The sequence below is a fragment of the Acinetobacter lwoffii genome, from assembly GCF_029024105.1.
Classification (GTDB): domain Bacteria; phylum Pseudomonadota; class Gammaproteobacteria; order Pseudomonadales; family Moraxellaceae; genus Acinetobacter; species Acinetobacter lwoffii.
This window is the reverse complement of record NZ_CP118963.1, coordinates 1,377,414-1,435,084: the sequence shown is the minus strand read 5'-3', so window position 1 is coordinate 1,435,084 and position 57,671 is coordinate 1,377,414. Positions and strand designations below refer to the sequence as shown.

At 42.9% G+C, this 57,671-nt stretch carries 50 protein-coding genes, 2 tRNA genes, 3 rRNA genes and 1 riboswitch (2 of these 56 cut by a window edge); of the genes, 21 read left to right on the top strand and 34 right to left on the bottom strand.

The window, feature by feature from the left end:
* From PYW33_RS07000 to PYW33_RS06980, 5 genes are all read right to left on the bottom strand, one after another.
* Window positions 1–1,075, bottom strand: the 5' portion of a protein-coding gene (locus PYW33_RS07000; protein WP_004647070.1) for a PilT/PilU family type 4a pilus ATPase. Its footprint begins 122 nt before the window's first position; only the first 1,075 of its 1,197 coding nucleotides appear in the window; it begins with the start codon at window positions 1,073–1,075; the stop codon falls past the left edge of the window.
* Between the two features lie 590 nt (window positions 1,076–1,665).
* Window positions 1,666–2,259, bottom strand: coding sequence for an FG-GAP repeat domain-containing protein (locus PYW33_RS06995; RefSeq protein WP_004647072.1), 594 nt, complete (start codon window positions 2,257–2,259; stop codon window positions 1,666–1,668).
* 176 nt (window positions 2,260–2,435) lie between these two features.
* Window positions 2,436–3,485: a 3-deoxy-7-phosphoheptulonate synthase gene (locus tag PYW33_RS06990; protein ID WP_004647073.1), complete on the bottom strand. Its 1,050-nt coding sequence runs from the start codon at window positions 3,483–3,485 to the stop codon at window positions 2,436–2,438.
* A gap of 521 nt (window positions 3,486–4,006) precedes the next feature.
* The gene (locus PYW33_RS06985) at window positions 4,007–4,537 is read right to left on the bottom strand and encodes a hypothetical protein (RefSeq protein WP_004280428.1); all 531 of its coding nucleotides are present in this window, start codon (window positions 4,535–4,537) and stop codon (window positions 4,007–4,009) included.
* A gap of 208 nt (window positions 4,538–4,745) precedes the next feature.
* Window positions 4,746–5,858, bottom strand: a complete 1,113-nt coding sequence (locus PYW33_RS06980; protein WP_004280430.1) for an S-(hydroxymethyl)glutathione dehydrogenase/class III alcohol dehydrogenase — start codon at window positions 5,856–5,858, stop codon at window positions 4,746–4,748.
* A 121-nt stretch (window positions 5,859–5,979) separates the two neighbouring features.
* Here PYW33_RS06980 and PYW33_RS06975 point away from each other — a divergent pair, with 121 nt between their 5' ends.
* The 3 genes from PYW33_RS06975 (at window position 5,980) to PYW33_RS06965 (ending at window position 8,783) form a co-directional block, all read left to right on the top strand.
* Window positions 5,980–7,536 carry a phospholipase D family protein gene (locus tag PYW33_RS06975; protein WP_004647074.1) on the top strand — a complete coding sequence of 519 codons (1,557 nt, stop codon included), beginning with the start codon at window positions 5,980–5,982 and terminating at the stop codon, window positions 7,534–7,536.
* A 167-nt stretch (window positions 7,537–7,703) separates the two neighbouring features.
* Window positions 7,704–8,141: a hypothetical protein gene (locus tag PYW33_RS06970; RefSeq protein ID WP_004647076.1), complete on the top strand. Its 438-nt coding sequence runs from the start codon at window positions 7,704–7,706 to the stop codon at window positions 8,139–8,141.
* Between the two features lie 159 nt (window positions 8,142–8,300).
* Window positions 8,301–8,783, top strand: a complete 483-nt coding sequence (locus PYW33_RS06965) for a hypothetical protein (protein ID WP_004647077.1) — start codon at window positions 8,301–8,303, stop codon at window positions 8,781–8,783.
* A gap of 88 nt (window positions 8,784–8,871) precedes the next feature.
* Here the strand turns inward: PYW33_RS06965 and PYW33_RS06960 are convergent, their stop codons facing one another.
* The 7 genes from PYW33_RS06960 to PYW33_RS06930 form a co-directional block, all read right to left on the bottom strand.
* Window positions 8,872–9,456 carry a uracil-DNA glycosylase family protein gene (locus tag PYW33_RS06960; RefSeq protein ID WP_004647078.1) on the bottom strand — a complete coding sequence of 195 codons (585 nt, stop codon included), beginning with the start codon at window positions 9,454–9,456 and terminating at the stop codon, window positions 8,872–8,874.
* A 32-nt stretch (window positions 9,457–9,488) separates the two neighbouring features.
* A complete protein-coding gene (locus PYW33_RS06955) occupies window positions 9,489–10,199 on the bottom strand; it encodes an SGNH/GDSL hydrolase family protein (RefSeq protein WP_004647079.1) in 711 nt (236 codons plus the stop codon).
* Window positions 10,200–10,420: 221 nt separating this feature from the next.
* Complete coding sequence (locus tag PYW33_RS06950; RefSeq protein WP_004647080.1) at window positions 10,421–11,479, bottom strand: fatty acid desaturase; 1,059 nt, start codon at window positions 11,477–11,479, stop codon at window positions 10,421–10,423.
* A gap of 409 nt (window positions 11,480–11,888) precedes the next feature.
* On the bottom strand, window positions 11,889–12,632 hold the full coding sequence (locus PYW33_RS06945; RefSeq protein ID WP_004647081.1) for an SDR family oxidoreductase: 744 nt from the start codon (window positions 12,630–12,632) through the stop codon (window positions 11,889–11,891).
* Window positions 12,633–12,684: 52 nt separating this feature from the next.
* Window positions 12,685–13,383 carry a histidine phosphatase family protein gene (locus PYW33_RS06940; protein ID WP_004647082.1) on the bottom strand — a complete coding sequence of 233 codons (699 nt, stop codon included), beginning with the start codon at window positions 13,381–13,383 and terminating at the stop codon, window positions 12,685–12,687.
* Window positions 13,380–14,501, bottom strand: coding sequence for a phosphotransferase family protein (locus PYW33_RS06935; protein ID WP_004647083.1), 1,122 nt, complete (start codon window positions 14,499–14,501; stop codon window positions 13,380–13,382). The genes PYW33_RS06940 and PYW33_RS06935 overlap by 4 nt, the downstream gene beginning before the upstream one ends.
* 51 nt (window positions 14,502–14,552) lie before the next feature.
* Window positions 14,553–15,794 (bottom strand): acyl-CoA dehydrogenase family protein, encoded by a 1,242-nt coding sequence (locus tag PYW33_RS06930; protein ID WP_004647085.1) that lies wholly within the window; start codon window positions 15,792–15,794, stop codon window positions 14,553–14,555.
* A gap of 94 nt (window positions 15,795–15,888) precedes the next feature.
* Between PYW33_RS06930 and PYW33_RS06925 the strand changes: the two genes are divergently transcribed.
* Both PYW33_RS06925 and PYW33_RS06920 read left to right on the top strand, forming a co-directional pair.
* The gene (locus PYW33_RS06925) at window positions 15,889–16,806 is read left to right on the top strand and encodes a LysR family transcriptional regulator (RefSeq protein WP_004647086.1); all 918 of its coding nucleotides are present in this window, start codon (window positions 15,889–15,891) and stop codon (window positions 16,804–16,806) included.
* A 168-nt stretch (window positions 16,807–16,974) separates the two neighbouring features.
* Window positions 16,975–17,586, top strand: a complete 612-nt coding sequence (locus PYW33_RS06920; protein WP_004647087.1) for a thermonuclease family protein — start codon at window positions 16,975–16,977, stop codon at window positions 17,584–17,586.
* An 87-nt stretch (window positions 17,587–17,673) separates the two neighbouring features.
* Here PYW33_RS06920 and PYW33_RS06915 read toward each other — a convergent pair whose 3' ends face one another.
* The 3 genes from PYW33_RS06915 to PYW33_RS06905 are packed head-to-tail and all read right to left on the bottom strand — an operon-like array spanning window position 17,674 to window position 20,237.
* On the bottom strand, window positions 17,674–17,781 hold the full coding sequence (locus PYW33_RS06915) for a hypothetical protein (RefSeq protein WP_004647088.1): 108 nt from the start codon (window positions 17,779–17,781) through the stop codon (window positions 17,674–17,676).
* Between the two features lie 9 nt (window positions 17,782–17,790).
* A complete protein-coding gene (gene cydB / locus PYW33_RS06910; RefSeq protein WP_004647089.1) occupies window positions 17,791–18,795 on the bottom strand; it encodes a cytochrome d ubiquinol oxidase subunit II in 1,005 nt (334 codons plus the stop codon).
* Window positions 18,792–20,237 carry a cytochrome ubiquinol oxidase subunit I gene (locus PYW33_RS06905; protein WP_004647090.1) on the bottom strand — a complete coding sequence of 482 codons (1,446 nt, stop codon included), beginning with the start codon at window positions 20,235–20,237 and terminating at the stop codon, window positions 18,792–18,794. Before PYW33_RS06905 ends, cydB begins: the two co-directional genes overlap by 4 nt.
* 265 nt (window positions 20,238–20,502) lie before the next feature.
* On the opposite strand from PYW33_RS06905, the gene PYW33_RS06900 reads away from it, so the two are divergent.
* Together PYW33_RS06900 and PYW33_RS06895 are read left to right on the top strand one after the other, a co-directional pair.
* Window positions 20,503–20,946: a MarR family winged helix-turn-helix transcriptional regulator gene (locus tag PYW33_RS06900; protein WP_004647091.1), complete on the top strand. Its 444-nt coding sequence runs from the start codon at window positions 20,503–20,505 to the stop codon at window positions 20,944–20,946.
* Entirely contained in the window at window positions 20,943–22,145 is a 1,203-nt protein-coding gene (locus PYW33_RS06895) for an MFS transporter (RefSeq protein WP_004647092.1), read from the top strand. The genes PYW33_RS06900 and PYW33_RS06895 overlap by 4 nt, the downstream gene beginning before the upstream one ends.
* 6 nt (window positions 22,146–22,151) lie before the next feature.
* Here PYW33_RS06895 and PYW33_RS06890 read toward each other — a convergent pair whose 3' ends face one another.
* A complete protein-coding gene (locus PYW33_RS06890; RefSeq protein ID WP_004647093.1) occupies window positions 22,152–23,132 on the bottom strand; it encodes a GlxA family transcriptional regulator in 981 nt (326 codons plus the stop codon).
* Window positions 23,133–23,210: 78 nt separating this feature from the next.
* Here PYW33_RS06890 and PYW33_RS06885 point away from each other — a divergent pair, with 78 nt between their 5' ends.
* Window positions 23,211–25,034, top strand: coding sequence for an acyl-CoA dehydrogenase (locus PYW33_RS06885; RefSeq protein WP_004647094.1), 1,824 nt, complete (start codon window positions 23,211–23,213; stop codon window positions 25,032–25,034).
* 54 nt (window positions 25,035–25,088) lie between these two features.
* On the opposite strand, the gene PYW33_RS06880 is transcribed toward PYW33_RS06885, so the two are convergent.
* Complete coding sequence (locus tag PYW33_RS06880) at window positions 25,089–26,303, bottom strand: alkane 1-monooxygenase (protein ID WP_004280457.1); 1,215 nt, start codon at window positions 26,301–26,303, stop codon at window positions 25,089–25,091.
* Window positions 26,304–26,491: 188 nt separating this feature from the next.
* Between PYW33_RS06880 and PYW33_RS06875 the strand changes: the two genes are divergently transcribed.
* Complete coding sequence (locus PYW33_RS06875; RefSeq protein ID WP_004647095.1) at window positions 26,492–27,442, top strand: AraC family transcriptional regulator; 951 nt, start codon at window positions 26,492–26,494, stop codon at window positions 27,440–27,442.
* A gap of 2 nt (window positions 27,443–27,444) precedes the next feature.
* Here the strand turns inward: PYW33_RS06875 and lpxB are convergent, their stop codons facing one another.
* The gene (gene lpxB, locus PYW33_RS06870; RefSeq protein WP_004647096.1) at window positions 27,445–28,617 is read right to left on the bottom strand and encodes a lipid-A-disaccharide synthase; all 1,173 of its coding nucleotides are present in this window, start codon (window positions 28,615–28,617) and stop codon (window positions 27,445–27,447) included.
* 387 nt (window positions 28,618–29,004) lie between these two features.
* On the opposite strand from lpxB, the gene PYW33_RS06865 reads away from it, so the two are divergent.
* The 3 genes from PYW33_RS06865 to PYW33_RS06855 all read left to right on the top strand — a co-directional run bounded on the left by PYW33_RS06865 (window position 29,005) and on the right by PYW33_RS06855 (window position 31,703).
* Window positions 29,005–29,895: a sulfite exporter TauE/SafE family protein gene (locus PYW33_RS06865; RefSeq protein ID WP_004647097.1), complete on the top strand. Its 891-nt coding sequence runs from the start codon at window positions 29,005–29,007 to the stop codon at window positions 29,893–29,895.
* A 127-nt stretch (window positions 29,896–30,022) separates the two neighbouring features.
* Window positions 30,023–31,114: a 3-deoxy-7-phosphoheptulonate synthase gene (locus PYW33_RS06860; RefSeq protein ID WP_174766804.1), complete on the top strand. Its 1,092-nt coding sequence runs from the start codon at window positions 30,023–30,025 to the stop codon at window positions 31,112–31,114.
* 64 nt (window positions 31,115–31,178) lie between these two features.
* Complete coding sequence (locus tag PYW33_RS06855) at window positions 31,179–31,703, top strand: protein tyrosine phosphatase family protein (RefSeq protein ID WP_004280464.1); 525 nt, start codon at window positions 31,179–31,181, stop codon at window positions 31,701–31,703.
* Window positions 31,704–31,705: 2 nt separating this feature from the next.
* Here PYW33_RS06855 and ispF read toward each other — a convergent pair whose 3' ends face one another.
* Complete coding sequence (ispF, locus tag PYW33_RS06850; protein WP_004280465.1) at window positions 31,706–32,194, bottom strand: 2-C-methyl-D-erythritol 2,4-cyclodiphosphate synthase; 489 nt, start codon at window positions 32,192–32,194, stop codon at window positions 31,706–31,708.
* 100 nt (window positions 32,195–32,294) lie between these two features.
* On the opposite strand from ispF, the gene PYW33_RS06845 reads away from it, so the two are divergent.
* The gene (locus tag PYW33_RS06845; RefSeq protein ID WP_004647098.1) at window positions 32,295–32,948 is read left to right on the top strand and encodes an A1S_1983 family putative colistin resistance protein; all 654 of its coding nucleotides are present in this window, start codon (window positions 32,295–32,297) and stop codon (window positions 32,946–32,948) included.
* A gap of 82 nt (window positions 32,949–33,030) precedes the next feature.
* Here the strand turns inward: PYW33_RS06845 and PYW33_RS06840 are convergent, their stop codons facing one another.
* The 6 genes from PYW33_RS06840 to PYW33_RS06815 all read right to left on the bottom strand — a co-directional run bounded on the left by PYW33_RS06840 (window position 33,031) and on the right by PYW33_RS06815 (window position 39,144).
* Complete coding sequence (locus PYW33_RS06840; RefSeq protein ID WP_004647099.1) at window positions 33,031–34,275, bottom strand: D-amino acid dehydrogenase; 1,245 nt, start codon at window positions 34,273–34,275, stop codon at window positions 33,031–33,033.
* 135 nt (window positions 34,276–34,410) lie between these two features.
* Window positions 34,411–34,498, bottom strand: a riboswitch (glycine riboswitch).
* 314 nt (window positions 34,499–34,812) lie between these two features.
* Complete coding sequence (locus PYW33_RS06835; RefSeq protein ID WP_004647100.1) at window positions 34,813–35,721, bottom strand: AEC family transporter; 909 nt, start codon at window positions 35,719–35,721, stop codon at window positions 34,813–34,815.
* A gap of 125 nt (window positions 35,722–35,846) precedes the next feature.
* The gene (locus PYW33_RS06830) at window positions 35,847–36,368 is read right to left on the bottom strand and encodes a GNAT family N-acetyltransferase (protein ID WP_004647101.1); all 522 of its coding nucleotides are present in this window, start codon (window positions 36,366–36,368) and stop codon (window positions 35,847–35,849) included.
* A 67-nt stretch (window positions 36,369–36,435) separates the two neighbouring features.
* Complete coding sequence (aroC, locus tag PYW33_RS06825) at window positions 36,436–37,530, bottom strand: chorismate synthase (protein ID WP_004647102.1); 1,095 nt, start codon at window positions 37,528–37,530, stop codon at window positions 36,436–36,438.
* Window positions 37,531–37,543: 13 nt separating this feature from the next.
* Window positions 37,544–38,554, bottom strand: a complete 1,011-nt coding sequence (gene prmB / locus PYW33_RS06820) for a 50S ribosomal protein L3 N(5)-glutamine methyltransferase (RefSeq protein WP_004647103.1) — start codon at window positions 38,552–38,554, stop codon at window positions 37,544–37,546.
* Window positions 38,555–38,757: 203 nt separating this feature from the next.
* Window positions 38,758–39,144: a lysozyme inhibitor LprI family protein gene (locus tag PYW33_RS06815; protein ID WP_004647104.1), complete on the bottom strand. Its 387-nt coding sequence runs from the start codon at window positions 39,142–39,144 to the stop codon at window positions 38,758–38,760.
* Window positions 39,145–39,344: 200 nt separating this feature from the next.
* On the opposite strand from PYW33_RS06815, the gene PYW33_RS06810 reads away from it, so the two are divergent.
* The 6 genes from PYW33_RS06810 to PYW33_RS06785 all read left to right on the top strand — a co-directional run bounded on the left by PYW33_RS06810 (window position 39,345) and on the right by PYW33_RS06785 (window position 45,255).
* Window positions 39,345–39,653 carry a hypothetical protein gene (locus tag PYW33_RS06810; protein WP_004647105.1) on the top strand — a complete coding sequence of 103 codons (309 nt, stop codon included), beginning with the start codon at window positions 39,345–39,347 and terminating at the stop codon, window positions 39,651–39,653.
* A 160-nt stretch (window positions 39,654–39,813) separates the two neighbouring features.
* Window positions 39,814–41,190: an ABC1 kinase family protein gene (locus tag PYW33_RS06805; RefSeq protein WP_004647106.1), complete on the top strand. Its 1,377-nt coding sequence runs from the start codon at window positions 39,814–39,816 to the stop codon at window positions 41,188–41,190.
* A 244-nt stretch (window positions 41,191–41,434) separates the two neighbouring features.
* Window positions 41,435–42,721: an acyl-CoA dehydrogenase family protein gene (locus PYW33_RS06800; protein WP_171057018.1), complete on the top strand. Its 1,287-nt coding sequence runs from the start codon at window positions 41,435–41,437 to the stop codon at window positions 42,719–42,721.
* 23 nt (window positions 42,722–42,744) lie between these two features.
* Entirely contained in the window at window positions 42,745–43,944 is a 1,200-nt protein-coding gene (locus tag PYW33_RS06795; RefSeq protein WP_016806953.1) for an acyl-CoA dehydrogenase family protein, read from the top strand.
* A 113-nt stretch (window positions 43,945–44,057) separates the two neighbouring features.
* A complete protein-coding gene (locus tag PYW33_RS06790) occupies window positions 44,058–44,549 on the top strand; it encodes a GNAT family N-acetyltransferase (protein ID WP_004647110.1) in 492 nt (163 codons plus the stop codon).
* Window positions 44,550–44,673: 124 nt separating this feature from the next.
* Window positions 44,674–45,255, top strand: a complete 582-nt coding sequence (locus PYW33_RS06785) for a lytic transglycosylase domain-containing protein (RefSeq protein WP_004647111.1) — start codon at window positions 44,674–44,676, stop codon at window positions 45,253–45,255.
* A 396-nt stretch (window positions 45,256–45,651) separates the two neighbouring features.
* Here the strand turns inward: PYW33_RS06785 and rrf are convergent.
* The 9 genes from rrf to ftsY all read right to left on the bottom strand — a co-directional run bounded on the left by rrf (window position 45,652) and on the right by ftsY (window position 55,146).
* Window positions 45,652–45,766, bottom strand: a 5S ribosomal RNA gene (gene rrf / locus PYW33_RS06780).
* Between the two features lie 191 nt (window positions 45,767–45,957).
* A 23S ribosomal RNA gene (locus PYW33_RS06775) occupies window positions 45,958–48,852 on the bottom strand.
* 444 nt (window positions 48,853–49,296) lie between these two features.
* A tRNA-Ala gene (locus tag PYW33_RS06770) sits at window positions 49,297–49,372 on the bottom strand.
* Between the two features lie 54 nt (window positions 49,373–49,426).
* Window positions 49,427–49,503, bottom strand: a tRNA-Ile gene (locus tag PYW33_RS06765).
* A 60-nt stretch (window positions 49,504–49,563) separates the two neighbouring features.
* Window positions 49,564–51,101, bottom strand: a 16S ribosomal RNA gene (locus PYW33_RS06760).
* Together the 16S, 23S and 5S rRNA genes with 2 tRNA genes alongside form the textbook arrangement of a ribosomal RNA operon.
* A gap of 471 nt (window positions 51,102–51,572) precedes the next feature.
* Window positions 51,573–52,187, bottom strand: coding sequence for a DUF2057 family protein (locus PYW33_RS06755; protein WP_004645248.1), 615 nt, complete (start codon window positions 52,185–52,187; stop codon window positions 51,573–51,575).
* Between the two features lie 198 nt (window positions 52,188–52,385).
* Window positions 52,386–52,979 (bottom strand): nitroreductase family protein, encoded by a 594-nt coding sequence (locus tag PYW33_RS06750; protein WP_004645249.1) that lies wholly within the window; start codon window positions 52,977–52,979, stop codon window positions 52,386–52,388.
* Window positions 52,980–53,175: 196 nt separating this feature from the next.
* Window positions 53,176–53,865: a nitroreductase family protein gene (locus PYW33_RS06745; RefSeq protein WP_004645250.1), complete on the bottom strand. Its 690-nt coding sequence runs from the start codon at window positions 53,863–53,865 to the stop codon at window positions 53,176–53,178.
* A 177-nt stretch (window positions 53,866–54,042) separates the two neighbouring features.
* A complete protein-coding gene (gene ftsY, locus PYW33_RS06740) occupies window positions 54,043–55,146 on the bottom strand; it encodes a signal recognition particle-docking protein FtsY (protein ID WP_004278679.1) in 1,104 nt (367 codons plus the stop codon).
* A 177-nt stretch (window positions 55,147–55,323) separates the two neighbouring features.
* Between ftsY and PYW33_RS06735 the strand changes: the two genes are divergently transcribed.
* Both PYW33_RS06735 and PYW33_RS06730 read left to right on the top strand, forming a co-directional pair.
* Complete coding sequence (locus PYW33_RS06735; protein WP_004645252.1) at window positions 55,324–56,733, top strand: M16 family metallopeptidase; 1,410 nt, start codon at window positions 55,324–55,326, stop codon at window positions 56,731–56,733.
* Window positions 56,733–57,671: the 5' portion of a M16 family metallopeptidase gene (locus PYW33_RS06730; protein ID WP_004645253.1), read on the top strand. The gene runs 636 nt beyond the window's last position; the window shows 939 of its 1,575 coding nt (coding positions 1–939); the start codon lies at window positions 56,733–56,735; the stop codon falls past the right edge of the window. Before PYW33_RS06735 ends, PYW33_RS06730 begins: the two co-directional genes overlap by 1 nt.

Below are 57,671 nucleotides of genomic sequence, written 5' to 3'. Positions count from 1 at the left end.
GTAAGCGCAGTTCATTGGTCGAATCGGCATTGCGCAAGGCTTCTTCATAAGAAATTTCACCCTGGTTATACAGGTCAAATAAGGCCTGGTCAAAGGTCTGCATGCCCAGTTCACGCGATTTCGCCATAATCGCTTTCAATTCGTGGAATTCACCTTTCAAAATCAGGTCAGACATCAGTGGCGTATTTAACATGATTTCAATCGCTGCACGACGGCCTTTACCATCTTGAGTACGAATCAGACGCTGTGAAATGATCGCCTTCATATTGGATGACAAATCCATTAATAGCTGGTTCCGGCGTTCTTCCGGGAAGAAATTGATAATCCGGTCCAAAGTCTGGTTGGCATTGTTCGAGTGCAGCGTTCCCAGACACAGATGTCCAGTTTCAGCAAAAGCAATCGCGTGTTCCATGGTTTCAGTATCGCGAATTTCGCCGATCAGAATCACATCTGGTGCCTGACGCAAGGTATTTTTCAGCGCATTATGCCAGGAATGGCAGTCCACTCCGACTTCACGATGAGTAATCATGGATTTTTTATGCTTGTGCACATATTCAACCGGGTCTTCTACGGTAATGATATGCCCGGCCGAATTTTCATTACGGTAGTCAATCATCGCCGCGAGTGAAGTTGATTTACCTGAACCCGTTCCACCGACCACCAGCACCAGTCCGCGTTTTTCCATAATCACATGTTTCAGCGATTCCGGTAATTTCAGTTTCTGGAAGTTTGGAATTTCTGCAGTAATGGTACGAATTACCATGCCGACATTGAGTTGTTGCTGGAACACATTGACCCGGAAACGGGAAACACCTGGCACGGTGATGGCAAAATTGCACTCGAGTTCAGTTTCAAATTCTTTACGCTGTTTATCATTCATCAAGCTGTAGGCAAACAGCTTGGTTTTTTCAGCCGTGAGTTCCTGCTGTCCAAAAGGTTTCATTAAGCCCTGATGTTTAATACTAGGTGGAAAATCAGCCGTAATAAATAAATCTGAACCGCCATATTCCACCACCTTAGTCAGCATGTGATGCATGAATTTTTTTGCTTCGTCCAACAATTCTGCCGTGAACATCTTTTCCCCCGGAAATGCACAACGGCACAAATCTCAATCTTAGATTTATGTCAAAATATTTTGATTTCATTGTGCAGCGTTTTTTTTAAAGCCTCAAACATATTTGATTTATAAAGAAAATATTTTAAATTTTTTATGTGATTTACTTCAATAAAAATGAAATTAACCTGCAATATATACGCTTTTTTAAAGCAACTCTGCTCAAAAAGAAGATTGTCATTTAAATGGTAAAATTCTATCAGACGAATCATAATTTGTCCTTTACGACATATAGAGTGTTATTTTTTTCCTTATGATTACCAACTCCTCTATTTTTTATGTACCAATTTCGGTTCTACCACATGCACTAATGAATTATGAAAAATAGAACAATGTTTATGAAAATTGAACAGAATCAATCGTGGAACTTTGTTCAAATAATAGGTGTGGAACTTCATAAATTATTAAAAAAGCTAAATTCAGCTGAGTTAGGCTTTCCAATACGGTATAACCTAATAATTTATATGAAATAAAAAACTGAGTTTCGCATAAGGTGTATTATGTTAATTTTAGAAAAACTTTAATATATATTTAATTTATATATCCTCAACTTAACTAAAATTCTCTTTTTCAAACGCTTCTAATCTTGATGTCATTTCTTCTTCTGTATACAGCTCTAAACGTGATATTTCTTTAATTTTTTTATCTACAAATTTGAAAATCACTCTATCTCTAAAACCTAAGACATAGGGTTTATCTGCCTTAATAGAATTATCATTTGTTATAATTTCTAGCATCCCATCATTATCTATATCAGTGAATATGTATCCAGCAGTCGTGCTAACAACTACTGTATCCATTAATTGAAGTGTGGGTTCATCTGGATCTTTTATATAATTATATATTTCTAATTTACAGCTATATGGTCCTGCACCTGATTGTATGAAAATTTCATCCTCTCCATCATTATCTATATCAAACTTAGATAAAACATAGGGTTCATTAACTCTATTCTGAAAGTCATATAGCTCTATTACTTTATTTTCATTTGGTGAGCTAAGAATAGCTAAAATCTCTATAGGCTGAGAAGCTAGTTTGTTAAGAATACTAGAAAATTTTTCATCGCTTTTTTTACCTGAAAGATAAGCATAACCAATTGATACTACACCTATAATCCAACCTGTTACCGTTAAAAAATCATTCATAAATTCATCTTATAGAAATAGTAGAGATGGCTATTCATATTATAAAATCGTTCTAATCATTATTTTTATTTTCAAATGCTCTGATTAGCTACTTTAAGCATTTAAGTAAATGCCGCTGATCAGCCTCATCGGATTCTGTCTTTCCCCAATCAATTGAGGAAAGACATCATTCAGTTTTAAGCACTACGCTTCAAACCTTCAAGTCGTAGTGAGTCAGTCATATTTAACAACATCTGTTCGGTTTTAGCCCAGCCCAGACATCCATCAGTTACAGACTGACCATAAGTCATTTGCTCAGAAATTTTCTGGTTGCCGTCAACAAGATGACTTTCTAGCATTACGCCACGAACATTGGTCTGTAAGCGTTCTGCCACGATCTGCTCCAATACTTCAGGCTGCAGCATCGGATTTTTTGAGCTATTGCCATGACTACAGTCAATCACCAATGCCGGTAAGTCGATCTGATGTTTGGCCCGGATTTTCTCAATTTCTGACAATTGGTAATTTGGTCCGCTATTCGAGCCACGTAAAATCAAATGTGCTTTCGGATTACCTTGCGAGTGTAAAATGCATGGCAAACCGGATTGGCTCATTCCCAGGAATTGATGCGGATGAGAGGCAGACTGAATGGCATCCAGAGCAATTTGAATCGAACCGTCAGTACCATTTTTGAAACCAATGCTATATGGCATATGGCTGGAAATTTCGCGATGAATTTGCGATTCGCTGGTACGTGCGCCAATCGCACCCCAAGCTAGTAAGTCATCGAAATAAGCAGTTGCCATTGGGCTAAGAATTTCCGAAGCGATTGGCAGGCCCATTTCAATAATTTTTAGGTATAAGTCACGGGATTTTTCCAAGCCCAATTGCATATTGGATGAACCATCCAGATTTGGATCGTAAAGGAAACCTTTCCAACCCACCGTAGTCCGTGGTTTTTCAATATAAGCACGCATCACCAGGAAAATCTGATCAGATAGCTGTGACTGAAGTTGTTTTAATTTTTCTGCATAGTCTAGCGCGGAAGCTTCATCATGAATGGAACATGGGCCTGTGACCACCATTAAACGATGATCCTTGCCTTCTAATATATTTTGAATAGTTTGACGGTGTTCAGCGACTTGGCTGGCTAATTGCGGAGACAGTGGCAATTGCTGCTTAAGCTGCTGAGGTAAAATTAAAATGCTTTCAGCATGATGTTGTTGTGATGTATTTGGGGTATTCATGACTTTAATCCTGGGACTGGCAATCAGTCCAAACTTTTATTTGAGCGTTATGGGTCTAATCGAAGGTGTTGTGAGTGTCATTAGCTGACTAAAATAAGACCAATAAAAGTTGTTAAAGTATGAATAGTTAAAGTTTGTCATGGCTGTCTCCAAAATATTGTAAAAAATGAAAGGCATAAAAAAACCTGATCAGGGTTGCCGATCAGGTATAAACTGGTGGGCAACCTTTTCATTGCCCAAACGCATTCAGGCAATTAGCTAAACTGCCAGAAATAAAAATATGCGTTTGAAATGATAGGTTGCTTTAACATGTTATGTCTTTCATAAAATGTGATTCTGAAATTAAAATACGCGCTCTGTGATCATTTGACAAGCATTAAATATAAAAAAATATTTATTAACTTTTCTACTTTTATTTATTAATTCATCAAACCGTGAGATGTATCACTAAAATTGGTAAAACCCACAAACCTATTGCAGATTTTACCAAAGAAACTTCAGTTTAATCCAAAGATTAAAAATTAACGTGAAACACGATTCCAGGCATCACGCACTGCAAATTTAGCCTGTTCCCAGTTTAAACGTGATTCGCCTTTCATTTGTTCCCATTTCAGTCTCAAATCAGGTTCTACATCTTCAAAACGGGTATGAGCATCATAGCTGCCACGGTTTTCATAACCGACTCGATAGGCCGTATCATAATCACGGTCATAATCCAGATCGCTATAGGTGGTACGTGCATCTGAATAGTATGGCGTATTGATCGAATTATCACGCCAGTAAGCCTGTTCTTCTGTTGGATTTATAGCTTCACCAACACCTTTACCTGCCAGACCACCAACAACAGCACCAACTACACCACCGACAGCGACACCCACTGGACCGCCTGCAGCACCAATGGCTGCACCAGCTGCTGCGCCACCTGCAGCACCGACACCTGTACCCACAGGATGAGCACCAGGTTCACCAGTAATTGGATCAGCATTTAAATCATCGCGGACATCTTTAGGCGCATTCTTAATTACATCACGATCAAAATTATCATTCGACATAGAGCTTATCCTTATTCTTTAAAATGGTTTTATCACGTATTTTCATACGTCCTATTTAATATAAGCATCTGGCATGTAATGACATTAGCAGGCGTGTGTTGTTTCAGTGATTCTCTGTGAGGCTTTCATGCACTAATGTATCCTGAATCAAGTGAAAGCCGCATAAAAAAGACCGGATTGGTACCGGTCTTTTTTAGATTAAAACAGCTTAGTCAAAATGAATGACTGTACGGATCGACTTGCCTTCATGCATCAGGTCAAAAGCTTCATTGATCTGATCTAATGGCATGGTATGTGTCACAAAAGGCTCAAGTTGAATTTCACCTTTCATGGATTGCTCTACCATTCCCGGCAATTGTGAACGGCCTTTCACCCCACCAAACGCAGTACCCATCCATTTACGACCTGTGACTAACTGGAATGGACGGGTTGAAATTTCTTTACCTGCACCGGCTACTCCAATAATCACTGATTGACCCCAGCCACGGTGCGCACATTCTAATGCTGAACGCATTACATCTACATTACCGATACATTCGAATGAATGGTCTACACCCCAACCAGTCATTTCGACGATCACTTGCTGGATCGGCTGATCATAGTCTTTTGGATTCAGGAAATCTGTCGCACCAAACTGTTTCGCCAGTTCAAATTTATCCGGATTGGTATCAATCACAATGATACGGCCGGCTTTGGCCTGACGTGCGCCTTGCACTACAGCAAGACCGATACCACCTAAACCAAATACTGCAACACTGTCACCTTCCTGAACTTTAGCGGTGTTATGTACTGCACCAATACCGGTAGTCACACCACAGCCCAGCAGGCAAACATGCTCATGGTTGGCTTCAGGATTAATTTTTGCCAGAGAAACTTCAGCAACCACGGTATATTCTGAAAAAGTTGAACAACCCATATAGTGATAGATCGGCTCGCCATTATAAGAGAAACGGGTCGTACCATCTGGCATGACACCTTTACCTTGCGTCGCCCGTACAGCAACACACAGGTTGGTCTTGCCTGATTTACAGAACAAGCATTCGCCACACTCAGCAGTATAAAGCGGAATCACGTGATCGCCCGGTTTCAGGCTAGTGACTCCTTCACCTACTTCAACGACCACACCCGCACCTTCATGACCCAAAATTGCAGGGAATACACCTTCAGGATCTTCACCAGACAAGGTAAATGCATCTGTATGACACACACCTGTATGGCTAATTTTTACTAATACTTCACCTGCTTTTGGTGGAGCAACATCCACTTCTACAATTTCTAATGGCTGGCCTGGACCAAACGCAACTGCTGCACGTGATTTCATGTAAAACTGTCCTTTTTTTGCTGATTTACAGATGACTAACAGTAACCTCTTTCTATTCGGAGATTCAACTATTAACATCACCAGATAAGGAATAAAAGATCCTATAATTAATGGAACATCAATGACTAAACCTTCGCCCTTTGTATGTTTGAGCATTTTTACTTTTAGCATCATGCTTTCTGGCTGTGAACTGGCTCCCAACACTGCTGAAGAAGCGAAAATCACGCCGGTTCGACCTGCACATTGGATCGACAATCAACTTTCAAAACAGCAGATCAATAGTGGTAAAACGGCTTTCTTGCCGCTCTATGATGGCTTTATGAGTATGGCAGCGCGTCTGCACCTGATTAACAAGGCCAAATATCATCTGGACCTGCAATATTACATCTGGAAGGATGATTATATTGGCAATATGATCTTGTCTCAATTACTTAAAGCCGCTGATCGCGGTGTTAAAGTACGGATTCAGATTGACGATCAAAATGGCACCCAGCTTGATGACAAGCTTCTCGCTCTAAGCCAGCATCCAAATTTTGAAGTCCGGATTTTTAATCCCTATAAATTTCGTCATTTACGTGCGCTGGATTATGGTTTCCGGATGAAAAAGGTCAACCATCGCATGCACAATAAACTGATCATTGCGGATGGCACTGCAGCCGTGACCGGTGGCCGCAATATCAGCAGTGAATATTTTGATGCCAGTGAAGATTTTCAATTCACCGATGTGGATATATTCTTCGCGGGTCAAAGCGTAACAGATGCCAATCAGACCTTTATTAACTTCTGGAATGATGATCTGAGTTATGACGTTCGACAGGTGTTGAATGATGCCGGCCATCCTGAAATGCTTAAAAGGCTCAGAACTGAATTTGAACGTGAAGATGTTGATGAAACTGAACTCAAACGCCGGGTGGGTATTGCCGAGAAACAAGTCGAACAGCACTTAAAAAAACAACCCATTCACTGGGCGCCGGCTTATTTTGTTGCGGATAGTCCCGCAAAAGCTCGTCCTCATGCCAAAAATGGCGATTATATTTATACCCATATGCTCGAATTAATGGGTGAGCCGAAAAAACATCTGGAACTGGTGTCCTCGTACTTTATTCCCACGCAAAAAGGGGCTGACTATTTAACCCGTCGTGCGCAACAAGGCGTGAAAATCAGAATCCTGACCAACTCTTTTCAGGCCAATGATGTGGCTGCGGTGCATGCCTATTATCAGCAATATCGTCAGCAATTATTGAAAAGTGGCATCGAACTCTGGGAATTTAAACCCTACATTGTCCGTCCAGAACGGACCTGGTATGAAATTATGACCGGTGACATTATCCCGGCTAAAAACAAAAACAGCTCCAGTTTGCATGCCAAGTTTTTTGATCTGGATGGCATGGTTTTTGTCGGTTCATTTAATTTTGATCCGCGTTCAGCCTATCTGAATACCGAAGTCGGTCTGGTCATTGAGTCGGAAGATTTTCAGAAGGAAATTACCAGTGCGATGAATCAGTACTTACCACGCGTGGCTTATCAGCTCAAGCTGAATGAAAAAAATGAAATGATTTGGCTAGAACATCAAAAAGATGGCCGTAGCATTCAACATTCACATGATCCGGAAACTACAAAATTCCAGCGTTTTATGATGAATCTGGTGACGAAATTTCCCGGTGAATGGTTAATGTAATGACATTGGAGTGACCTTAAAATTACATGCTATGAAAAGCCCGTATTTCGAGAATAGCCGATTAACCTAACTTAGTCCGATCATCTTTTAAAAGGTTTTACAGTCGATTGCGCTTACTTTAGAATTACACTTTTCTCGTATTTTGCGATTGTTCGCCCTCCACTCCCATGCAATTTTTTGATTTAAGCCGTCAGTTTAAGTTCAGTGATATTCTGACGCCTGTAAAAACTCTCCATGATTTATCCCAGCAAGAATGGTATTTGGCCAAAATTCGGGTGGAACATGACTGTCTGTCCGACTCCGATACGGTCGAGGGACAGGTAGTTTTGAAATCCAGTGAAAATATTCAACTTGAACTGGAATGGCTGATTCAGGATAGCGGTTATGAATTACAGGTTTTATTTAAAGGTGTAGAAACCGAAGCCACTGATGAGACCGGTATTATGTTGAAAGGTGCACAACTGGTCGATGAACTGCAGCAAGTACTCTCTGCCCAAGCGTTAAGCTTATGGATTGATGGCACTCTTTTGCCGATGTTGCCCGAGATCCGTCAGGAAATTAAAGCACGTTTAAACTTATGGGATTATGTCGAATACGATGGCTAATCGCCGAGTTTTGCATTTTTTAAAGAGCCTATGGGGCTCTTTTTTATAATCTGAATAACGATTTAGATTGATCAAACTGCCGTAGCTTCAGTTTTTTCAGGCAATGCCAAGCTGGGTAATTTGTTATAAAATTTATAAAAATAATAAGAGAATCAAGGCATGATTTCTGATAATGAATGGCAACAGATTCGCCAGGTGGTCGCTGATGCACAACGGGCCGCCATGCATTGCCCTATTGCAACGGTCAACTCTAAAGGCTTTCCTAGCATTACTCCGATCGGAACCGTATTCCTCAACAAAAAGACCAGCACGGGTTTCTTTTTTGATACTTATTCGACTACGTTCTGTGAAAATTTACAGTATCAGCCACTGGCCTGCATACAAGCCGTGAACAGTAGCAAACTGTTTTGGTTTCATGCACTGTTGAAAGGTAAATTTAAGCGTTATCCAGGAGTACGCTTATATGGAGAAATTGGTCCTTTACGTCCGGCCTCGCCTGAGGAAATACAGCAGGTGGAGTCGCGTATTCGAGCTTTAAAATGGACCAAAGGTAGCCAGTTAATCTGGTCAAGCTTTCATCATGTCCGGGAGATTAAGATCAGTAGCTATCGCTGGGTCGAATATCCAAATATGAATAAATAAAGCCACCAACTTACAAATAGTAAGTTTATTTCTTATCTGCAGCCCAGAAACTTCTTTAACTATTTTCACCTGATTATTGGATTAAATATTAAATCAGACCCACATGTTCAAACATTGTCCGGTAACTTTCGGCTTTTTTCTCCAGAGAAACCGGATATGCTCGAGAAGATGAAGGCATGCGATATAAATACAGATCACGTCCGACAAAATGGGCCTGACTTGGCTGACCAATACTCGGCTTTAAAGTCCCTTCAGGCATGGACAGCATCATGGTGTCTGTGGCCTTGTCGCCTGTGGTCATAATATGATTGCACTGCGGCATTTGGCTGAGCAGTTGCTCAATATTGGTAGGTACTACTATTTCCAAAAACTTGTCTGAAGCATTGCCCTTTAAACGCCGGATCTGATAGCCACTATCAAAAATCGCAATCCCCGTTTCTGTTAAAAAATCCCGGATTAATTGTTCCTGAAATTTTTTATTAGGTAAGTCCAAAAAGTAATCTTTATTTTCAAAGAAAATCAGTCCAAAAATCCGCCACATATCATTCTGGTAGTTTGGATAATAAAAGTTCATTTTCCAGCGTGTGGCAGGTGGCGGGAAACTACCCAACATCAGCAATTTGGCATTGGGTGGTAAAAATGGCGGTAGCGGATGGGTTTCAATATCAGACATAGAATTAACTAAATTGAGAGATTCCAACTATTTTAGAAGGTCTTCCGAATCTTGCCAGCTACTTCTTGTCCCCAAAGTGTATAAACTTCCTTACTCGGATGAAAACCATCTGCAGCCATTTGTAAATTCATGGCACGATACTTCTCAATATCGTATTCAATCCATTGCATATTCACTTGCTGATTCACAAAATTTTCCAGTTGCTGGTTCATCTGTTTAGCATACTGGCCAAATAGCCAAGCCAAAGGATTTGGTAACGCCGGAAACATATTCATTGGCGGCACACCGGCAGCAATGATCAGTCTCGGACCAAATTTTTTCTGGATTTTGCTATAAAGCTGTTCCTGCTTCTGAATCCAGACCTCGGCAGGCATCAGTTTGGTCACATCATTGACGCCAACCGACGTGACGATTACATCATATTGCTGGACTTCAATCTGGTCCAAAGCATGAATTACTTTTGAGCTGGTATCACCGGTTTTGGCCTGTAATTTCCAGTCAATTTCAAAGTCATTTTTCAGTTCATGCAGAATTGCACCCAGTAATGCATCATCCTGATGTTCTACTCCTACCCCTGCCGCCGCGGAATCCCCTAAAATCAGCAGAGACAGTTTGTTGCCGGTTCCGGTTTGACCTTCACGTGCACCTTCAGGTTCCGGCAGTCTTAGGGTATTTTTCTTGACACGATTACCCTGAATGACAAGTGCAGGAATCAAGGCAATGGTGGCGGCTTTCAGCAACATAGCGGGCTAATTTATATAGGGATATACTTAATTTTACCTGAGTTTATTCTTTTGAACTATTTCCTCAACAGTCATTTTAAATGAATGTTCACCTAAATTTAACTAAGATAGGATTCTTGCAAAATATAGGCTTAGATAGCTTTTTGACATTGAATAAATCACCAAGGATAAATATAAAAAAAATCCCGCTTAAAAACGGGATTTTTTATGGAAATCAAAGATTAAATTTTATAGTCATTCCAGCGATTCATACGCTTAAAGGTTCCTACATCATTAAAACGCACGCCCACTTCCTTCATCACTTTATGCGCCGTTTTGGACGTCAGTTGACGGATATAAAATGGCTCTTTGACCACAAAATGATGAATCGCATGGGTCGAACCAAAATTACAGCAGAATAACTGGAACGGGACCATCCACCATGGATTGAGCACTTGGGTTTGTTTGATCACATCACGTGGATCAATATCGCCATAATAATGCATATTTGAACTGACAAACTGCAAGCTAAAAGAACGGATAAAGTTCGGAATCACCCAGATGACTGCCAGCAGATTTACGATCGGCATGGCGTCGACAATACCTTGCGACCAGAGCATCTCATAACCGAACAGTGGTGCAACCGCATTTAAACCATGAAAGACCACAAACAGATAGCACAATCCATAGTAAATAATGCTGAGAGGTAAAAAGCCGAATAACTGAGAAATCATGGCAATTTTACGTTCTTTTTCAGGCTGTTTTTCCAGAAAGAGATGAATCATTTTAAACATCTGAAATGGACGCAAATACACTGACATTAACTGGTCACTAATCACCAGAATTCGGCGAATGCCCCAAGGCATACCATTACTGATGCCACGTTCTTCCAGGTCATGTTCAGTGCCTGAATATTTATGATGATGCAAATGTAAACGACGACGTGCCCACGGACTAATGGTGTTTGGACGTGCCAACCAGACCAGTGCCAGCATCAAATGATGTGCCCAAGGTGTTTTTTTGAAATACATATAATGAATCAGGTCATGTTCCAATTCATGGGTCAATGATGCAAAAATCGCAATCAAGGGAATGGTAAACCATACTGAGAGATAACCTGTTCCATATGCTACCGCGCATGCAATCATGCCTGCCCAGGCGAAGCCTAAAATACTCGCACCGATAAAGTTCTGATGTTTGAGTATGGGATAACGAGCACGCACCTCTTCCCCGGCCTGGGTAACGATACTTCTGACCTTGGAGATTCGCTGCTGGTCAGTCATATCCGCAGATGTAGACATATGGACAACCTTTAATTTCTGGACGGTTGTACATTAAAGGAAATTCTAAAAAAGAGAAGTTATCTTTCTATTTTTAGAGTGAGTATGTCTAAGTTTTGGACAGTTTGGAAAAGTTCTTAAAATTGGCGAAAATTAGGAAAAGTTAAAGAAGTTCTTGCTCAGGAAATGAAAAATTAAAAGTAATTGATTTAATTGCAAATTCATCCATAAGATAAAAACATAATTTTTGATAATTTAAAAAATTATATTAATAATCAATATATTAGAATTTATAAGATTTCGCTTTTCTGTAAATTCAAGCTATACATTTTTTTAGAAAAAAATCCTGATTCAGAAATTTTTCTCATTTTGTCATAAAAATAAAAAGAGAAGCGCCATAGCTTCTCTTTTTATAGATCTAAGAGCGCTTTTAACCTAACTTGTTCACCAGTTTAAGTGGTAATACTTTCATAGCCAGCCCTAATGGCAACCAAGGCCATTTTGGTACATAGGCTTTCACTGGCGCTTTTTCAATTTCTGCTGCCAATAAACGCGAACCAGTTTTTTCATCTACTTCAAAAGGTAGCTTTTTTGCACCTTCATTGATTTCAGTCCGAATATACCCTGGGAAAATGGTAGTCACTTTTATTGGCGTATCGATCAGTTCAGCTCGGATGCCTTCAGCCAAGTGAGCGACCCCTGCCTTACTTGCGCCATAAGCAGTCAAGTGTTTTGGCATACCACGCATTGCACTCATGGATGAGATCATGACCAGATGACCAGAGTTTTGGACGCGGAAAATCTCCACTGCAGCTTCACATTGTGCCAATGCCGAAATAAAGTTGGTTTCTACTGTGGCTTTATTGATAGCGAAATTACCTTTACCGATGCGGCGACCTTCACCTACACCTGCATTCACGATAATCCGGTCAATGGTGCCGAAGTCTGCTTTAAACGCGCGGAAAACCTCAAAAACCTGATCGTAATCGGTGACATCTAAAGTTTTAGCAATGACTTTGATGCCATATTGGCTTTCCAGTTCCTGCTTTAAGGTTTCCAGACGCTCCAGGCGACGTGCACAAATCGCCAGGTTATAGCCTTTTTTTGCAAATTCACGTGCCATACCGGCGCCGATCCCTGAACTTGCACCGGTAATTAAAATTGTTTTAGCCATGTATTTACCCTATTCCTTTATTTTTGTAGCGTATTAGGTTTTCAATCTCATTTTAAATCCAGGTCAATAAGTCTGGACGCTGTGCTTTAATAAAATGATGTTCATTTAAACTGAGTAGCTGAGGCTCATTACCCACCAGACGTAGTGTCGTGATACTGGTATTGGTAATCGCCCAGTTCAGGGCAAAGGTTTTCTCCGGGCTCAGCCCTAGAATTTTACCCACTGCAACAGAAATCACACCACCTGAGGTATAGACCACTGCATAGCGCGGACGGCTTTTGGACAACTGGTCACACAGATTTTCTAAGCCGCTTTCCACGCGTGCTTTGAAACTTGGCCAAGATTCATCATATTCATGGTGATAATCATCGCCAGTCCAGCGTGCAATTGCACCGCTAAAAATCTTGCTCAGATAATCCCGTGGATTTTCATGTTCCGATACATCCTGTTTCAGCAATTCAGGCTGATTAAAGCGCGGCTCATAACGGGCGAATACCTGGTGATGATTAAATTCATTCCAGGCACTATCGGTCAGAATCTCGCTTTCCGGAAAACATTCGTCCAGTGATAATTGTGCTGTCTGTTGATGGCGTTGCATGGAGCCAGCCACCACATAAGGCGCTTCTTTCAGGATTTCGTCAAAATAGCGCCCCAAAAGCTTTGCCTGTAACTCGCCGTTGGGCGAAAGTTGATCGTAACTTTCTGCGCCAAAAGAGGCCTGGCCATGCCGGATCAAGTAAATGGTAGTCATTTTGGCATTATCTCTTTAAATTTAAGCACATACTTTTGCGCAATCTCATTGGCTTCCAGTTTTTGCTTGCCAATCAGTTTTAAGGCACGAATATGCAAGGCATGAATCACCACCCAGAAATCTTTAAAGGCAGGATTATTAGTCTGTTTATGGTAATAACGATAATAGATCTGCTGGGCAATCACCGCGAGACGGAAAATCCCGAACACCTCATAAAACGCCCAGTTTTCCGGTTGCAGGCCGGTTTTTCCCAAGTAGTAATCCACCACTTCTTTACGGGTGAACATACCTTTTAGATTGGTCGGCTGACGACGTGTCGCTTTAAAGATAGCATTGTCTGTATCGTCCACCCAATAAGCCAAGGCAGAACCTAGGTCCATCAGCGGATCGCCAAGGGTGGCCATTTCCCAGTCCAGTACACCAATCACTTCCGTTGGATTTTCCGGATTTAAGATGACATTATCAAAACGCCAGTCATTATGAATGACACAGGTTTTAGAATCTGAAGGAATATTATCCTTAAGCCAGTTGCGTACATATTTAAACGATGGAACATTCAGCGTTTTGGCCTTTTCATAACGAGCATCCCAGCCTTCTACCTGACGGCGACAATAGCCTTCACCCTTGCCTAATTTTTCCAATTCAGTACCAACATAAGGAACCTGATGCAGTTCGATCAGTTTATCAATCACATTGATACATAAAATCCGGATATCGGATTCAGTAAGCTGCAGCTCAGGTGGCATTTTGGCGCGAGGGATAATTCCTTCCAGACGTTTCATGACATAGAAATCACAGCCAATCACTGATTCATCCTGACAAAGCGCCACCATTTCAGGCACCACCGGATAATGTTCAGACAAGGCTTTTTGTACATGATATTCACGTGCCATATCATGGGCTGATTTGGCTTTGGTACCTTGCGGCGGACGACGTAAAATTAGATCGGCATTGGTATACTGTAAACGGTAGGTCCAGTTTGAAGCTCCGCCTGAATATTGGGTCACTTGCACAGGGCCTTCAACATTCACATTTTGCTGAATTAGCCAATTGGTGATGGCTTGTACATCCAGTTCTTCACCTGCACGAACTGCTCCACCTACATCAATAACCGCCATAATTTTTCCTTAAAATTTTTTAATACGTTGCAATCTTCTATTTAAGCCAGTTTATTTTTTGTGGCGTGTACTGTAGCCACGTTTTGCCAGTTCCAGTTTGGCAATCATGCCCTTATGCACTTCATCCGGGCCATCAGCCAAACGTAAGGCACGTGCCTGGGCAAAGAATCCGGTCAGTGGCGTATCACGAGAGACACCGGCACCGCCGTGGATCTGGATTGCCATATCGACAACTTTTTCCAGCACACTTGGCGCAACGACTTTAATTGCAGAAATTTCAGTCAGTGCCGCCATATTCCCTAAAGTATCCATTTTATAGGCGGCATACAAGGTCAAAAGGCGTGCCTGATCAATTGCAACCCGGGCTTCCGCGACACGTTCCAGATTGCCGCCAAGTTTTAAAATCTCTTTGCCAAATGCTGTCCGGCTCATGCCTCGGTCAATCATCAACTCTAAGGATTTTTCCGCAGCCCCGATACAGCGCATGCAATGATGAATACGGCCTGGTCCTAAACGACCTTGGGCAATTTCAAAGCCCTGACCGGCGCCACCAATAAAATTCGCTACCGGAACGCGGACATTTTCAAAGCTAACTTCACCATGGCCATGTGGTGCATCGTAGTCACCAAATACAGGTAGCATGCGTTCGATTTTAACGCCGGCAGTATCCACAGGAACTAAAACCATCGAATGCTGATGATGACGGTCTTTTGTTTCATCTGGAGTATGCGCCATAAAAATAATGATTTTGGCATTTGGATCGCCTAGACCTGATGACCACCATTTACGGCCATTGAGAACAATCTCATCACCTTCCACCATCGCCGTTGCCTGCATATTGGTCGCATCACTGGATGCGACTGCAGGTTCAGTCATACAAAAGACCGAACGGATTTTTCCTTCTAAAAGTGGCATCAGCCATTGCTGTTTCTGTTCTTCAGAACCATAACGCCACAATACTTCCATATTGCCGCTATCTGGCGCATTACAGTTAAATACCACTGGTGCAATCAGGCTACGACCGGAAAGTTCGGCAATATGCGCATATTCCTGAACTGATAAACCCTGGCCAAGCTCAGGACAAGGGAGAAACATATTCCAAAGGCCAACTGCCTTGGCTTTGGCTTTTAAGCTTTCCAGTTCTGCTGGCCATTGCCATTTGGTCCAGTCACTGCCTTGATTCAACTCGTGAACCTGCTGCCAGAAATCAGCTTCAACTGGTTCAATTTCATCAGCAATAAATTTTTTGGTTCTATTTAAATAATCTTGTGCACGTGCTGAAAGCTCAAACATCTCTTTATCCCTCTAAATATTCTAATTCATACACTTTACAACACCTTAACCCAAAACCTATTATGAATAAAATGATTTTATCCCATACATTATTATGCATAGTATTCATTCTAAAACAGTCATGGACCTGCGAAATTTTCATCGTATCGACATTAACCTTTATCCGCTTTTTATGGCAATTTATGAGCAGAACAGTATTTCTAAAGCTGCACAAATTTTATCAATCAGCCAGTCTGCTGCTAGTCATGCTTTACAACGTTTAAGGCAGCATTTACAGGATGATTTATTTGTACGTACTGGTAGCAAAATGCAACCTACGCCGTTTGCGGAACAGATCTATCCTGAGCTGAAGAATGCACTTTTTGCAATTCAAAATATTTCAATACAACATCAGCAGTTCAGACCAGAAATGATTCAGAGTTTGAAAATTGCCGTTCATGATGAAATTGAACCAATGATCTTTCCCAGACTCGTTCAGCACTTTCAGCAACTCAATCTAGAAATTCAGCTTAGCAGCATGAAACTGGACCGTAAAAATATAGCAGCAGACCTCGCCTCTCAACAGATCGATTTTGTCATAGATCTGGAACAAAACATTGCTGATAAAATTCAGTTTGAACGCCTGGTGCAAGATGAATTTGTAGTATGTACACAATTAACAGAAATGAGTGAACAGATTTATCTTGCCTCACCGCATATTGGCGTGTCATCACGCCGTACCGGCGTTTTAGTTGAGGATATTTATTTAAGCCGTAAACAATATTCACGACAGATTTTTTTACGCTGTCAGCATTACTCAACTGCTCTGCAAATTTTGGAACAACAAAAGACAGCTATGTTGACTATTCCTAAAAATGTATTGGTACATTTACAATTGGCTACCAGTCTAAATATTTTTGAAGTCCCTGTGGAACTGCCGAAAATTAATATGGGGATGTATTGGCATAAGGATTTGCAAGAGAATAAAAGACATCAATTTTTGAGAAGTGAAATTTATAAAATTTTTGCTTAGGCTATTTATAAAGGAATGCAAGTTTACTTAGGCTATTTTTATATAAGTTTAGATGGTTGCATCTTCATCTTTTCAGTAGAAAAATATACTTAGGCTATTTTAGCTGGTACAAAACTAAACACTGAGTGATTAGCTTTTAAGCCGTAGATCTACTGGCTTTGCTCTAAAATGGCTCGACTTTTAGCTGTGATTTTACAGCTGGTTTTGCTGATTTGGATCTTGCCTTTGTTAAATCTCTCCATCACCTGGCAAATTGTGCTGGGCCTCGTACTGCTGTGTTTTTCTTATTATCTGCTGCATAAAATTACAGTTTATTTAAAAGATGTTTTCCGCCCCTTTAAGAAAGGCAAAAAATACTGGTGCCGTGTAAAAGCCGTAAGTGATGGTGATACCCTCACCTGCTACCGTTTTAATATTCGTCGCTCTGAGACCAAATTGCGCTTTGCTTTTGTCGATGCCCCTGAATCATCACAAGCCTATGGCAAGGAATCGCAACGTCTGGTCAAAAGCATGGTGAATAATAAAATGGTTCGGGTCAAGATAACCGACATTGACCGTTATGGTCGCTGTGTGGGTGTCGTCTATCGCTATCGCAAAAATATCAATGAAGAGATTGTCAAACGTGGTGCAGCGTGGGTCTATGAAGAATATATCAAGGACAAAACCCATTTACGCTATATGATGGAACTGCAAAATAAAGCCAAGAAACAGAAAAAAGGCCTTTGGAAACATACTCGTCCTGTACGTCCAAGTGTTTATCGTAAACAGGTAAAATCGTAAATTTGGTTTTATCAAAGATAAATGGCAAATAATAAAAAGTGATCAGTACATTCAGATCACTTTTTTCATTTTTTTAGTTTTACTAATTTAATAAGCCAAATGCACCAGAAAGCGGAATGCGCCAGCAATCAGGGCCAGCGTTAAAAATCCTGCCAGCCATAATCCTACAAACCATAATGCCTGTTTGCCTTTCATGACCACTCCTTAATGATAGCCATCATCGCCGACCCTGACCTTATGCCGGAATACCCAATAGGACATACCCGTATAAATCACAATAATAGGAATCAGGATCAAGGCACCAATCAAGGCAAATAGCTGGCTATTTTCATGCGCTGCTGCCTGCCAGATAGTCACGCTCGGCGGGATAATATATGGCCATAGACTAATCAAGAATCCGGTATAAGCAAGGAAAACCAGAACAAGCATATAGGTAAATGGGCCTAATTCACTACGTCTTTTACAGGCACGTAAGGCCAGCCAGGTAAATAGCAGAACCAGAACTGGAACTGGCATAAAATAGGTAAATTGTGGCTGACTAAACCAGCGTTCAGCAATCTGAGGATGAGTTAACGGCGTATAAATACTGACAGCACCCAATATGATCAGCAAGGCAATAATCAGCTTAGGCATCAGTTTAAACATTCGATCTTGTAAGTCATCTCCGGTTTTATAGATGAGCCAGCCACAGCCTAATGCCGCATAGAGCACCACCACACTGATTCCGGTGAAAATACTGAATGGAGTGAGCCAGTCCAGACCACCCCCAACATAGACACCATTTCGGGTTTCAATGCCCTGAATATAGGCGCCTAAAATCATGCCTTGCAGGAAACTGGTGATCGCAGAACCACCGATAAAGGCTTTATCCCACCAATGCTTACTGCGGTTTGCCTTGAAGCGGAACTCAAAAGCCACGCCGCGGAAAATCAAGGCAATCACCATCAGAATAATTGGCATATACAGTGCCGAGAGTACGGTCGAGTAAGCAAGTGGGAAAGCTGCAAATAACCCTGCACCACCCAGTACCATCCAGGTTTCATTGCCATCCCAGACCGGAGCCACGGTATTCATCATGACATCACGTTCATCCTGATGCGGAAAGAAAGGAAACAAGATGCCGATGCCCAGATCGAAACCATCGAGAATGGTATAAATCAATACACCCAAACCAATAATCACAATCCAGATTAATGATAAATCAATCATTTTTTGTCCTCCTGATCCGGTTGTTCAGGAACTTCTTCGATACGTTCGCGAATACTACTTAATGGTCGACGCGAGGCCTGAACCACATCGCTATCTGATTCATGATCTGGTCGGGTATGAATAAAATCCGGGCCTTTGTGCATCAGGCGCAACATGTAGTAAATTCCGATACCAAATACCACACAGTAGACAACTACAAAAATAATCAGGGTCAGCCCCACCTGTTCAGCGGAAACCGGAGACAATGCATCCTTGGTTCGCATGATGCCGTAGACTACCCAAGGCTGACGGCCGACTTCTGTGGTAAACCATCCCGCCAGCATGGCAATAAATCCGGAAGGTCCCATAATCAAGGCAAATCGATGCAATGCACGGGATTCATAAAAGCGACCACGGGTACGTGCCCACGCTCCCCATAACGCCAGTAACAGCATCAATACGCCGAGTCCGACCATAATCCGGAAGCTCCAGAACACCACCAGCGAATTCGGCCGGTCTTCAGGCGCAAAGTCTTTAAGTCCCGTAACCTTTCCATCCATCGAGTGGGTTAAAATCAGGCTACCCAAGTTGGGAATTCCGATTGCATATTTGGTTTCTTCAGCCTCCATATCCGGAATACCAAAGAGATATAAGGGCATGCCTTCATCATGATTGGTTTCCCAGTGCCCTTCCATTGCCGCCAGTTTTGCTGGCTGATGTTCAAGAGTATTAATACCGTGCATATCACCGACGATGACCTGTAAGGGCGCGAGTACCAGAAGCAGCCACATCGCCATGGAAAATGAAGTCTTGACCAGTGCATCACGACGGCCTTTGATTAGATGCCATGCGGCTGTAGCAGCGACCAGTAAGGCAGAAACTAGAAAGGCAGCCATAGCCATATGGGCTAGACGATAAGGGAAAGATGGGTTAAACACGATAGCAAGCCAATCTTGCGGAACAATCAGGCCATTTTCAATCGCAAAGCCTTGTGGGGTCTGCATCCAGCTATTGGACGATAAAATCCAGAACATGGAAATACAGGTTCCTATCGCAACCATCAAGGTCGAGAAAAAGTGTGCTTTGGGTCCTACTCGCCCCCAGCCAAATAACATGATGCCCAAGAATCCGGCTTCTAAAAAGAAGGCGGTTAAAACTTCATAAGCCAGTAAAGGTCCAGTTACACTGCCTGCTACCCGGGAAAACTCACTCCAGTTGGTTCCAAACTGGTAGCTCATGACCACACCAGAGACGACACCCATCCCGAATGCCACAGCGAAAATTTTCACCCAGAATTTGAATAGATCCTGAAAAATCGGGTTTTGGGTTTTGAGCCAGCGCCACTCCAGAATAGCCAGAAAGCTGGCCAAGCCGATTGAAATTGCCGGAAAAATGATATGAAAAGATACAGTAAAGGCGAACTGTATTCGTGCTAACTCTAATGCAGTTAAACCCAGAGTCATAAGCTTCACCTATGCATTGTTATTTGGCATCTTTGCCCTTCAATTTTTAAGTCATGAATTTTTCTAGTGACATGGCTAGCTTAGGCGTGGCTGTTATAAAAAGTATGTAGTCTTTTGTTGATTATTTTTTAATCAGGTTAAACTATGTAACTCTTGCTGATAAAGAAAATATTACTCTGAATAATTTTTAAAACTCTCCTCTTGAGCTTTGGATAAAACAGGCGTAAATTAGGCCTAAATTTAGTTACCCAGGTTAACTAACCATATGTTTTCCGAATCTCCCCGACTTCGTACGCTGTTATTACGCTGCGCACGACTGATGAGCGATGAGATCAATACGATCTTGTTGTCATCTCAATTAAATTATTCCTTATGGCAGGTGTTATACGTCATCCAGTCAAAGCAACAATGCACGCTGGCAGATATTTCCAGTTATCTCAATGTATCCAAGCCCGGTATTACTAAGCGGATTCAGCAACTGGTTGAACTCGATCTGATTGCCCAACTCGAAACTGAAGACAAACGTCAAAAGCTGTTCAAGTTGAGTGAGCAAGGAATTGAGACCTTTGCGATGTGTTCCAAACAGATCGATGCATTTGAAGATCAGTTGCTTGAGCACATTGAATCAGATGATCTTGAAGGCAGTAAAAATACCTTGATGCAACTCATTCAGCAGTTATATCCCTCATCTCAGGACAGACCTCAATGAGCCAAGAACAAGAAACGCCTTTATGGACGCCCAATTTTATCCTGATCAGTCTGGTGAATTTCCAGCTGGTTCTGGTGTTCTACTTACTGGTGATTGTGATTGTCGGCTACTCGGTGGCTGAGCTAGGGGCTTCGACTGCACAAGCCGGTCTGGTATCAGGTCTGTTTATTGTCGGCACCCTATTCGGACGCTTATTGATCGGAAAATTACTGAATCGTCTGGGCCTAAAAAATACGCTTGTCATTGGCCTGACTGGTTTCCTACTCTTTTCCGGACTGTATATGATTCCGGCCAAGCTGGAAGTTTTACTAGGCATCCGTCTGATACATGGCTTTATGATGGGTATGGCTTCTACTGTACTGGGTACAGTGATTGCACAGACCATTCCTGCCACACGACGTGGTGAAGGAATTGGATATTTCAGCATGAGCAGCACCCTCGGCACAGCGATTGGTCCCTTTGCCGGAATCTGGCTGATGACAAATTTTAATTATCAGGTAATTTTCATCTTTACCAGTATCGTTGCGCTCAGCTGCCTGATTTGTGGCTTGTTCATCCAGCCACCACGCCTTAAGGCAGGTCATTCGTCAGCAGATTCTACTTCGCAAAGCACCAGTAAACTGGCCCAGTATATTGAACCGAATGCCCTACCGATTGCACTGATTGTACTGCTGGTGGCTACTTCTTATTCAGGTATATTGTCGTTTATTCACTTTTATGCCAAAGACATTAATCTGGTCGAAGCCGCATCATTCTTTTTCTTAATGTATGCCTTTGCCATTTTGCTTTCGCGTCCTTTTACTGGCCCTTTAATGGACCGTAAAGGTGAAAATATCATTATCTATCCTGCCATTGTGATTATGGCATTAGGGATTTTGCTTTTAAGCCAAGCACAAAACTCTGTGATGTTACTCTCTAGTGCAGCGTTACTCGGTTTTGGTTTTGGGAATATCCAGTCGGTGTGTCAAACCATTGCGGTGAAAAGTACAACATTGCAGCGTATGGGTCTAGCAACCTCAACCTTCTTTATTGCCCTGGATGCCGGTCTTGGTTTTGGCCCGTATTTCCTGGGTATGCTGCTGGACCAGATTGGTTATCGCCAGCTTTATCTGTTCTCGGCGCTGCTCACCCTAAGCTGTCTGGCCTGGTATTACCTTCTGCATGGCCGTAAAGCAGGAAAAGTACAGCCTTCTCATTAAAAGCTTTTAAAAGCGCCGACTAAACCGGCGCCGGTATTCCAACGGCGTCAGACCGGTTTTTTTATGAAATAAACGGCGGAATGAACTTGGATCCTGATAGCCGACATTTTGCATGATCACATCCAGAGCTTGATCGGTTTCTTCCAGTCGTTTACGTGCGGCTTCAATCCGGATCGCTTGTAGATATTGATTGGGCGGTATGTCTAAGGCTTGTTTAAAGCGTCGAATCAGGGTTCGGCCAGTCACATTAAACTGCTCTGCCAGCTGGTTCAAACTAAAATCTTCATGAAAATGCTGCTCTAGCCAGTTCTGGATTTTTTGTACCAGTTCATCATGGTGCGGCTGGCCAATATTCAGCAATGAATAAGACAACTGGCTATCACGGCGGTAATCAATTACGAAAGATTTAGCCGATTGCATGGCCACCTCAAAGCCATACAAGCGCTCAATCAGATGCAAACCTAGGTCAAACCAGGCCAGGCCTCCACCTGCACAATAGATATTCTGATCCCGGCTAATCATCAGATCGGCATTCAGTTTCACCTTAGGATAGCGTGAACGAAACACTTCCTGAAAACCCCAATGTGTTGTTGCAATCCGGTCATCTAAAATGCCTGCTTCTGCCAGAAAAAAATTCCCCGTACAGTTTCCTGCAATTAAAGTCGCCTCTGCATGTGCAGATTTTAAAAAATGAATCAGTTCTGGATTCTGTTGCAATACATCCTGAATCGGTGCAGCGATGGTCGGTACCACCAGAATATCTGCAGTTTGAATCTCTTGATAAGAAAAATGTGCCTGCAACTGCAGCCCATTGATGCACCGAATCGGATGTCCCTCCGGACTGGCGATACTCACCTTAAACAGGCGCTGTACGTCCTGCTGCTGGATCCGGTTCCAGCTTACGCCAGCCATGGTAAATAAATCGACCACACCCGTAATGGCCGAAGCCAGAGCCCCATGAAAGCCTAAAATCACCACCTGTTGCATACTTTACTAATTGTCACTTTTCACCCGATTCATGTCATTATTGACAATCCTCCTCAATAAAAGCAACTGCTAGTCTTGATGCTATCTCAAGGATTGCACATTCAGGATAGTACCGTGACCCAACTGATTAATGATAAAGATCTGCATTTCCAGCTTTATGACGTATTCAAACTTGAAGCGCTGACTAAACTGCAACGCTATCAGGATCATGACAAAAATACTTTCGACAGTATTCTGGAAACAGCAAAAGGTATCGCGACTGATTATTTTGCGCCGCATAATGCCAAAGCTGATCAGCATGAACCGAACTTTGACGGCAAACAGATCAAAACCATTGATGAAGTGAAGACAGCCTGGCAACAGTTTGCCGATACCGGCCTGCTTTGTGCCCAGCATGATTATGCAGATGGCGGCATGCAACTGCCCACTTTGGTGAATATGGCCTGCAATGCTTATTTCATGTCGGCCAATCCGTCCACCGTGGCTTATTCTTTTCTAACAGCCGCTGCGGCGAACCTGATACAAGCTTTTGCCTCCCCAGAACAAAAGCAAATATTCCTACCGCATATGTTGAGTGGCCGCTTTGCTGGCACCATGGCCATGACCGAACCGAATGTAGGTTCCTCTTTGGGCGATCTGACCACTAAAGCGATTCCTCAGACAGATGGAATTTATAAAATTAAAGGCCAGAAAATGTTTATTTCGGGTGGCGATCAGGACATTAGCGAAAATATTGTGCATCTGGTCTTGGCGCGGATTCAGGATGCGCCGCAAGGCGTGAAAGGAATTTCCCTGTTTATCGTACCAAAATTCAGAACTCATGAGGATGGTTCCCTCGGTGAAGCTAATGATGTGCAGCTGGCTGGCTTACTGCACAAAATGGGCTATCGAGGTACCACATCTACAATTTTAAGCTTTGGAGAAAATGACAATTGCTTAGGCTATTTAATTGGAGAACCAGGACATGGCTTAAAATACATGTTCAAGATGATGAATGAAGCACGTGTGGGTGTCGGTCTAGGCGCAGCCATGATTGGTTATCGTGGCTATCTGGAATCTCTGGATTATGCTAAAAACCGTCCGCAAGGCCGGCCAGTTCATGAAAAAACACCTGACTCGAAACCAGTGAATATCATTGAACATACCGATGTCAAACGCATGCTACTGGCGCAAAAGTCATATGTAGAAGGTTCGCTGGCACTTTGCTTATTTGCAGCCCGATTAATTGATGAACTTCAGGCAGCTCAAGATGAAGATAGTGCAATTCTGCTTGATCTCATCACCCCGGTGGTCAAATCTTTCCCTTCTGCCTATGGTCCGAAAGCCAATGATCTGGCTATTCAGGTCCTGGGCGGCGCGGGTTATACTCGTGAATATCCGGTGGAGCAATGTTACCGTGATAACCGGCTCAATCCGATTCATGAAGGAACTTACGGCATTCAATCTCTGGATCTGCTGGGACGTAAACTCTGGCAGCATAATGGCAAAGGGCTAAATCTGCTCATGCAGCGCATCCAGAAGACCTTGTCAGAGACTCATGAACCTAAGATAGTGGAACTCGCAGAGATCTACAAACAGCATCTGGCGACTGTACAAAAAACTACTCAGGTTTTAGGCCAGGCCTTACATCAAGGAAAAGTCAGTGACGCTTTGGCCAATTCAGGCCTGTATCTGGATATGATGGGCAAAACTATTCTATCTTGGCTCTGGCTAGAAATGGCGAATCAGGCTCAACTCAAGTTTGGCACATCTTCGCAGGCAGAAGATCAGACTTTTCTGGCAGGGAAAATTCAAGCAGCTCAATATTTTATTCGCTGGGAACTCCCTGAAATTGAGCATCAGGCCAAATTATTGATGAATATGGATGATACTTGCCTGAATATGCAAAGCGACTGGTTCTAGACAGAATTTATCAAAAAATGCGCCTTTATCGGCGCATTTTTATTTTGTAATTCATTAAGCTGTAGAGTTATTTACACCAAATTTTTTAAATAGCTTGGCACGCTTGGAAGGCAAGATATTAGCCTTACTTAAATCGCCCTGATAGTGCTGATATACCCGCTGATCCATGATTTTGTACCATAAAGGTGGAATCAAGGCTGGAATCAGCATGGTTGCATAACCGCTGGGTAATTCTGGCGCTTCATCAAAATGCCGCAACGCCTGAAATGGACGGCTTGGAAAAGCATGATGATCAGAATGGCGTTGTAACTGATACAAAAACAGATTAGTTACGATATTGTTGTTATTCCAGCTATGTTCCGGCAAGGTTCGCTCATAACTGCCATCCGCTTTCTGTCCACGTTTCAGTCCGTAGTGCTCGATATAATTCACAATCTCAAACAGGCTAACGCCATAAAATGCCTGTGTCAGTGTATAAGGAATAATTTTCTTGCCATACGCCTTTAGCATCAAGGCATGATAGCCGGCACTCATGGCCCAACCATGAAACAGCTCATTTTCCTGATTAAAGAATTTCAGTCCCTTACGCTCGAGCCGTCTTTTTTCAATCTGGATTGCAGATTTTAATCCGCCTATTACGGTACGTGGCCAGAAACGGTAAAAAGATTCACCCATTTTTGAAGATGCCGGATCTTCTGGTGTCGCCACCCGTTTATGGTGTCCATAAGGATGTTCGATCCGGAAATGGTTATAGCCCAAAGGCATCAGGCTGGCATGAGACCAGTAATGGTCTTTTTTCTGTGGACGATGACTGAGTTCATGTGCGGTATTCACCCCCACACCATTAATCGCACCCATAGAAACTCCAAGCAGTACCTGATCCAGCAAAGACACATTTGGCCGGCTTACGACATAACCGGCAAAGGCATTGGCTGCCATTTGCAAGGGAATAAATGCTTTTACAATGCGGTCATAATAAGGATCGTTAACCAGTGCCTTGATCTGCTCATCATTTGGGTTATTGGCATCATCGCCAATCAGGGCATCCAGAGTCGGAATGATTACGTGCAGTAATAATAGTCCGCCCATGGCAAAGACTTTTTTAGTCGCTTTGGGACCAAAATGATAACCGGCCAGAATTCCCATTCCGATCACAGGCAGACCTGGGCTGAGCAACCAGCCAAAACGTTTTTTATCCAGCTTGACACCTTTTAGTGCCGACGCTTCCTGCGTAAACTGCGCTTTCTGGATTTGTGCAGGGGCATTCATTGCGACCTTCCTTTTTTATGTTACTCTGCACTTATAGTTGATTATTTCAGCAGTAGCGAACAGTATTCAACGTCCAGAAAAGCTATGTCAGCGTCTTTGGCACATGCTGCCAAATTCTGGCCTAAAATCACAAAGTTAAAAAATTTATAGTCAATTCAATGAAATAAAACAGAAGAATAGAGTTAGGCATGGATGCTTTAAGTAAAATTTTTGATGATATTCATCTGGAAAAATCGGAATATCTTTATCTGAATGTATTTCATCCAGGCGGCTTTGATTATCAGCATGAGCCTTTTATGCTGGCCTATATCCTGTTACAGGGACAGGCCCAATTAAAGTTCATAAATGGTGATCGACTGGAGCTGCAACAAGGTGATCTGGTGCTATTACCCGCAGGTTCCTCCCATCATGTTTCCTGCCCAGACAATGCCGATTTTTCTGAGCACCATGCGATTAATCCTTATTTTCAGAGCAATGCACAGCAATGTGTTGATCTCAATCGGGAAAATTCGGCGGAGCATAGTTTCATACTGGCTATTCGTTCTAGCTTGGATATCCAGATGGCCAAACCTCTTTTGAGTGCATTACCTAAATACCTGCATATTCAACATATTCTGGGTGATACGGCGCCAGAATGGTTACAGGTTGGCTTGCAGTTTCTGGCACTGGAAACCCAGCAGCTTCGTCCCGGACGTGACAAGATTCTGGATCATCTGGTCAGTATTTTACTGATTGAATGCGTACGTGATTATATTTTAAACCTGGAAAATGCCTCGAGCTGGCTGAATGCTTTTTCGCATCCGGAACTATCCAATGCACTGGCGGCGATTCATGGCAAACCTGAACAGTCTTGGACTGTAGAAAGTCTGGCCGAACAATGTCATATGTCACGTTCTAAATTCGCCCAGTTGTTTACCCAGATTGTCGGTGAACCGCCCCTTGCCTATCTGCAACAGCACCGCCTGCGCCTCGCCGCGCAATATTTGAGAAATAGTGGATTTGGTATCCAGCAGATCGCTTATCTGGTGGGTTATTCATCCGAGACGGCGTTTAGTCAAAGTTTTAAAAAACAGTTTGAACAGACGCCGACCCAATACCGGCTGAATTGTCAGAAGAACCAGTCTTTATTATCAGACTAAAATTACTGCACTAAAGCCAGTACCGCTTTGACCGGGTCTTCACTATTACCAGAAAGCAGCTGCTTGTGCATGGTGATATGCTGCATAACCTGAATCTGCGCTGCTTCAATATCCATCAGTTTTTCAATTTCAGCTGCCAGATTTTCAGGTGTGGCATCCGACTGGATCAGTTCTTGAATCACTTTTTTGCCGGCAATTATATTTGGTAATGAAAAATAAGGGATTTTTACCAGTAATTTGGCAATTTGATAAGTCAGCCAGTGTAGTTTATAAAAAGTCACCATCGGACGGTGCAGCAACATCGCTTCAAGCGTTGCAGTTCCAGACGCCAATGCAATGATATTGGACGCATTCATCACCTGACGGCCAATTTTGGATTCAGCGCTGATATTTTCCATCAAACGAATCTGGGCTTTTAAGCTTTCAGGATAAGTGGCTAATAAACTTTCGATTTGCTGCTTGCGTGCATCATTAATCGCAGGAATCAGAAAGGTATAATCCGGATATTTGTGATGCAGAATATTAGCTGCATCCAGAACCAAAGGTCCTAAACGTTCAATTTCACCACGACGGCTGCCCGGCAATAAGGCAATATATTTCTGATGTGGATCGAGGCCTAATTCTGTTTGAGCATCCAGAATTGGATTTTCAAGCGGTAATTGGCTAGCGAGCGGATGTCCGACAAAAGCTGCTGGCACATCCCATTGCTTGAAAAAGGCTTTTTCAAATGGAAATAGGCACAGCACCAGATCAATACTGGCTTTAATGCCATGTACACGACCTTGACGCCATGCCCAGACCGAAGGACTGACGTATTGCACGGTTTTAATCGGTAACTGTTTTTGTTTAATGGTTTTCGACAAACGCAGGTTAAAATCAGGCGCATCAATCCCGATAAAAATATCGACCGGATCTTTACTCCATGTTTCCACCAGACCATCCCGCACAGCAAAAAGTTTTTTAATATCTTTTAAAATTTCAACAATGCCCATCACCGACAGAATGTCCATCGGATAATAGCTTTTAAAGCCTTCCGCGATCATTTGTGGACCACCGATACCTTCAAATTCAGCATCAATGCCTTGCTCACGAAAACGGCGAATCAATTTTGCGCCAAGCGTATCTCCAGAGACTTCACCGACCACGATTCCAATTTTAAGCTTTCGATTTAGCAAGTGGGTTTCCTCTCAGATCCGCATGGAAATTTATTGAATCGGGATTCTAACATAATCCTGTAACTATTCCGGAAGAAGCTTAAGCATCTTCTCATTTTAAGAAACTCACCATTTAGAATAACTTAGTCAATAAGGGAGCTTGCATAACAAGAATTAAATCGACATTTACAGGTACATTCAATTAGACAGAAATGGGGCAAATCGGACAGTTAAAATCAATCATTATATTCGCACTTTATACATAACCCAGTGAATTAACATGAAAGATCACCTAATATTCTTCACCTAGCTTTATCTTTTTTATGCATAAGTAAATCAATAATCAAGACAACGACTTATATCCAAAAGTCATAAGATATGCTCGTTTTTTGATTTTGGCATATATGCATGTTTGGTCCGATTGAATTTATTTTAGCAGGCGTTCTGGTAGGTTTTTGTGTAGGTGTCACCGGTGTCGGTGGCGGTTCATTAATGACGCCAATTCTTATCAGTTTATTCCGGATTGAACCGCATATCGCGATTGGTACTGACCTGCTCTATGCCGCGATTTCTAAATTCTGTGGCTCGTTTGTGCATGCCAAGAAAATGAATATTGTCTGGCCGATTGTGATCTGGCTGGCCGTTGGCAGTATTCCCGCATCTTTTGCAACACATTGGGTTCTTGATAACTATCTGAGCCAATCAACGCATTACAAGGCCGTCCTGACCATGGTATTGGGCTTTATGCTAACCATTACCGGCTTATCCATTCTGTTTCGTAGCCAGATCGAAAATCTTTTTAATAAATACAGAAAACAAGAACTACCGGATATGACCCAAGATCTGGAAAAAGTAAAGCTGCAAGCCAAGGAAAAGCGCGTAGCCATTATCATCATGGGCATTATCTTGGGCATATTTGTCACGCTCTCTTCAGTGGGTGCCGGCGCATTTGGCATCATGGCACTTGTAGTGATGTTCCCGAATCTGCCGATGATTCGTATCATTGGCTCAGATGTTGTGCATGCAGTGTTACTGACCCTGGTTGCAGGGCTGGGTCATATGTCTTCAGGCAATGTCGATTTCATGCTGCTCATGTGGTTATTGGTGGGGTCTATTCCGGCGATTATTGTCGGCACTTTACTCAGCTCACGTATGCCGGAAAAACTGATCCGCAAAATTTTAGGTATTACCCTATTTGCGCTGGGCGTGAATTTCATGATTAATCCTGTGAAATCAAAACCGGCTCAACCTGCTGAAACAGCAATGATAATTGTGAATCAAAATTCCCCGTCCGTTTAAGTTAACTATCCGATTCATCACTTTTTTTTCAAAGAAGTATTCATCTTTTTTATAACAAAGTGACGCATCATTCATGTTATATTCGGGCTATTAAACAACCTTTTGTATGATCGAACCAGTGACGGCAATGAATACACAACAGTCAAATCCTATTTCAGCATCAGATATTGATGACGTGAATATCCACAGCATGATTCCTCTTGTAACCCCTGCTGAGCTTAAAGCAGAGTTACCGTTGACTGAAACTGCTTATCAAACCGTACTGCATGGTCGTGAAACGATTCGTAAAATTCTGGATGGTGAAGACAAACGCCTGTTCGTTGTAATTGGCCCTTGTTCTATCCATGATCCGGCGGCGGCGCATGAATATGCTGAACGCTTAAAAGTACTGAGCGAAAAAGTTAAAGACAGCTTATACATCGTGATGCGGGTTTATTTTGAAAAACCACGGACTACCGTAGGCTGGAAAGGCCTGATCAATGACCCAGACATGAATGATTCATTCAATATTGAAAAAGGTCTGCGTATCGGTCGCAAGCTATTACTTGAACTGAATGAAATGGGCTTGCCATGTGCCACTGAAGCACTTGATCCAAACTCGCCACAGTATTACCAAGACCTGATTTCATGGTCAGCAATTGGTGCACGTACCACAGAAAGCCAGACCCATCGTGAAATGTCTTCTGGTCTTTCTTCACCAGTCGGCTTTAAAAATGGTACTGATGGCGGTTTAACGGTCGCGACCAATGCGATGCAATCTGTGAAACATGGTCACAGCTTCCTCGGTCTGAATGATCAAGGCCAGGTGGCTGTGATTCGCACTTCAGGCAATCCTTATGCTCACGTGGTACTGCGTGGCGGTAATGGCAAGCCGAACTACGATGCAGGCTCGGTTGCCGATGCAGAAGCTGCTCTAGCCAAGGCCAAAGTCAGCACCAAGATCATGATTGATGCCAGCCACGCCAACTCTAACAAAGACCCGTACCTGCAACCACTTGTACTTAAAAACATTTCCGAACAAATTCTTGATGGAAACAAGTCAATTGTTGGTATTATGGTAGAAAGTCATCTTAAGGGTGGTCGTCAGGACATTCCGGCGAACCTGAATGATATGGAATACGGTCAATCCGTTACGGATGGCTGTATCGACTGGGAAACGACTGAAAAAGTTTTACTCGACATGCATGAGGCATTGAAAGACATTTTACCTAATCGTTAAATGATCTGACCAACGCCATCGCCAAGATGGCGTTTGCATTTCTAGAACAAGGAAAATTTATCTGATGAATGATATTGAAACGGCATTAAGCCAGATTGAGAATTTTCAGTTCATACACGAACATCTGTTTAGCTCCGGTCAACCGACCACTACCCAATTACAGCTGATGAAAGAATACGGTGTATCTACTGTCATCAATGTGGCGCTAACCGATAGCGAACAGTATCTGCCGCATGAAGATAAAATTTGCCTTGAGCTGGGACTGAACTATATTCAGGTTCCGATTTCCTGGGAAACACCTTCAGACAATCAATGCCTGCTGGTACTGGACCTGATCGATCATCTGGTAAAAGAGCAAATGGTCTGGGTACATTGTTCGCAAAACTACCATGTCAGCTGTCTGATGTATTTATATCGTCAATACTATATGGATATGGATCTGCCTACAGCACAAGAACACTTGCATCAGATCTGGGAACCGAATGAAACCTGGACCGGTTTAATGCATGCGGTTGCTCTACAGCTACAAGGCCGTAAAGCAACTCAGGAACTGGAACTTTCCTTGATTAATCCGAATTATTTTGCCTGATTTTATTTGCTGTGGCTCAATAGCACGGTTGCCATGGACATAATTCCTTCCTGACGACCGGTAAAACCTAACTGTTCAGTGGTGGTGGCTTTGATACTGATTTGAGTCACATCAACATCCAAGACATCTGCAATACTTTGACGCATCGCCAGATTGTGTTTAGCCAGTTTTGGACGTTCACAGGCCACGGTAATATCGGCATTATTCAGGTGATAACCACGATCCAGAATTAGCTGATAAACATGCTTGAGTAGTACCCGGCTATCCGCACCTTTAAACTCAGGATCTGTATCGGGGAAATGCTGGCCAATATCTCCCAGCGCCAAAGCACCCAACAAAGCATCACAGAGTGCATGCAGCACTACATCACCATCCGAATGTGCTTTCAGACCGTGAGTATGCGGAATTTGAATGCCTGCCAGAGTGACAAAATCACCTTCTTCAAATGCATGCACATCCAGCCCCTGGCCAATACGAATTTGTGCGATCACCTTATACATCCTTTAGAAATAGCCCATTGAAATCTTGTACACTTGCTTTCTATTTCGCTATAGTTAGACCAAGCGTAACACAGTGAAAGTATAAGCGATCATGCTACTGAAAACTGATATAAATATGTTGAAAATAATTAGCCTGATGCTCGGTCTGGGGATGATTTCTACAGGTAGCTCGGCGATCACAATGAACTGTAACGACGACAGCCAAAAAACGGCTGCCATGAATAAAGTCTGCTCAGCATCGCTGGCTGAATCTCGTGAAAAACTCACGGACCAATACTTTACTGCTTTTCTGATTACTGATGCACCTGTGCGCTTATTGCAAGATAGCCAACAATTATGGGCGAGCCGTTTACAACAATGTAAAACCCTGGACTGTTTTAAACAGCAGTTTGAATGGCGTTTAGATGATTTAAATGTCTATATTTCACTGAATCAAAGTCTGACCCAGCATTATATTAAGTTTGAACAGGGACAAATCGCCAAGCAGCCTGTACATCTCAAGATTCATCAACTGACCAAAGACCGGATCAAGATTGAAGGCCTGGCATATCGTAATCCAAATAACCGGACCGAGAAGCAGACCGTTCCTTTTTTAGCCTATACCACGCCTGAGACAAAAAACCAGATCACCGATAATGAAAATGACTGCCGCTATGAGTTTAACTATAGTAAAGCCATTTTAGCGGTCAGTAGCCAGCAGAAAGGCTGTGAGCGTTTTACTGGGATTTATCGCCTATACGATTGATTTAATTTAAAAATATTAAAATTTATTGTTATATAAAATGAGATTTTTGGTGTAAAAAGCAGCCCGCAAGCGGGCTATCAATTTAAGCAGGATAGTATTGCGCAATTTCCTGACTGATCATTGCAGCCGTTGCAGCTGATAAAGTCCAGCCCAGATGACCATGCCCGGTATTGTAAAAAACTCGCTCATGTTTGCCACGGCGTATCACAGGCATCATATTTGGCATCATTGGACGTAAGCCAGCCCAAGGTACGACATGCTCAGTACACAGATCAAAATTACGATTGGTCCAGTCAATTAAAGGTTGAATCCGGTCTGCACGAATATCCCGGTTATAGCCATTAAACTCGGCTGTTCCTGCAACACGCAAACGATCCTTGCCTAGACGTGACAAGACAATTTTGGCGCTTTCATCCAGTAAACTGACCCAAGGTGCATTTTTCTGGCTCTGCTCATCATTCAGTTGCACGGTAATCGAGTAGCCTTTGACTGGATAAACATTGACCCGTTCACCAAGAATCTCAGCCAGTTGATAGCTACCAACCCCTGCACAGACCACAACGGCATCTGCATTAATTTCCAGAATGTCATCTGGAGAGGAATGGACATTTTCAGTACTAGGTTTGCATTTAACCCGAATATTTTGAGCCTGATGATCAACAGCGAAAACATCTTGACCAAATTCGAATTTCACACCTTTTTGCATACAGGCTTTGGCCAGACCGGTACTAAATTTATGAATATCGCCGGTGGCATCGCTCTGACAGTAGAATCCAGCATAATAATCGCCAGTTAATGCAGGTTCGATCTGCTTGATTTCTGCATTGGAAATTGCATTGCGCTCCAGACCACCGCTACACAACAGATCATTCACTTTGATCGCAATATCATAATCCGTCTTGTTATGATAAAAATGTAAAATTCCGCGTTTTTCTAGATCAAAATCAATATTTTCTGTTTCGGCAATTTCAAATAAACGTGCTCTTGCCAGTAAAGCCAGCCGTACAGTCTCTCGGGTATTGGCTTCATAATGTTTGATATTGCCCAGAAATTCCATGAGCCAGCTGTATTTATGCACACTGAAAGAAGGATTGAGCAAAAGTGGTGCGGTTTTTTGTGACATCCATTTGATGCCTTTGAGTACCGTGGCTTTCTGGTTCCAGACTTCGGCATTACAGGCAGACAGCTGGCCGCCATTGGCAAAGGATGTTTCCATTGCCGGATATAGATGCCGATCCACCACGGTCACCTGATAGCCTGATAATGCAAGCTCATAAGCTGTGGTTACTCCGGTAATCCCGGCCCCAATCACCACGACATGATGCATAGACACCTCCTTGATTATATTGATGTCTTTTCCCATCTGTCATGTGTACCTGAGAGCTTCGGTAGATGCATTGCACATCAATGCGGCCACCTTCCCCTTCGGTGAGTGATTCAACACTTCTCTCCAGAGTCTTTATCCATTATCACAGTCCTTTTGCCTGAGAGTTTCCTGGGACCTTGCTCCTTCGGCGAATGCAGAAGCATTTCTCTCCTGCAATAATGTTTTATTATCATGAGCAATTTATATACCATTTTTAGGAAAAACACAGTTTTTATTTATGTTAATTCACGTGAATTTATCCATGATTTTTTTCTTAATTAACAGCATACATGTGTAATGAAGGATATTGCCTCGATATTAAATTTTTAGATTTTGCTGCCGTAAGTAAAACCAGTAAGTTCTACCCTTTATAAAATTCTAAGACTTATTTAGTTTTGGCGCTTAAATAGAGTTTCATTATGGCTTAGGCTATTTTAATAATTCAAAGTATATATCATCCAAAGCAAAATTTAGACTTTTATCATGCATTTTAGAGTTTTAAATAATCCAAGAAAGTATCATCAATAAACTGCCTGCTGCGACCACTGTTTGTACACTAATAATACTGGCCATTAACTCGCTATCGCCGCCATATACCCGGGTTAAAACATACGAAGCTGAGGCGGTAGGAAGTGCAAAGAACAAGACTAATACCTGAGTAGTTAATGCATCAATCTGGAAAATTTTACACACTAAAAATGCAATCAGCGGCATTCCGAACAGGCGACCAAAGGTCATCAGGCTGAGTGGCAACATATCACGCTGAAAGCCCTGAAACTGTAAGGCAGCGCCCACACACATCAAACCGAGTGGCAAACTGCACAGTGCAATCTGTTTAAGGAACTGCTCTGCTCCAGTCCAGAGTGACAAACCGGAAAGATTAAATAAACCACCGACAATACAGCCCAGAATTAATGGGTTTTTAGCCAAGCCGAGAATAATTTTGGTGAGCTGCATTTCGTGATTACGGGTAAATGCCAGTACCGATAAGACATTCACCAAAGGAATACACAGCACCATGATCACCGCGAAAATAGTCATACCCTGCTGCTGAAATAAGGCACTGACAGCAGCAAGGCCAATATAGGTGTTAAAGCGTAGTAAACCTTGGACATACACGCCGAAACGCGCATAAGATATCTGGTAAATATGACGCAAAATATACAATGCAATACTGACCACAGCCATAATGCTAAATACAACCAGCACCACATCTTCAATGACTGCCATTTGAATCTTGGCAGTGGCCAGATTTAAAAATAGCATCACTGGAAACAGTGCATAATAATTTAACTTTTCTGCGCCTCGCCAGAAATCATCACTCAACCATTGCCTGCGCTTAAGTAAATAGCCAAAGCTGATCAGTCCGATGAGAGGAAATAAAGAAGTTAAAATAATATGCAGCATATGACATCCTGGTCTGTTTTCTGCCTAATCTTAAGTCACTTAGACTGAACAGAAAACTTAGCATGTTCAGGAGCTTTCCCACTACTCAATTTAAGCAGTAAAAAGCTTGAATTTTCATCAACTAATCATATTGATTTGCTGATTTTTTCTAAAATCAGCAAATGTAACGGAATCAACGGTTCTCCGACATTTTGACCCAGTGGATATGCTTCAATCTTTTCAGTCAGCTGATAGCCACGGCGCTGATAATATGCCAGCAGTTCAATACGGACATTTAATACTGACATCTGAATCACTTTCTTTTTAAATATTTCGAAAATATGGGATTCGGCAAAGTCCAATAATTGCTTGCCATAACCCGAGTTTTGCTCAGCAGGTGCAACAGCAAAGCTTCCAATCTCTGCTACTTGCTGTCCTAAGCTCACGCCAATACAACCAAGAAGCTTATTATCAATTTCCAACACAAAGAGCTGAAAATTTTCTAAATTGAGCAAGTCATATAACTGTTTTTCTTGAATACGATCACCCTGGATCATTCCTGCTTCAGTCGTCCATCCACCAGGAGTACGATAAGCTGTATTAATCAGTATAGTAAGTTGCTGAACATCAGCCTTGCTCGCCAATCGTATATTTTTATAGTGATTCATTTTATAAATAAAAAAAGTCAGACCGGAGTCTGACTTTAAAACAATTTCACTTTAAAGTTAAAGCAAATTATTTAGGTTCAATCGGTGCAAATGGCGCAACAACATCGGCATTTTGCGCACGGTGACGCATGAAGTGATCCATCAGCACAATCGCCAGCATCGCTTCAGCAATCGGGGTTGCACGCACACCTACGCAAGGATCATGACGACCTTTGGTCAACACATCAGTATCTTCACGATCAATATTGATGGTTTTACCTGGCGTGGTGATAGATGCAGTCGGTTTCAACGCAATCGCAACACGAATGTCCTGACCGCTAGAAATACCACCTAGAATACCGCCAGCATGATTGGCCAGGAAGCCATCAGTTGTCAATTCATCACGGCTTTCATGACCAAACTGTTCAGCGACGCCAAAGCCATCACCGATTTCTACACCTTTAACGGCATTAATCGACATCATGGCATGCGCGATGTCAGCATCTAGACGATCAAAGACTGGCTCGCCCCAACCGACTGGCACTTTAGATGCAATGATCTCCAGTTTAGCGCCACAACTGGTACCTTGCTCACGCAAAGACGTCACTAGCGCTTCAAAACGCGGTACTGTATCCACATCGCCACAGAAAAACGGATTGTTTGGAACTTCGTTCCAGTCCAGTTTCTCTGCTTTTTCAGTACCAATCTGGGTTACATGACCACGAATCTCAATGCCAAATTTCTCGAAAAGGAATTTCTTGGCAATTGCACCCGCAGCAACACGCATTGCCGTTTCACGCGCACTTGAACGGCCTCCACCACGGTAATCACGGAAACCATACTTTTGGGTATAGGTATAGTCAGCATGACCCGGTCGGAATGTCTGCGCAATATTGCCGTAGTCTTTCGATTTTTGATCCGTATTACGAATTAACAAACCAATTGAAGTACCGGTGGTTTTACCCTCAAACACACCGGAAATAATTTCTACTTCATCGGGTTCTTTACGTTGGGTTGCAAATTTCGATGTACCCGGCTTACGGCGGTCCAGATCCTTTTGCAAATCAGCTTCAGTCAGCTCAATGCCGGGTGGAACCCCATCGATGATCGCCATCAGGCCAACACCGTGAGATTCACCACAAGTCGTTACACGGAACAGTTGCCCTATACTATTACCTGCCATGTCAAACGACTCCTTATGCTTGAATAGACTGTATGAATAAATCACGGTAGGTACGACATTGCTCTGCAGTCAATGCAAAGATACCCGTACCACCTTTCTGGAATTGTAACCAGTAGAAATCAACCGAATTGAAGTTTTGGCGCATTGCCCATTCTGAGTTACCCACTTCGATCACGATCAGGCCATTCTCAGTCAGATAATCTGCAGCTTGAGCCAGCATTTTACGTACCAGATCCAGACCATCCTGACCTGCAGCAAGCGCAAGCTCAGGCTCATGATGGAATTCCTCAGGCAAATCCGCCATATCTTCCGCATCGACATACGGCGGATTAGATACGATTAAATCGTATTGATTTTCAGCCGGAATTTTTTCGAACAAATCCGATTCAAGCAATGCGATCTGATATTGCTTGTCATGATGCTCAGTATTGATTTGCGCAACTTCCAAGGCTTCTTTGGAAATATCAGTCGCATCCACTTCCGCTTCAGGGAAAGCATAAGCCAAGGCAATCGCGATACAGCCTGAACCGGTACACATATCTAGAATACGTTGAGGCGTCTTTGGATTCGGGTTTTCCGGCAAGTTGTTGACTGCCTCACCCATTTGACCATGTTCGCCTAGGAAATACGGGGCAAAACGGTTCTGAATCAGTTCAGCAATCGGTGAACGAGGGATTAGCACGCGCTCATCAACGTAATAAGGTTTACCGTCGAAGTAAGCCAGGTTCAATAAATATGAAGTTGGTACTTTTTCATTAATACGGCGTTCCAGCAGACTTAAAAATTCGGCTTTTTCACTTGGTAATAATTTGGCATCTAAAATTTCAGCGTCCGCTTTCCATTCTAGCGACAGGGTTTGCAGCACTAGCGCTGAACTTTCAGCAAAATAATCTTCTGTGCCTTGGCCCAAATGTGCATCGTATTGACGTAATGCTGTCACACCAAAACGAATAAAATCACGAATGGTGGTTAAATTTTCAGCGGCTTCCTGCATATGTTCAGGGCTAATAGTCGGTCGATCCACTTAAGGCGTCTCCAAGGTCATTTTTTTAAACGCCTTATGATACCTTGTTTTGCCTGCTTTTATAATGCTAAAGCATGAAAAACACGAATTCTCTACGCCCACAAAAATTATAAAATTCCTGTTTTTGTAAGCGATTATGCAGATAAATGTTTACTTTATTCAGGGATGTTTCTGTTAAATGCCGATACTAATACTATGATGATTTATCGAAAACCGGACGCATAAGAACGAGATTGATAAAGATTAGCCTGATCCATGATCAAAGCCAGCATACATTGACCCTGTTGCTGCTTGGCATATTTTCCTGACATTCTAAAGTTACATTGCTGGGACAGTTTACGCTCCCACAATACATGCTGACTGCGAATGGCGGCGGTCTGGTTCGGATTCAATTTAAGATAAGTTTTATAGTTTTTCTTCAGACGTTTATTGTGAACTTTCAGCTCTTTTTCCAGGCATTTTTCCGCTTTGGGTGTATTACCATAACTAAAATTCATGCACTGTGTATATTCCTTGGAATACCCAACAGCAGCCTGTGTCTGAACCGCAGTACCCACAAAAATTGCAACTAAAAACCATGCAAGACGCATAACTTCCCCTTGACCGAAACCGGTACAATCCCAATAAATGTTTAACAATCAATATTGTTTAAATTATCCACTGATATTAACGCAGTCCAGACAAAAATCCTATGCCTTTCTCGGAATGAAAGATTAAACAGTTGCACAATTGAAAATTGGCACATGACCCACATATAATCCGCATTCAATCTTCAAATGAGCCCAGATCTATGAGCTATAAGCACAATAATCTTATGGCGATGCGCCAGAATTACTGGAATGATAAAGCCTCCAGTCAGGTGCAGCAAGAAAAGGTATTTTTGCAGTCGACCTTAATGCAACATGGCGTATTTACCAATGCGACATTGGACGATGCTAAATATCTGTTTTTTGGCTTGCCAAGTATTGTGATTGTAAAAGGCTATGCTTTGGGCTTCATGCATGACAGCGTACAGCGCCTGATTCATCAACATATTCAAACAAATAAACAACAGTTACAACAACGATCCGAATTAAAAATCCAATTTCAAATGGCATAATGCCCTGTCTAAACTGATACAAACTGGTGAATAAATGAAAGCTTGCCTAGCTTTTACTATGAATTCAGCGGCTTAAACTTTTTTAATACGTGCAGAAACGCTACTATCCCTTACAATGATTTATTCTGCTTCATGCTGATGATGAAAGGATCGAGTTTACATGTCAGATCAGAACGATAAGCTTAAACAACTGAAAACCTCCTCTATGGATCGACGCTTATCGATCGCAAAGGCATCCTTGCTGGCAGGCACGCGTTGGGCGGCTTCTAGTGCAAGCTCCATGTTCTCAAGCGAAGAAGAAAAAGAAAAAAAACGTAAAAAAGCCATGAAAGAACAGGCCGATTATCTGGTAGCAGAAATTGGCAAGCTGAAAGGGTCTATCGTTAAAATTGGCCAGATGATGGCGCTGTACGGTGAGCATTTTCTGCCAGAAGAAGTCACTCAGGCCCTCAATACTCTGAACAATCAGACGGTAGCATTGGCATGGCCAGCCATCAAGACCCAGTTACAGCAACAACTCGGCTCTAAACTCGACGATCTCACCATTGATCATGAACCTTTGGGCACAGCTTCTTTGGCACAGGTACATCGCGCTACCCGAAAATCTGACGGCATGGAACTGGTGTTAAAAATTCAGTATCCGGGTGTGGCAGAAGCCATTGATTCGGATATGAGCCTATTTAAAAACATGCTGAAATTGACCCGCATCGTGCCACAGACTCGCGAATTCGACCAATGGTTCGATGAAGTCCGTGAAATGATGCATCGTGAAGTAAATTATCAGATTGAAGCAGATACCACGCGTCGTTTTGCTGCCCGTTTAAAAGATGATCCTCGCTATATCGTCCCAACCATTATTAATGAATATTGCTCAGATCGTGTGCTGTGCATGACTTTTGAACGCGGTGTGCCGATCAACAGCCCAGTGATGTTGTCCTTACCCCAAGAACGCCGCAACCAGCTAGGTGAAGCCTCTCTAGAAATTGCAGTGCGTGAAATCTTCGAATGGGGCGAGATGCAAACCGATCCGAACTTTGGTAATTATCTGGTTCGTCTCGGCAATGGCGCAGATGTGCACGACAAGATCATTCTGCTCGACTTTGGCGCGATCCGTCAGTTTGACCAGCATCTGCTGAGTGTTGCACGTAATCTGATTCAAGCAGGCTATCATCATGACTCGGATATGATGGTCAAAGCGATGACTGGTTATGAATTTTTTGATTCGATTCCACAAAGCATCAAACCGGATATGGCCAAAGTCTTTTTACTGGCCACCGAAGCGTTTAGTTCACCGCTAAATAATCAAGAATTGCCAGCTGGCATCATGGATGAACATAACCGTTATGACTGGAAAAAAAGCCAGCTGCATAGTCGTGTGATGCAACAGGCGTCGAGATCAATGGCTTCACGTTATTTCAGTGTTCCACCTAAAGAATTTATGTTTATTAGTCGTAAATTTATCGGTGCCTATACTTTTATGACCGTGATTGATGCCAAAACCAATGTGCGTGCCATGATTAAACATCATCTCTCTTAAAATAAAACCTGCATCAAAAAGACCTGGATGATTTTGTCATTCGGGTCAATTTCTAGACATATTTGATTTTTTATATTTTTATCTTTCTTTTAATTTTCATTGATTTATTCATCCCTTTCTTCAATCCAAAAAACCTAAAAATTGTCAATCATTCATGTCAGGGATGACATGGTTTTATCTCTGAGTGCATGTCAGTATTAAAAAATAACGTGACAACACCTTTAGGATAATCAGAATGAATAATATGGTGAATAAAGCCCAAGGATTTGGCTTGTCCCTACTGACAAAAATCGCGGGTAGCGAAGTATTAGACCAATTAAAACTGCGTAAATTTGTTGAAAAATCGCTTTATCAAAGTTCAAAAGCAGGATTCAAAACACTGAGTCAAACCCAGAAAATCCTGAAATCTGGCCAGAAGATTCAAAAACAACGTCTCCCGCATCAGTCTAAATCCTTATTTGATCTAAACCTGACTGAAGAGCAGCAAATGACCTGTAATGCCATGCAGCAATTTGCCCAAGAGGTGCTGTATCCCTTGGCGCATAATGCAGATCAGCATGAATTATTTCCCCATGAACTCTCGCAATACAGCACTGATTTAGGTTTGAATTTCTATGCCCTGCCTGAAGCATTGGGGGGCGTTGCATCGGAACAGAATATCGTCAGCAATATTTTAATCGCTCAACATTTGGCTCAGGGTGATTTCAGTCTGACGGCTGGCTTACTTTCGACTTTTAGTGTCATTAACGCCATTACCCGCTGGGGCTCAGAGCAGATTCAGGCAGAATATCTGGGCGCTTTCGCAGAGAATCCTGAGTTAAAGGCCACCTTTGCAGTACAGGAAAAAACAGCAGCGTTTAACCCGGAGCAACTTAAAACCAAGGCTGTTGCACATCAGGGACATTATCTAATTCTGGGTGAAAAGACCTTAGTGCTCTTGGGAGAAAGTGCCGATCTGTATCTGGTCAGTGCTGATCTGGATGGCAGAGCTGAGGTCTTTGTGGTGCAACGCGACAGTACCATCACTGCGAAAAAATCGCCGGCTATGGGTTTAAAGGCCACTGAAACCGTTACGCTCAAATTTGAAAATACTCCAGCTCAACGTCTGGGAGATAAAGATTTTGATTATGCAGCTTTTGTTGATCTGGGTAATTTAATGTGGTGTGCGATGGCGGTGGGCACCTGTGAAACAGTCAAAAAATACTGTGTGCAATACGCCAATGACCGTATTGCCTTTGGCGAACCGATTTCTCATCGTCAGAGTGTCGCCTTTATGATTGCTGATATGGCCATTGAAATTGACGCTATGCAAATGTTGATCATGAATGCCGCCAGTCTGGCTGAATCCGGTCAAGCTTTTCATCGTGAGGCTTATTTGGCACGTCTGCTCTGCGCAGAAAAATCCATGAAAATAGGCACCGATGGTGTACAGATTTTGGGTGGTCATGGTTTTACCAAAGAACATCCGGTAGAACGCTGGTATAGAGACCTGCGAGCCACTGCCATTCTCCATTCTGGCTTACATGCCTGATCAGAACATAAAGAAGAACAATGATGAATCTACAAACTCCAAAAAAATTTAAGCTTTTGATTGATCAAGCACATGAAGTTGCCCTCAATGTTTTGCGTCCGATTTCACGTAAATACGACAAGGCTGAACATGCTTATCCGATAGAACTAGACATGCTAGCTTCAGTCGTGGATGGCATGAACCAAGGTAGTGAAGGCATGAATGCTGGTGCAGCGGTGAATAAACGGGGCGATGCAGACAACAGCAATAAAAATGGCATTAATATATCTACTGCCCTGAGCATTATTGAAATGTGTTATGGCGATACTGGCTTATTACTCTCGATGCCACGCCAAGGATTAGGAAATTCAGCCATTGCAGCCGTTGCCAATGAGGAGCAATTGCACCGTTTTCATGGAACTTGGGCGGCCATGGCGATTACCGAGTCAGGTTGCGGTTCAGATTCCGCTGCGATTCGTACCACTGCGACTAAAGACGGTGATGACTATATTCTGAATGGCGAGAAAATTTTTGTGACCTCTGGAGAGCGTGCTGATGCAGTGGTCGTTTGGGCAACTCTGGATAAAAAGCTGGGACGATCAGCCATTAAATCATTTGTGGTGACCAAAGGTACTCCAGGAATGAAGGTTGAACGACTGGAACATAAATTAGGGATTAAATCATCCGATACTGCCACGATCAGCTTTATCAACTGTCGAGTACCTACTGCAAACTTGCTCGGCCATGCAGAAATCGATGTTGCTAAAGGCTTTGCTGGCGTGATGGAAACCTTTGATAATACTCGTCCGCTGGTCGCCGCCATGGCGATTGGTTGTGCGAAAGCCTCGCTGGAACGCATCAAGGAGATTTTTAAGGATCAGCTGGACTCCACTTATGCCACACCGTATTTACAAAGCTCTAATATCGCAGCACAAATCTATCGTATGGAAGCTGAATGGGAAGCAGCACGCTTGCTGATGCTGAAGGCCGCCTGGATGGCCGATAATCACAAACCAAATTCACGTGAAGCATCTATTGCCAAAGCCAAGGCCGGTCGGATCGGTAATGAAATTACCTTAAAATGTGTCGAACTTGCGGCAGCCATTGGTTATAACGAAACTGAACTTTTAGAAAAATGGGCGCGTGATTCCAAGATTCTGGATATTTTTGAAGGCACCCAGCAAATTCAGCAACTGATTATTGCCCGTCGGGAACTAGGAAAATCATCGAGCGAATTAAAATAATGATTACTCATTAAATAGCGAATTAAACTTACATGAGTTAATTAAACGATGGATTTTTTAAGGATTTAAGGTTATAAAAATTCATCGTTTTTTCAAAATAAAATCAGTCCAATATGTACTCTATTCGTCCTATTCAGCCTGAAGATAATGCCCAAATTGCAAACATTATTCGTCGTGTTTCCCAAGAATTTGGACTGGCAGCAGAATCTGGTTTTGCCGTAGGTGATTCTATTCTAGATGAGCTATATCAAGTTTATCAGCAACCAAAATCAGCTTACTGGGTTGTTGTGGATCAACAAAATAAAATTTACGGGGGTGGTGGAATTGCGCCATTAAAAGGTGATGCAACTATTTTAGAAATTCAGAAAATGTACTTTTTACCTGAAATTCGTCAGCAGGGTTTTGCCAAGAAAATTTTAGAATTATCCTTTGAATTTGCACAGACTCATCAAATTAAGTCAGTCTATCTAGAAACAACTAAAGCGCTTTGGCAAGCGGTGAAACTCTATGAAAAATTAGGTTTTCAGCATCTTGATCAGCCTGAAGGCAATACCGGACATAGTGAAGCCTGTGAAATCTGGATGCTGAAAACCCTTTCAACTTAGAGGTTTTTTAGTAAATAGATAAAATTTGTACATTAATAAAGTGCTTTCATCAGCAGCAAGCTTGACTCTTGTATATAGGCTGCCTAACATCGAAATACGTTTATTCAGGCATGGAATTCACAGTTTGTTTTTTTCTCATTTATTCAATCTAATTAAATCTAAACGTTCACTATTTAATTCTCATTCTTTTAAATTTTCTTCTATTTTATTGAGCACTTTTCTTTTTGTGGGTTGCTCATCCTTGGGCGGAGGGCCGGTAGAAAAGCGCGCAGCTAAACTATCTAAAGGCATTCAAACTGCTTATTCCACCCCATCCAGTACAGCTAATCGTGTTTCACCTTTAATTGTTCAACATGCACAAAATCAGGGTGTAGATCCGCTTCTAGTGGCGGCTATGATCCGTCAGGAATCTACTTATCGTAGCCAGGCAACTTCGCCAGCAGGTGCGGTAGGCTTGATGCAAGTGATTCCGAGATATTGGCAACAAACTTGTCCAGGTGATTTATACAATGAAAGCAGTAATATCCAATGTGGTACATATATTCTTTCTAAATATAATCAATCATCCGGTGACTGGAAGAAAGCGCTTGCCTATTATAATGTAGGTCCATCGGGTTATGAAAATAATCGTAAAATGCGTAAACAAGGTAAACGTTATGCCAAACAAGTAAAACAGCATAAAAAAATGCTGAAAGACTCTCTATAATTACTGATTTAAGCTAATTAAATTAATAATGCTTAGGCTATTTGATGTAAAGCTTTGATAATTAGTAGTTATTAAATAATACCTATTGAAATTTCTGCTATGAAAGCATATTTAGAAAATATTAACTACAGTTGTGATATGCGTGTTCGGTAAAATACCCTGCCATAACAAACCAGCGATTCGCTGGTTTGTTATGTGCCAAAATTTACAAGATCAGCTTATAAACTCTTATAGCGCTAGCTTTACAGATCTCAATAGGTCAAACAAATTGACAGGAATCATCTGCCTCAGAAGAATCTGATCAGCTTTGAGATAGATATATTAAATATCTTATCTAAAATCCCCCACATAAAAAAATCCCCCTCTGCCTTAGCGGAGGGGGATTTTCGAATAATGAGCTGGCGATGACTTACTCTCACATGGGTAACCCCACACTACCATCAGCGCTAAGAGGTTTCACTTCTGAGTTCGGGAAGGGATCAGGTGGTTCACTCTTGCTATGGTCGCCAGCACAACTGTTTATGGACTTGTTCGGGTCTTATTTACGCTGTTTATTTCGTATGCCTTACTTCGTACCAAATAGAATTCATTAACAGGTTTTATTTGAGTTGAATATTGTCATACTAACGAGCTTATGAATCAAGCTGTTTTGCTGAATATCGAATCGATTGATGCTTAATACAACAACTGTTTGGGTGTTGTATAGTCAAGCCTCACGAGCAATTAGTATTGGTCAGCTTCACATATCACTATGCTTCCACATCCAACCTATCAACGTCGTAGTCTTCAACGGCTCTTTAGGAGACATAAAGTCTCGGGGAAATCTTATCTTGAGGTAGGCTTCCCGCTTAGATGCTTTCAGCGGTTATCCCTTCCGAACATAGCTACCCGGCGATGCCACTGGCGTGACAACCGGTACACCAGAGGTTCGTCCACTCTGGTCCTCTCGTACTAGGAGCAGATCCTCTCAAATTTCCAACGCCCACGGTAGATAGGGACCGAACTGTCTCACGACGTTCTAAACCCAGCTCGCGTACCTCTTTAAATGGCGAACAGCCATACCCTTGGGACCTGCTTCAGCCCCAGGATGAGATGAGCCGACATCGAGGTGCCAAACACCGCCGTCGATATGAACTCTTGGGCGGTATCAGCCTGTTATCCCCAGAGTACCTTTTATCCGTTGAGCGATGGCCCTTCCATACAGAACCACCGGATCACTAAGACCTACTTTCGTACCTGCTCGACTTGTGGGTCTCGCAGTTAAGCGCGCTTTTGCCTTTATACTCTACGCGTGATTTCCGACCACGCTGAGCGCACCTTCGTACTCCTCCGTTACTCTTTAGGAGGAGACCGCCCCAGTCAAACTACCCACCAGACATGGTCCTCGTCCCGGATAACGGGACAGAGTTAGAACCTCAATATTACCAGGGTGGTATTTCAAGGACGGCTCCATCGCAACTAGCGTCGCGACTTCAAAGCCTCCCACCTATCCTACACAAGTAAGATCAAAGTTCAATGTCAAGCTGCAGTAAAGGTTCACGGGGTCTTTCCGTCTAGCCGCGGGTACACCGCATCTTCACGGCGAATTCGATTTCACTGAGTCTCTGCTGGAGACAGCGCCCCCATCATTATGCCATTCGTGCAGGTCGGAACTTACCCGACAAGGAATTTCGCTACCTTAGGACCGTTATAGTTACGGCCGCCGTTTACTGGGGCTTCGATCAAGAGCTTCGCTTACGCTAACCCCATCAATTAACCTTCCAGCACCGGGCAGGCATCACACCCTATACGTCCACTTTCGTGTTTGCAGAGTGCTATGTTTTTAATAAACAGTTGCAGGGGCCTGGTTTCTGAGGCTGTCGGCCGCTCAAGGAGCAAGTCCTATCACAGACAACAGCGTACCTTCTCCCGAAGTTACGGTACCATTTTGCCTAGTTCCTTCAGCAGAGTTCTCTCAAGCGCTTTGGTCTACTCGACCTGACCACCTGTGTCGGTTTCGGGTACGATTCCTGTGTAACTGAAGCTTAGAGACTTTTCCTGGAAGCATGGTATCAGCCACTTCACTGTACAAGTACAGCTTGCTATCAGTTCTCAGCATAGAGTACCCCGGATTTGCCTAAGATACATGCCTACAACCTTCCACCTGGACAACCAACGCCAGGCTGACTTAACCTTCTCCGTCCTCTCATCGCATTACACAGAAGTATTGGAATATTAACCAATTTCCCATCGACTACGCCTCTCGGCCTCGCCTTAGGGGTCGACTCACCCAGCCCCGATTAACGTTGGACTGGAACCCTTGGTCTTTCAGCGTGCGAGTTTTTCACTCGCATTGTCGTTACTCACGTCAGCATTCGCACTTCTGATACCTCCAGCAGACTTCTCAATCCACCTTCATCGGCTTACAGAACGCTCCCCTACCACGCATAATAAATTATGCATCCGCAGCTTCGGCATATAGTTTTAGCCCCGTTACATCTTCCGCGCAGGCCGACTCGACTAGTGAGCTATTACGCTTTCTTTAAAGGGTGGCTGCTTCTAAGCCAACCTCCTAGCTGTCTATGCCTTCCCACATCGTTTCCCACTTAACTATAATTTTGGGGCCTTAGCTGGCGGTCTGGATTGTTTTCCTCTTGACTACGGACGTTAGCACCCGCAGTCTGTCTCCCGGATAGTACTCATTGGTATTCGGAGTTTGCATCGGTTTGGTAAGTCGGGATGACCCCCTAGCCGAAACAGTGCTCTACCCCCAATGGTATTCGTCCGAGGCGCTACCTAAATAGCTTTCGGGGAGAACCAGCTATCACCAAGTTTGATTAGCCTTTCACCCCTATCCACAAGTCATCCCCTGGCTTTTCAACGACAGTGGGTTCGGTCCTCCAGTTAGTGTTACCCAACCTTCAACCTGCTCATGGATAGATCACCTGGTTTCGGGTCTATACCCAGCAACTAAACGCCCTATTAAGACTCGGTTTCCCTACGGCTCCCCTATTCGGTTAACCTTGCTACTGAATATAAGTCGCTGACCCATTATACAAAAGGTACGCAGTCACCGGACTAAGCCGGCTCCCACTGCTTGTATGCATGCGGTTTCAGGATCTATTTCACTCCCCTCACAGGGGTTCTTTTCGCCTTTCCCTCACGGTACTGGTTCACTATCGGTCAGTCAGGAGTATTTAGCCTTGGAGGATGGTCCCCCCATATTCAGACAAGGTTTCACGTGCCTCGCCCTACTCGACATCATCATATAAGCCCTTTCGTGTACAGGACTATCACCGTCTACGGTCGCACTTCCCAGAGCGTTCCACTAGAACTTATATGACTTAATGGGCTCTTCCCCTTTCGCTCGCCGCTACTGAGGGAATCTCAATTGATTTCTTTTCCTAAGGGTACTGAGATGTTTCACTTCCCCTCGTTCGCCTTGCAACACTATGTATTCATGTTGCAATACCTACCTTATGGTAAGTGGGTTTCCCCATTCAGACATCTCCGGATCACAGGATATTTGCCGCCTCCCCGGAGCTTTTCGCAGGCTATCACGTCTTTCATCGCCTCTGACTGCCAAGGCATCCACCACATGCACTTAATTACTTGACTATACAACCCCAAACAGTCGTTTATCCTTACAAGTAGGATAAGCAACAGAGCTTGTCTTGCGACTTACTCATACAGTTGGCGTTTCGTAGACTTAACTACTGTACAGCTTCAATTAGATTCATATACCAAAACGCTTGATTCAGTTAATTTCGCTAGAACTCATTTCTTGTAGTTGCCTACTTGAAACGAGTTTGAACAAATTATTTCAACTCAAATATATTCTGTTAATGATTTTTCCAGCCTTCGTCAGGTCAGGAAACTGTGATAAATCACAGAGGTTATCAAGTGCGCGTATCATAACGCTTGTACTTGTTAATCTCTAGGATCTAAACACCTGATCGCTTAGGAACTAAACAACTTCATCACTGTATGATTACATACTGCGCGAAGCGTAGCTTCTTGCTTAAATTTCAAGGAAAAGCATGCTTTTCTTGTCTTGAAATTTGGTGGAGACTAGGAGAGTCGAACTCCTGACCTCCTGCGTGCAAAGCAGGCGCTCTACCAACTAAGCTAAGTCCCCAGCTTATCAATAAGTCAATGTATCGTTCTGTTTCTGCTTGCGCTTCGTCAGTAGTGGTGGGTCTGACAAGACTTGAACTTGTGACCCCACGCTTATCAAGCGTGTGCTCTAACCAACTGAGCTACAGACCCTCAGATACATCGTATGAAGAACAACTTGTTGTGGATTCTTACCAATCGTCAATCTTTCGTTAAGGAGGTGATCCAGCCGCAGGTTCCCCTACGGCTACCTTGTTACGACTTCACCCCAGTCATCTGCCACACCGTGGTAAGCGTCCCCCCTAAGGTTAGACTACCTACTTCTGGTGCAACAAACTCCCATGGTGTGACGGGCGGTGTGTACAAGGCCCGGGAACGTATTCACCGCGGCATTCTGATCCGCGATTACTAGCGATTCCGACTTCATGGAGTCGAGTTGCAGACTCCAATCCGGACTACGATCGGCTTTTTGAGATTAGCATCCTCTCGCGAGGTAGCAACCCTTTGTACCGACCATTGTAGCACGTGTGTAGCCCTGGTCGTAAGGGCCATGATGACTTGACGTCGTCCCCGCCTTCCTCCAGTTTGTCACTGGCAGTATCCTTAAAGTTCCCGGCTTAACCCGCTGGCAAATAAGGAAAAGGGTTGCGCTCGTTGCGGGACTTAACCCAACATCTCACGACACGAGCTGACGACAGCCATGCAGCACCTGTATGTAAGTTCCCGAAGGCACCAATCCATCTCTGGAAAGTTCTTACTATGTCAAGACCAGGTAAGGTTCTTCGCGTTGCATCGAATTAAACCACATGCTCCACCGCTTGTGCGGGCCCCCGTCAATTCATTTGAGTTTTAGTCTTGCGACCGTACTCCCCAGGCGGTCTACTTATCGCGTTAGCTGCGCCACTAAAGCCTCAAAGGCCCCAACGGCTAGTAGACATCGTTTACGGCATGGACTACCAGGGTATCTAATCCTGTTTGCTCCCCATGCTTTCGCACCTCAGTGTCAGTATTAGGCCAGATGGCTGCCTTCGCCATCGGTATTCCTCCAGATCTCTACGCATTTCACCGCTACACCTGGAATTCTACCATCCTCTCCCATACTCTAGCCAACCAGTATCGAATGCAATTCCCAAGTTAAGCTCGGGGATTTCACATTTGACTTAATTGGCCACCTACGCGCGCTTTACGCCCAGTAAATCCGATTAACGCTTGCACCCTCTGTATTACCGCGGCTGCTGGCACAGAGTTAGCCGGTGCTTATTCTGCGAGTAACGTCCACTATCCAAGAGTATTAATCTCGGTAGCCTCCTCCTCGCTTAAAGTGCTTTACAACCAAAAGGCCTTCTTCACACACGCGGCATGGCTGGATCAGGGTTCCCCCCATTGTCCAATATTCCCCACTGCTGCCTCCCGTAGGAGTCTGGGCCGTGTCTCAGTCCCAGTGTGGCGGATCATCCTCTCAGACCCGCTACAGATCGTCGCCTTGGTAGGCCTTTACCCCACCAACTAGCTAATCCGACTTAGGCTCATCTATTAGCGCAAGGCCCGAAGGTCCCCTGCTTTCTCCCGTAGGACGTATGCGGTATTAGCATCCCTTTCGAGATGTTGTCCCCCACTAATAGGCAGATTCCTAAGCATTACTCACCCGTCCGCCGCTAGGTAATGTAGCAAGCTACATTTCCCCGCTCGACTTGCATGTGTTAAGCCTGCCGCCAGCGTTCAATCTGAGCCATGATCAAACTCTTCAGTTTAATACTATGTAGTGCCTTAAAGGGCACCAATCTTGGCTCATCAATTTTCTGACAAATATTTCTCAAATAAACTTCGAGTAATTTCTACCATCAATCAATGAAAATAATTTCGATCAATCAACCAGTAAAAATCCACACAAGTTGTTCTTCATAATCTCTTAATGATCTTCTTAAAACCTCGTCAGTTTCAAGCTCCAACCCAATCACTTAACGTTTCGTTTCATGCATTGCGTTGGTGTGCTGCGTATTCTATACAGTTTCAAAACGAGCGCAAGGGCTTTTCTTAAAAATATTCAAAAAAACCAATCATGCGTTTATTTTTTAATCTAAAAGGCTATTTTTAACACTTTTTTTGCATTTTTCTAGCTAATTCCACATGAAAAGTTTAAGCAAATGTTAATTTTCTAGCCCTCATCTTATAAAAAAAAGATCACTTTAATGGTGATCTTTTTGATTCTTCATCAAAATATTTTAATTTGCCTGCTCAGCGAGCCAAGTCATAAATTTTTGACGCTCAGCTTTAGAAGCCTTCTGCCATAATTGAATCAGCTGCTGATCATTCTGTTCTGCTGACTGAGTATATATAGCTGCCGGTTGATTAACTTCTGTCGCAGCTTGAGTTGTCAAATCCACTTTTTTAGTCAACACTCGATTTCCAAACCATGGTTTCGCTGCATCTTTAGCGCCCGTCTGCTGGACTAAGAGCTGATTTTTTGCATCATATAGACCAATAATGGGCTGATCTTTATATTTTTGCGCTGCATCAAAATCCTTAGGCGCCTGAATGAGTGCTAAACGATAAGTCTCACCATCTTTAAGGCTGGGTGTTTTTACCGTAACAACACCTGACTTTAAAATGTCATGTGAATTGTCTGAATGCTGGAAAAATTCGTTATAGCGTACGCTGATCGCATTTATACCTGCATCCAAGCTATAAGTCTGATTAGAACGCAATAGACCCGAGTTCACCTCCTGATCATTTACGGCAACAATTTTTATTTCTTCAGGTACTGTGACGGTCACTGCTGAAAAAACTGATGTGCTAAACAGAAACACTGCTGCAGTTGCCGCAATACGTAAACCCATATCCTTTACTCATTTTTGGTTGTTTATTAAAAATTAGCTGCACTATGCCGCGTCTAAATGACAATCTTATGACAAAAGCTGGAATGATACAGCCTGTGTTTTTAGCATTTATTTGCTAGAGATATCACATCATATCCAAATCCAACTCTAAGACATAAAAAAGAAGCATCAAAGTGCTTCTTTTTAATCTAAAACTATTTATGCAAAGGTCTTAAAACGTTCTGCATCATCCATAAAGGTTTTTTCACCTGCAGGTGCTTCAATTGACCCAAATACCAGTTGAGCACGAAGTTTCCAGTGAGATGGAATCTCGAAAGTTTGTGCGACTTCCTCATCAATAATTGGATTATAGTGCTGTAATGAAGCCCCAATATTTTTTTCTGCCAAAGCGGTCCAGGTTGCAAACTGTGCAATAGCGGAAGAATGCTCAGACCAGACCGGGAAGTTATCGGCATAGAGTGCAAACTGCTCCTGCATCGACTTCACCACGTTCTGGTCTTCATAAAACAGTGCGGTACCATAACCTGCTGCAAAAGCATTGATCTTGCTATTGGTTGATTCAAATGCATCTGCTGAAACCAGATCACGTAAAGTTTCACGTACAATATGCCAGAAAGTATCATGTGATTGACCAAATAAAATCACCACACGCGAGGTTTGCGAGTTAAAAGATGACGGACTGTGCTTCACCGCATCTTTAATGATTTTCTCAATTTCTGCTTGATCCAGCTCTACATTTTTTCCAATTGAATAAATGCTACGGCGTTGTTTGATTTGATCTAAAAATGCCATGAATTCACCTCTATATATTTTGATTATTAAAAAATCGATAAAGTCATATTACGTGCTTTAAGCACCCAAGACAGGTGCATTTCGATAACAATGTGTTTTATTTATAGAACAATCAGATTTAGATCTGGGTAGCGTATTTGTATCTGATTTTATCTGCAGCTTCCATGCTGTCACATATAAAGTTCTCTATAAACTTTTAATTAAATACTTTGAAACGGTGCTGATCCGGCTTTTGTAATTTTTCTTCTACTGTTTGTTCAATTGATCCAAAGCAAAGTTGGGCTCGCAACAACCAGTTCTTTTCAATTTCAAAATGCTCAGCGACCCTTTCATCAATCAGTGGATTGTAGTGCTGTAAGGATGCTCCTAAGCCAGAATCTGCCAGCGTCGTCCACACAGCAAATTGCGCCATACCGGAAGTTTGTTCCGACCATGCTGGAAAATCTTCACTATTTAATGGCATTTTCTTTTGTAATTGTTGAATCACGGCTTGATCTTCATAAAACAAAACCGTGCCATAGGCAGCAGCACATTGATTCAACTTGATTTCCATTCCTTCGTAAATAGATGCCGGCATATGCTGACGCTGTACCTGTTTCACAATTTCCCAGAATTGATGATGAGAATCTGCAAATAACACCACAATGCGCGTAGTTTGAGAATCATAAGCCGAAGGGCAACTGCGCACTGCTTCCTGAATGATTTCGCCAAGATAAGTCTGACTATAATGTACCCGCTTACCGAGTTGATCGATACTACGGCGCTTTTTCAATTGATCGACAAAAGTCAGTTCTAAATCACCATTCAGTTTATTTTTTCTTGAAAATTTAAAATCCTTGGTTATATCGCTTGTTAATACCTGACCAATCTTATTTAGCAATGCCATTTTCTACCCCACAAAAAACAAGCCAAATCAGCTTAGAAAATCCCCTACAATTATAAGGCCTTTATCAAGATGGGCAGATTTAGTGGTGGTTTTACTGTCGGTTTTTACAACACTCAAACCAGCCAAAAACAACAAACTCCGCACTTGGCGGAGTTTATGTGAAGCATTGCACATTATTTATTTTTCAGTTTCAAATAATGCAGCAACAAAAGATTTGGCAGAGAATGGACGCAGGTCATCAATTTTTTCACCCACACCAATAAAGCGAATCGGCACATGAGTACGACTGGCGATATTAAACAGTACCCCACCTTTGGCAGTACCATCAAGTTTGGTAATAGTTAAGCCCGTCAAGCCTACCGCCTCATCAAACATCTCGACCTGATTAATAGCATTCTGACCAGTACCGGCATCGACCACCAACATCACTTCATGAGGTGCAGTGGCATCAATTTTCTGCATTACACGTTTTACTTTAGTCAATTCCTGCATCAAATGACCTTTGTTATGCAAACGGCCCGCTGTGTCTGCAATCAATACATCCACACCTTTGGCACGCGCACTTTCAAAAGCATCGAAAATCACTGAAGCTGAGTCAGCACCATGACCCTGAGCAACAACCGCAATATTATTACGCTCACCCCAGATCTGGAGCTGTTCAGTTGCAGCCGCACGGAAAGTATCGCCTGCTGCCAACATGACGGTCTTGCCTTCACCTTGCAGGCGCTTTGCCAACTTGCCAATGGTAGTCGTTTTACCGACACCATTCACACCAACTACCAGAATCACATAAGGCGATTTATTCGGATCAATATGCAGCGGTTTTACCCGTGGTGCCAATAAAGCCACCAGTTCTTCCTGAAGCGCTTTATAGAGTGAATGCGAATAGATCAAATCACCACGTGCCGTACGTTCAGTCAGGTTAGCGATAATGGTCTTGGTGGCTTCCACACCGATATCGGCCACCAGAAGCTGCTCTTCGACTTCTTCTAATAATTCATCATCAATTTCTTTACCACCGATCAGGATATTTACCATCCCATCGGCAAGGTTTTTACGGGTTTTGGTTAAACCCACTTTCATACGGCTAAAGAAGCCACCTTTCGCCGCAGAATCTTCATTTTCAGTTTCTGTTTCGACAGGTGCAGAAACTACAGCTGTTTCGCTTGGCGTTTCTACGATAGGCACATTGACCGCAGGTAAGCTCGGTAATGTGACATCATCATCTCCGATATCAGCATCAATCAAAAATTTGTTTTGCCCATTAGATTGCTGTTGCATGCCGAATCCTTGAAAAGCATTGCGTTAAAAACCCAGATTCTACCATAACTTGCCTGCTTTGCAGCTAGCAATGCAAATGCTGGACAAACATACCAAAAAGCTACAGCTCTCGGTTGCTTTCAAGCACGCATTTATTAAAAATAACTCTAAATACAAACGCCTATTTCAGGAGATCTAGTGTTCATCACCTTTTTGACTATCTCCTCTTTCTCGCAAATGATCAAACAGATGCTTTATCCACTCGGTGCAGCAGTCTTGCTTAGCCTGAGTTTTAACTCGGTTCAGGCACAAACCCGAAGCGAATTGTCACGGACTACTTTTGAAACCACTTTAAGTAACGGTTTAAAAGTCATTATTCGGGAAGACCATCGTGCGCCCATGGTAATGACACAAATTTGGTACAAAGTCGGCAGTAGTGATGAATCCGGAAATATTCTGGGGGTATCCCATGCACTTGAACATATGATGTTCAAAGGCACTCATAAAGTCCCAAATGATGAATTTACCCGTCTTAGCCGGATTTATGGCGGCAGTATCAATGCGGCCACCTTTACCAATTACACCAATTATTATCAGCTTTATCCTAAGGCCTATTTTCCTATGGCCCTGGAACTTGAATCTGACCGGATGAGTAATTTATTACTTCGACAGCAGGACTTCGAGCCAGAAATTAAAGTCGTCATGGAAGAACGGCGCCAGCGCACCGATGACAATCCGCGTGCGCAAGCCTTTGAACGGTTTAAATGGATCAGTTATCCGACCAGCCACTACCGTCAGCCGGTGATTGGACACATGAAAACTCTGAATAATATTCAGTTGAATGATGTCAAAAAATGGTATCGGGATTGGTACAGTCCGAATAATGCCATTCTGGTGATTGTTGGAAATGTAGAATCTGAAGCTGCTTTGGCTCAGGTACAAAAATATTTTGCTGACATTCCCGCACGCCCAACACCAGCACGCAATGATGTACTGGAGTTTGAACGCTTAGGCTATCGGCATATGGAGATTAATAGCAATGTTCATGTGCCCAATCTGTACATGACCTGGAATGTAAAATCCCTTGGCACTGCCAAAAACCCCCAAGATGCTTATGCCTTGACCATTATTCGCAGTCTTTTGGACAGTGGCATTTCTTCGCGTCTGCAAGACCGATTGGTACGTGATCGTAAAATTCTGACCTCTGTCAGCGTTTCTTATGATCCCTATAATCGCGGCGACAGCCTGTTTGGTATTTCTGCCTTACCTGCACCGGGCATCTCTTTGCAAGAAGCACAACAAGCAATTCAGGATGAAGTAGATTTACTTAAAACTACCGCGATGACCCAACAGGAAGTGGATCGTATCAGTACCCGCTTTATTTCCAATTTAATTTATAGCCAGGATGATATTGCCGGACAAGCTAAAATGATTGGCAATCTGGAGGTCAATGGCTTGAGTTATCGCCTGATGGATGAATTACCGAAACACTTTGAAAGTGTCAGTATTCAGGATATCCAGCGTGTCGCCAACGCCTATTTTGTGCGTGAAAATCTCAGCACACTTTATCTATTACCTGAACAAAACACCCAGCAACGGGGATTATAATGCTTAAACTTCGTCCATTTTTGCTTATTTCAATTTTAAGTCTGAGCTCGGCTACCTATGCAGAAAACTATCTGGATCCTCAACCTGACCAAAATGATAATCCAAGTCAGTTACAGTCTATCCCCTTGCTACAAAGCTTAAAAAATATTAATCAGCAACGGGGTTTTCAGGCGCCTTATATTCATGACCTGAACAATCGCTACAAAGTACGTACACTATTTGTTGAAACGCAGGATCTTCCCATGGTGGATATCCAGCTGACCTTTAATGCCGGTTCGGCCCGTGATCAGGAAATTACCAAAGGTCTGTATGGTCTATCCAATATGGCAGCCAAGTTGATGCGTGAAGGAACCGACAAATATAGCGCCAATCAGGTGGCGGAAGTTTTTGACCAAACCGGAGCACAATTCAGCGTACAAGCCTATCGGGATATGTTTGTGGTTCGTCTGCGTACGCTTTCAGACCCGGAAAAACTGGAACCCGCATTGGGCATGCTGATGGAGGTTCTCAAGAATGCATCATTTAAACCATCCAGCATTAATCTGGCTTTAAGCAATACCCAAGTGGGACAAAAACAGCTGCAGGAAAATCCAAGCCGACTCATGGATATCCGTTTTTATCGTGCCCTATATGGTCAACACCCTTATGCAGAACCAATCACTGGTACCCAAGGCAGTACCAAGAAAATTAACGCAGAATTATTGAAAAAATTTCGTGATCAGTTTTTGGTGGCGCAAAATATGAATATTTCCATTACTGGAAAACTCAGCCCGAAACAGGCACTGGAACTGTCTGAACGCATTGCCGGTAATTTACCCCAAGGGCAAAAAGCAGTGCGATTGCCACAACCTGAAACTCAATCTGGTTTTGAAGTGGTACATCTACCCTATAACTCGTCTCAGGCGCATGTCACCTTTGGGCATTTAGGCCCAACCCGC

Bases quoted from the DNA above. Each gene is read 5' to 3' on its own strand.
- PYW33_RS06995 (WP_004647072.1), bottom strand. From the start codon at position 2,259: ATGAATGATTTTTTAACGGTAACAGGTTGGATTATAGGTGTAGTATCA.
- PYW33_RS06990 (WP_004647073.1), bottom strand. From the start codon at position 3,485: ATGAATACCCCAAATACATCACAACAACATCATGCTGAAAGCATTTTA.
- PYW33_RS06985 (WP_004280428.1), bottom strand. From the start codon at position 4,537: ATGTCGAATGATAATTTTGATCGTGATGTAATTAAGAATGCGCCTAAA.
- PYW33_RS06980 (WP_004280430.1), bottom strand. From the start codon at position 5,858: ATGAAATCACGTGCAGCAGTTGCGTTTGGTCCAGGCCAGCCATTAGAA.
- PYW33_RS06975 (WP_004647074.1), top strand. From the start codon at position 5,980: ATGACTAAACCTTCGCCCTTTGTATGTTTGAGCATTTTTACTTTTAGC.
- PYW33_RS06970 (WP_004647076.1), top strand. From the start codon at position 7,704: ATGCAATTTTTTGATTTAAGCCGTCAGTTTAAGTTCAGTGATATTCTG.
- PYW33_RS06965 (WP_004647077.1), top strand. From the start codon at position 8,301: ATGATTTCTGATAATGAATGGCAACAGATTCGCCAGGTGGTCGCTGAT.
- PYW33_RS06960 (WP_004647078.1), bottom strand. From the start codon at position 9,456: ATGTCTGATATTGAAACCCATCCGCTACCGCCATTTTTACCACCCAAT.
- PYW33_RS06955 (WP_004647079.1), bottom strand. From the start codon at position 10,199: ATGTTGCTGAAAGCCGCCACCATTGCCTTGATTCCTGCACTTGTCATT.
- PYW33_RS06950 (WP_004647080.1), bottom strand. From the start codon at position 11,479: ATGTCTACATCTGCGGATATGACTGACCAGCAGCGAATCTCCAAGGTC.
- PYW33_RS06945 (WP_004647081.1), bottom strand. From the start codon at position 12,632: ATGGCTAAAACAATTTTAATTACCGGTGCAAGTTCAGGGATCGGCGCC.
- PYW33_RS06940 (WP_004647082.1), bottom strand. From the start codon at position 13,383: ATGACTACCATTTACTTGATCCGGCATGGCCAGGCCTCTTTTGGCGCA.
- PYW33_RS06935 (WP_004647083.1), bottom strand. From the start codon at position 14,501: ATGGCGGTTATTGATGTAGGTGGAGCAGTTCGTGCAGGTGAAGAACTG.
- PYW33_RS06930 (WP_004647085.1), bottom strand. From the start codon at position 15,794: ATGTTTGAGCTTTCAGCACGTGCACAAGATTATTTAAATAGAACCAAA.
- PYW33_RS06925 (WP_004647086.1), top strand. From the start codon at position 15,889: ATGCATAGTATTCATTCTAAAACAGTCATGGACCTGCGAAATTTTCAT.
- PYW33_RS06920 (WP_004647087.1), top strand. From the start codon at position 16,975: ATGGCTCGACTTTTAGCTGTGATTTTACAGCTGGTTTTGCTGATTTGG.
- PYW33_RS06915 (WP_004647088.1), bottom strand. From the start codon at position 17,781: ATGAAAGGCAAACAGGCATTATGGTTTGTAGGATTATGGCTGGCAGGA.
- cydB (WP_004647089.1), bottom strand. From the start codon at position 18,795: ATGATTGATTTATCATTAATCTGGATTGTGATTATTGGTTTGGGTGTA.
- PYW33_RS06905 (WP_004647090.1), bottom strand. From the start codon at position 20,237: ATGACTCTGGGTTTAACTGCATTAGAGTTAGCACGAATACAGTTCGCC.
- PYW33_RS06900 (WP_004647091.1), top strand. From the start codon at position 20,503: ATGTTTTCCGAATCTCCCCGACTTCGTACGCTGTTATTACGCTGCGCA.
- PYW33_RS06895 (WP_004647092.1), top strand. From the start codon at position 20,943: ATGAGCCAAGAACAAGAAACGCCTTTATGGACGCCCAATTTTATCCTG.
- PYW33_RS06890 (WP_004647093.1), bottom strand. From the start codon at position 23,132: ATGCAACAGGTGGTGATTTTAGGCTTTCATGGGGCTCTGGCTTCGGCC.
- PYW33_RS06885 (WP_004647094.1), top strand. From the start codon at position 23,211: ATGCTATCTCAAGGATTGCACATTCAGGATAGTACCGTGACCCAACTG.
- PYW33_RS06880 (WP_004280457.1), bottom strand. From the start codon at position 26,303: ATGAATGCCCCTGCACAAATCCAGAAAGCGCAGTTTACGCAGGAAGCG.
- PYW33_RS06875 (WP_004647095.1), top strand. From the start codon at position 26,492: ATGGATGCTTTAAGTAAAATTTTTGATGATATTCATCTGGAAAAATCG.
- PYW33_RS06865 (WP_004647097.1), top strand. From the start codon at position 29,005: ATGTTTGGTCCGATTGAATTTATTTTAGCAGGCGTTCTGGTAGGTTTT.
- PYW33_RS06860 (WP_174766804.1), top strand. From the start codon at position 30,023: ATGAATACACAACAGTCAAATCCTATTTCAGCATCAGATATTGATGAC.
- PYW33_RS06855 (WP_004280464.1), top strand. From the start codon at position 31,179: ATGAATGATATTGAAACGGCATTAAGCCAGATTGAGAATTTTCAGTTC.
- PYW33_RS06845 (WP_004647098.1), top strand. From the start codon at position 32,295: ATGCTACTGAAAACTGATATAAATATGTTGAAAATAATTAGCCTGATG.
- PYW33_RS06840 (WP_004647099.1), bottom strand. From the start codon at position 34,275: ATGCATCATGTCGTGGTGATTGGGGCCGGGATTACCGGAGTAACCACA.
- PYW33_RS06835 (WP_004647100.1), bottom strand. From the start codon at position 35,721: ATGCTGCATATTATTTTAACTTCTTTATTTCCTCTCATCGGACTGATC.
- PYW33_RS06830 (WP_004647101.1), bottom strand. From the start codon at position 36,368: ATGAATCACTATAAAAATATACGATTGGCGAGCAAGGCTGATGTTCAG.
- aroC (WP_004647102.1), bottom strand. From the start codon at position 37,530: ATGGCAGGTAATAGTATAGGGCAACTGTTCCGTGTAACGACTTGTGGT.
- PYW33_RS06815 (WP_004647104.1), bottom strand. From the start codon at position 39,144: ATGCGTCTTGCATGGTTTTTAGTTGCAATTTTTGTGGGTACTGCGGTT.
- PYW33_RS06810 (WP_004647105.1), top strand. From the start codon at position 39,345: ATGAGCTATAAGCACAATAATCTTATGGCGATGCGCCAGAATTACTGG.
- PYW33_RS06805 (WP_004647106.1), top strand. From the start codon at position 39,814: ATGTCAGATCAGAACGATAAGCTTAAACAACTGAAAACCTCCTCTATG.
- PYW33_RS06800 (WP_171057018.1), top strand. From the start codon at position 41,435: ATGGTGAATAAAGCCCAAGGATTTGGCTTGTCCCTACTGACAAAAATC.
- PYW33_RS06795 (WP_016806953.1), top strand. From the start codon at position 42,745: ATGAATCTACAAACTCCAAAAAAATTTAAGCTTTTGATTGATCAAGCA.
- PYW33_RS06790 (WP_004647110.1), top strand. From the start codon at position 44,058: ATGTACTCTATTCGTCCTATTCAGCCTGAAGATAATGCCCAAATTGCA.
- PYW33_RS06755 (WP_004645248.1), bottom strand. From the start codon at position 52,187: ATGGGTTTACGTATTGCGGCAACTGCAGCAGTGTTTCTGTTTAGCACA.
- PYW33_RS06750 (WP_004645249.1), bottom strand. From the start codon at position 52,979: ATGGCATTTTTAGATCAAATCAAACAACGCCGTAGCATTTATTCAATT.
- PYW33_RS06745 (WP_004645250.1), bottom strand. From the start codon at position 53,865: ATGGCATTGCTAAATAAGATTGGTCAGGTATTAACAAGCGATATAACC.
- ftsY (WP_004278679.1), bottom strand. From the start codon at position 55,146: ATGCAACAGCAATCTAATGGGCAAAACAAATTTTTGATTGATGCTGAT.